Origin of the sequence: Phyllobacterium endophyticum, assembly GCF_003010935.1 — a bacterium.
Taxonomy (GTDB): domain Bacteria; phylum Pseudomonadota; class Alphaproteobacteria; order Rhizobiales; family Rhizobiaceae; genus Phyllobacterium; species Phyllobacterium endophyticum.
On the sequence record NZ_PGGN01000007.1, the window covers coordinates 112,718 to 170,388 of the forward strand.

Consider the following 57,671-nt stretch of genomic DNA (forward strand, 5'->3'; position numbering starts at 1 on the left):
AACGTACGCAGGATCCGCTGGCCGCGCGTTGCCTTGTTGACCAGCATGGCAAGGCCGAGACCGAGGAACATCTCCGCATTGAGCGCAATCGTCAGGAGCACGACCGTACGCCCGAACGCCGTCCAGAATTCGTAGTTGGTCAGCACGCTGACATAGTTGCGAAAGCCGATGAAAACCCAGATCGATTCCGGCTTCGTCAGCCGAAAAGGCGTGAAGCTCGAATAGAGCGAAAACAACAGCGGCAGCACGATCACGGCGGCAAGGACGATGATCGCAGGCAGCAGCAGGAGCGTCGGCGCGGATAATTTGGGAAGTTTCATCTGAAGTATCGGCCTTCGGTCTCTGCGGTTGCCATCCCTTGTCCACCCGTGTGGGTTCGAGGCTGCGCAGCGCAGGGCGGGGACTTGGTCATGTGATGCGCGATGGGCAATTCCCGTTCGGGACTTGCTCCACCCTCCTCCCCACGGGGGGAGGGTTCAGAGCGCAACAGCGTTTAGAGCTTGCCCGCATCCTGAAGGATGTCGGTCGCCTTCTTGGCCGCCGTATCAAGCGCTTCCTTCGACGTCTTGTCGCCGAGGATTGCCGCTTGCAGTTCCGGATAGACCGCGTTCGAAATCTCGATCCATTCGGCCAGAGGTGGAACCGGGAATGCGTTCTTGGCTTCTTCCTGAAACGCATTCAGCACTTCGGTCTTGTAAGGATCGCTCTTGGCCTGCTCGATGTCCCATGCCCAGACCGCAGTGCGCGTCGGCAAAGGTCCTGCCTTTGCTTCGAGCTTCTGGCTGTCCTCGTTGGTCAGCCACCAGACGAGCGAAGCCGCGGCTTCCTTGTTTGCGCAAGCCTCCGTTACGGAGAAGCCATGATGACCCGACCAGCCAGTCCGCTTGCCGGATGAACCTGCGGGTGCAACCTTGACGCCAACATTGCCGGCAACTTTCGACGATTTGGGATCGTTGAAGAAACTCGCCCAGCCTGGCCAATCCAGATTGATCGCGATCGAGCCCGATGCAAAACCCTGGCCGAGATCGTCCCAGAGATAGTTGGTCGTGCCGGCGGGCACAGCTTTCGCCTTGTAGAGGTTGACGAACCAGTCGAGTGCTTTGACGCCGGCCTCGGAGTTGAATGCGGGTTTGCCATCCTTGTCGATATATTCGCCGCCTTCGGCAATCAGCATCTCATAGAAGCGCCCGTTGATCGCCTCTTCCTTGCCAGCGAATTGCGTGCCGTAGAAGTCTGGTGCCTTGGTGAAGAAGATCGCCTGGTCGCTTACCTGCTGCCAGGTATCCGGCGGCGTCAGGTCATAGCCATACTTTTCCTTGAAAGCCTTCTTGTTGGCCTCGTCTGCATAGATGCTCTTCTGGTAATAAAGCGCCGATACGTCGAACTGCGCGCGCGGCAGCATGACGAGCTTGCCGTCCAGCGTCGACGACTTGATATTCGTTGGAACGAAAGCGGCAATTTCTTCCGCCGGAACCAGCTTGTTCAGATCGGTATAAATATCCGGATATTGCGGCGCGAAGGACGAGTGATTTGAACCGACGCACCAGTTCAGGCTTCCCGAAGCAATGTCGGATTTTATTTCCTTGTCGAGTTCGAAATGGTTCTTCTTCGACAGGATGTTGACCTTGGCTCCGGTCAACTTTTCCCATTCGCCAATGCGCTCGTAAAGCGGCTCGTATTGCTGCCCGCCGATTAGCTTGGCGTCGACCGTAACACCCTCGAACTTGCCCGGCAGATCAGCTGCCATGACAGTTTGAGCGCTGAAAATGGCGATGACGCCAGCTGAGACGCCGGCCAATAGAGTTTTCATGGTTTCCCTCCCGTGATCGAGCGGCCGCTCCCCGGCTCTCGCAATTCGTGCAACACTCACATATGAGCGTTTCATTCATATACAAACATTTCTGTGCTTGAGCGTCAAGCGTGGAAAGCTCGGATGTGGTGAATACTCCAGGTTGTGGTCAAGCCCCGAAGAACCCACCCTTGAAACCTGAACGGTCGAGAGAGCTATACAATTGCGGCGCGCGGCTCCGCCCCAAGCGGAAGCGCACACTTCCACCGGCAATGCGAGTCAGGGGTACTTTGCTGAATTGGTTCTAGGAAAGGGCGGCGCGAAGAAGCCGGATAGCGTCGTCGAACGCGTCTGACGCTGCGCCGATACAACCAGCGACGTTGATAAAAGGATGAACAAGGCCGGAGTAACGTTTGAGCACGACAGGAACGCCGGCTTTTTCCAGCAGGCGAGCGTATTCTTCGCCTTCGTCCCTTAGCGGATCAAAACCCGCGACCAGAATAGCTGCGGGAGCCACGCCTTTCACGTCGCCGAGAATGGGGGAAGCGCGCGGGTCAAGCGCGTCGGAAGGCGCATTGAGATAGAGGTCCGTATACCATTCCATCTTTGGCTTCTCGAGAAAAAAGCCCAAGGGAAACAATTCGTAGGAGCGCCGTTGGCTGCTCATGTCGAGCCACGGAACCCATAGTAATTGGTAGCATGGCGGGTATTCATCGTCGCGGGTCTGCTGGGCAACCACCGCCGCAAGATTGCCGCCCGCGCTGTCGCCGCCGACAGCAACGCGCCGTGGATCAATATCGAGCTCTTTGGCTCGATTGACGATCTCGCGAAATGCTGCGACGCCATCATTGACACCCGCCGGGAACCGATGTTCCGGCGCCAGTCTGTAGTCGACTGCGATGACGATGCATTCGGCTTTCAGGGCAAGCCGCCGACAGGGAAGGTCATGCGATTGAAGCGAGCCGGCGACGTGTCCTCCACCATGATAAAAGACCAGAACCGGAGCCGGAACCGTGAGTTGCTTCGGCCGGTAGGCACGAGCTTCTATCGGACCATTCGGCCCGGAGAATTGCAGCGGGCTGGAGATCACCTCGGCACTTGCCGGATGTGAAAGCCACCCTCCCTGTTCATCTGCTTCGCGCCGGGATTCTTCAACACTTGGCAACGCACCTTCCTTGGCACCAACCAGCTTGATGACATATTGCACCTGAAGATCGAGCGTCTGGCCATCTATGACAACAGGCGGCCCAGCGACAAGGCGCATCAACCATTTCGGCGAACGTGAAATCGTTCGAACGGCTATCTTCTGAATGCGACTGCTAAAGGTTTCCACGCTCAATATCCTGGCTCAACGACTGTGTCGTAGCATAAGTATTTGTAATAAAACGATGATCTGAAACATGAGTAGTCAAAACAATGGTGTTGCAATAAACGGTTGCACCTCCAGTCCATGCTTTGGATATCGCGACGCCGGGATGGGCACACCGGCCGCGCCACCTGTTGCATCTTGAAGAAGGCTTCTTCGTTTCATTGCAATACTCGAATGTCCAAGATTTCCCGGCTGTTTCACAGGTTAAAAACGGCCAGCAGAAGGTTAATTTCGGCCAACAGTACAAAAACCATTTAGAAGCTCCCATGCCGGGATTGACACATTGAAACGGATCAAACTTAGCTGGCGAATTCTCATGTATTTTAAGAGGAGGAGCTATGTTGAGATTAATTTACAAATTCACCAAACGCGGCATTGCCGCCATTTTATTATCTGTCCTGTTCATGCAAAGTCATGCCCTTGCGGCTGATGAAGCAGTTTTGATCCACCGTGATGCCGAGCAACAGCCATATCGTTTTGGCATAGGCAAGGCGGATATCACGGGTCCCGCCGCTGAAAACGGCATGCTTGGCTTCGGCGGAGAACAAAGCACCGCCGGCATCCACATGCGGCAATGGGCCCGCGCCTTCATTATCCAGGGGCAAGGCGCCAACGCCGGGAGTCCGTTGGTCTATGTCAATACCGACCTTCAATCCGTGTCCATGTCGGTGCGCCAGGGCGTCTTGGCCAAGCTCAAGGTAAAATATCGGGCCACCGACGGCACAGCGCTTTATGGCGAGAACAACGTCATGCTGGCGGCAACGCATACCCATTCCGCCCCCGGCGGTTTTTCCCATTATGCAATATTAAACATTTTAACTCGCGGTTTCCAGAAACAGACTTACGATGCCATTGTCGATGGTATCGTGAGAGCTGTAGATCACGCGCATGAAAACATGAGAGAAGGCCGGCTCTATTACGGCACTGGCAAGCTTTATGGCGCCAGCGCAAATCGCGCACTCATACCATTCGGCCTGAACAGTCTCAGTCAGGAGGATAAAGACTATTACAAGAATGGCGTCGATCCGCAGATGACCGTTCTGAAATTCGTGGACTCTGAAAAGAAGATAAGGGGTGTCATCACCTGGTTTGCCGTACACACCACTTCCGTCGGCCCGACCAGTCATTTGATCTCGCCGGACAATAAGGGTTATGCCCAATATTATTGGGAGCGTTTCGAAAGCAGGAGGGATCCCGGTCTCTATGCGGATGATTTCGTCGCCGCGTTCGCACAAAGCAACGCTGGCGACATTTCACCAAATCTTGCCATACCGCTGCTCGACGACAAGGGCAAGGAAGTGCCGCGCAGCAAGAAAGAGCTGATCGCGTTCAATACTTGTCCCGGGGTTACCAACCCCGCCGCATGGAAAATGCCTCATCCAAATCCCGCTTGTCAATTCGAGAATGCCAGAAGGAATGGCATGCTGCAGTTTCAGACGGCCCTGAACATTGTCATGGGCAGAGAGACCGCCGGCGAAAAGGAACATCCGCTGGAAGAAGTTCGCGGCGCACTGGAAAGCCGCTTCCGCTATGTGGATTTTCCCGCTTTGCGCATAGCGAAAACCGATTCGGACGAGATACCGGTAAAGCCGGAGGCAAAGGCCGCCTTATGCGAGGCCGTACTGGGCGCATCGTTTAGAAGGGGAAGCCCTGAAGATAACCCGCCAACGACCCTTCCGGAGTGGTTACTCAGGGGTCTAGGGGAAAAACTGGACTTCTTCTTCGGCGGCTCTCCCCCTGCTGGGTTGAAAAGATGCCATGATACGAAAGAATTGTGGCTCAATACCGGAGGGAAGAAACCCTATCCCTGGACGGCCAATATCGTGCCGGTTCAATTATTCCAGATCGGGCAGATGGCCGTGCTTGGCGGTCCGGGAGAGTATACCGTGACGTCCGCTTTGAAAATTCGCCGGCAGGTCGCGGAGGTTTTCAAGAATAATCCCAACGCCAGACATGACATCAAGCATATTGTACTCAATGGCTATGCCAATGATTATATCGGCTATATCACAACCAGGAGAGAATACTCGAAAGACCAGTACGAAGCCGGGCATACGATTTTTGGTCCGGGTGAAAACCGCGCCTTCATCGAGCTTTTCGCTGGCCTCGCAACCGATTTGAGCAAGGGCGAGAAAAGCGTCAGTACGGGGACACCTCCGGATTTGTCAGCCAAGCAACTGAACTTTCAGACCGGCGTGGTGTTTGATTCAATATACATAGATCCAACGTTTGATCCGTCAAAGATTAGGTTCAGTTTGATTCCTTTCCTGATCGATACCGGGATAAGAGTAATAACCCACGATTTCGGCTACGTATTGACGCAGCCGAAGGCCACGTACAAGCGAGGGAATATTGTCAAGACATCGTTCGTTACCGGCCATCCCAAGAACAATCTGCGGACCGAAGGAACATTCCTGCAAGTTCTTTTCATTCCAAATGGCAAGACGGAAAAGGACGCGCAGATCGTTGCCACGGATGATGACTTCAACACCAAATACGCATGGGAGCGCGTGGGTATTATTGCGGGTTCGCAAGCGACCACTACGTGGGAGATACCCATGGATGCGCAGCCCGGTAGATATTTTATCAGGCACTACGGCGATTGGAAGGAACTCGGTTCAGGCCTGATTCGGGAACTTAAAGGGACGACCAATACCTTCAAAGTAGAATAGTCTCGGGAAATGGCCATCCGGGCTAACGGGTGGCCATTTTGATCTGCTTGCGACCCGGCCTGGTGCTTTTTCAAACGATCGGTTTGGGGAGGAAGTTTACGCTTGGCTAAAAGCAGTTTATTCTAAAGCACCAGAGTTATCAGTATTATCGAGAAAAAAGTATACTATACTTATGATTGCAAACCGCTCCTCCAAACACCCCGCCTCTCCTCGGTCAACTCGGATGCGCCGCAATTTTTTGCTTGCTTGGCCGCATTTAACCTTTGTTTGGCCGAAGATAACCTGTGAATTTTTGAGAAGTTGCAGAAGATAGCCCAGGAAATCTCAACGGAGCAGCAGATGCTGGATGGATGTTCCGTTGAGTTGATCTGACACCGAAGGGATAACGGCGCGAAACAGATTCCGGACAGTCGGGGTCCGCTACCGGCCGTAAACAGCTAGTGAGTGAAGCAAGTATGGCTCTACAAAAGGCACACACCGACTGGCTGACGGGAAACCCCACGAAAGTCCAACAATGGGCCGCCCTTTGGATCGGGTCGGCAGGCATGCAAATCTTTGGCCTGCAGCCGATCCTTCTCGGGGCGCTATACGCCGAGAAACGGGTGAACTTCGATGAACTCGCACTGATAGCAACCGCCGAACTCATCATGGTGGCACTCGGTTCTGTCATCGCGGGCTTTTTGTTTCCGACGACACACCTGCGCGCCAGATCTGCCTTGCTGCTCGTCCTTCTTGGCGCCTTGAACTATGCGGTCATTCTTGCGGCGGCGCCGGGCGAGCTTTTGCTGGTCAGGTCTCTTGCTGGACTTGTCGAGGGAGCGATGGTCGCAATCTCGGTCGAACTGATCGCCCGCTCTTGTCGTCCTGAACGGCTCGGCGGCATGTTCATTGGCCTGCAAACTTTTGCCCAGTGCATTCTCGCAGCGCTGATCGCAGTTTTTGTCGTTCCCGAGTTCGGATCGAATGGCGGATTTCTCGTGCTTGCCGCCGTGTGCGTCCTTTCGCTCGCGATCGCTCCCCTCGTTCCGGCCGAATATGGCAAGCTCATCCGGCCCGTGGCCGGCAAAGAGGGAATATACACACTCAAATCAGCCTTGGCACTTCTCGCCATCTTCACATTTTTTCTTTTCATCGGGGCGATCTGGGCTTTCCTCGAACCGCTCGGCGTAGGCAGCGGCATAGATGTCCAGACGATAGGCCTCCTGGTTTCGGCCAGCCTGGCGGTTCAGGTTTCGGGTGCGATATGTGCCACTTGGCTGGAAAGATCCATCGACTACCGGATTAGCATTGTCGCATGCACATTGTTGGCGATCGCCGCCTGTCTCGCGCTCGCAACCGATCCGGGTCTGACAACGTTCAGCGCAGCCGCGCTGTCTATTGCATTCATCTGGATGTTCATCACGCCCTACCAGATCGGTCTGACGATCGCCGCCGATCCCTCGCGCAGCACCGCCCTGCTTTTGCCGGCGGCGCAGCTTCTTGGGGCTGCCCTTGGACCAATTGCGGCCTCACTCCTGATCGTCGGTGATGATGCCAGCCTCGTTCCATGGTTTGCTGTCGGCGCCCTCCTCTCCAGCCTCACGCTTTTAATGCTCCTTATCGTTTATTCTCGCGGTTCGGCCATAACAGAAGGAAAACTGTCATGAATGTAGCCTTGCCGCGCGAACATTGGCAAAACTGGTCCGGCTACGTAAGCGCCAGGCCCTTGTCGCTTCGCCAGCCAACCGAACTTGAGCAGCTTGGCGATCTGATCAAGTCGTCACCGGGACCTGTGCGGTTTGTCGGCACGGGCCATTCATTCACGCCGCTCGTTCAAAGCCAGGGCACCATCCTTTCCCTTGACCATTTCGATGCGCTGGTTTCCCACGATCCGGCTGCGCTTCAGTCACGCATAGGTGCAGGCATCGAGATCGGAGCGCTTACGAGGAAGCTGCATCGCATTGGTCAGGCGCTGCCTAATATGGGGGATATCGACAAGCAGACGTTTGGTGGAGCGCTCGCAACTTCAACGCATGGTTCGGGCATAGGTCTCGGCGCCTATCCCACGCAATTGCGTGCCATGCAGATCGTTGATGGCAGGGGCGTCGTTCGAGAATTCAACAGCGGCGACCATTTCGATGAAATGGCGGCGATGGGGGCGTCGCTTGGCGTTTTTGGCGGCGTAACCGAGGTAACTATCCAGAATATCCTGCCTTATCGCCTGCACCGGCATCGTTGGGCTCAGTGCATCAAAGAGGTCCTTGACCAATTCGAAAGCATGATGACCGCGCACAGATCGTCGGAGTTTTACTACATACCCTTCTCCGGACAAGCCATATTCCTTTCGAGCGACATTACAGACGCGCCCATATCCACTCGCCCCCCCCAGAAGGACGATGACGGGGTGGTTACACTGCGCAGATTGCGCACGTTCCTGCTTCGCTTCCCTTGGCTTCGTGCCAGATTGATCGGATCCGCCATCAGCCGTCTTGCCGGGGAAGATTATGTGGGTGAGTGGCTCGATGTCTATGCCTCTGAACGCAACGTGAAGTTCAACGAGATGGAATATCACGTGCCTTTCGAGGAAGGCGCCGCAACTGTCCGGAAGATAATCTCCTTGCTCGAGAACGACTTTCCCCACGTCTATTTCCCGCTCGAGGTACGCGTCGTTGCGCCGGACGAAATCTGGCTCAGTCCGTTTTACCAGCGTGCCAGCTGCTCCATAGCCATACATCACGATGCCGCCGAAGATCCTCAGCCATTCTTCAGAGCCGCAGAGAAAATCTTCCTTGCTCACGGCGGAAGGCCGCATTGGGGAAAAATGCACAATCTGAAGGCGAAGGAACTCAGTACGCTCTATCCCCGCTGGGCGGATGCCATGGCGGTGCGCCGCGACATGGACCCGGACAATCGTTTCGTAACTCCCTATATTGCAGGCCTCCTGGGAATGGAACTTTGAACACCGATACCTACTTTGCTGCACTTTCGAGCGCGCTTGATCTTGCGGGGATGCATAGGCCAAGCCTTGTCCTCGACCTTGATCGCCTTGACGGCAATATCAGCGTCGTCAAGGAATGCCTGGCGCCCAATCTGGCGCTGCGGCTGGTCGACAAGTCCCTGCCAAGCCTCCCCTTGCTGAAGCACCTCGCCAATGCCTGTGGCACGGACCGCATCATGACGTTTCATCTGCCGGTTACGGCAGCCGTGCTTGCGGCGATGCCTGCCGCAACAGTTCTGCTCGGCAAGCCCATGCCAGGTGCGGCCGCCCGTCAGGCACTGTCAACAGGCGTTCTGAGCCGGATCGACAACCCGTTGGCGCGAATAACCTGGCTCGTCGATACGGATGAAAGATTGTCAGCCTATGGCGAACTCGCCGAGCAACTCGGGCAAGATTTCGCCTTCTGTTTCGAAGTGGATGTCGGTCTGCACCGCGGCGGCTACCCCGACGCGCCCGCCTTGAGCCGAGCTTTGGAGCAGCTCAAGAGATACCCCCGGCTGAAATGCCGGGGAATCATGGCCTATGAGGCGCAGATCAACCGTATCCCGGGACTTCTAGGAGGCCCCAAGAAAGCCTTGGCGAAGACACGAACGCTGTTGGGAGGTTTCCTTGCATGTCTCGGGCAGGATCAGCGCTCCATACTCAATATCGGCGGCAGTTCAACTGCTCTTCTCTATGATCCCGACATTGAGGCAAACGACGTCTCCTTAGGGTCTGCATTCCTGCTGCCGAGCGATTTCGATGTCCCCAGTCTGGCGCGGCTAAAGCCTCCCCTCTTCATCGCGGCTCCGGTGTTGAAGGTGGTCGATCCGATCCTGCCCGGCCTGGATAAGCGGACATGGATCATGCAGATGCTGGGCCTGGCGCCAAAGCGGGGTTGCTATCTCTATGGCGGCAAGTGGATGGCCGAACCTGTGCATCCGGACGGCATGAAGACTGACAAGATGTTTGGACTGTCCTCAAACCAGCAATTCATGGCGCTACCAGCGGGGTCCACGCTAAAGCCGGACGATTTTGCGTTTCTGCGACCCACGCAGAGCGAATCGGTGCTGCAACAATTCGGCTCGCTGGTCATCTACAGCAAGGGAACGATCACCGCCGAGTGGGAAACGCTTGGTCCCGCATGAGCAGGCTTCGGCTACCAGCCGGCTGGATCATGCTCCAGCCCCTCGCGTCTGCCAGGAACACGGCCAGTAGTGGCGAATTTGCGCCCGGGCCATCAGCGAGCGAATAACTTCACCATGGTGTTCGCCAACCGGCCATAGGGCGGCTTGAACTTGTCTGTCAACGGCGCTCGCGCCTGGAAGAGAACAGGCATTGCCTTGCTGAAGGTCACAAAGCCTTCACGGGCGTGGTAGTGACCCATGCCGCTTGCCCCGACACCGCCAAATGGCAGGTTATTGCAGGCAACGTGCAGCAGTGTATCGTTCACGCAAACGCCGCCCGCAACGACATTCCCGAGCATTTTCTCGACTTCGCGCTTGTCATCGCTAAAGCAATAGAAAGAAAGCGGACGCGGTTTCCCGAGAATATAGGCGATTGCTTCATCCGGCGTACTGTATGTCTTGACCACCAGTATCGGTCCGAAAATCTCCTCCTGCATGATCCGGCAATCTTCGCCGGGGTCAATGACCAGCGTCGGCTCCAGAAGGCGTTCGCTCGTTGCCTTTGCCTGATCGGTAAATCCGACGAGCGTGAGGACCTCGACGCCTTTCCCGCGGGCTTCATCGATGAGCGCGCGCAGGCGCCTGTACTGGCCTTCGTTCACAATGTGAGTATAGTCGGGGTTCGCATCTATCTGGGCATAGCGTGCGGCCACTTCAGCGCGGATCGCCTCGACGAACTCGCTTTTTCTGGCAAGCGGAACGAGCGCGTAGTCGGGCGCGATACATGTTTGCCCGGCGTTGAAAAGCTTGCCCGAAACTATCCGCGAAACCGCTTTTCCGAAACGCGCTGCCTCGCCGACATACGCAGGAGATTTTCCGCCAAGTTCCAAAGTAACGGGAGTAAGGTTGGGTGCGGCCGCAGCCATGACCTTCTTGCCGACCTCCGTGGAGCCGGTAAACAGCAAATGATCGAAAGGCAGGCCCGCAAACGCCCTGCCTGTCTCCGCATCGCCCAATGCCACCGCCACTCTGTCATCCGGAAACACGTCGGCGAGGAGCGCCCGCAGGAACTCGCTCGTCTTTGGGGTATGCTCCGACGGCTTGAGATAGACGTGATTGCCCGCGGCGATGGCCGTGGCAATCGGTATCAGGGCCAGGCTGACCGGATAGTTCCAGGGAGCAATGATCCCGATGACGCCGAGCGGAACGTATCGGACCTGCGCCTTCGCCGGCCACATACGCCAACCGGCCGAACGATGATCTGTTTTCATCCAGGACTTCAGATGCGCCAGCATGTGGTCGATCTCGTTGAACACGCTCATCCCGTCGCCAAGCATGCTCTCATGGCTTGAACGATGCCCGAAATCGGCGCTGATCGCTTGGACCATCAGGTCGAGGCGCTCTTTCAAGGCGGACCGCAGACGTTTGAGATCATCGCGACGCTGGTCATGATCAGGCCTGCGCTCGATCCAGGCCGTGCGTAGCCGTGCCAGGGTTGCCTCAAGCTCGTTTGCTTCCGATTCGACAGTCATCCTGATCGTCACTCTGTTCTCCTCCGCAAACCCGCTTCGCTGGCGTTCGATATGCCGGAACCCCATGATTGCCTGTTTGATGCGCGCCTTCCAAGGTTCCGCACGGCCACATGGGGGTGAATAACGGTCAACGAGCGCTCTAAGCGCTTTATATTGCGCTCAAACGTGCAATATTGATAGCGACATGGTTCCATATCGGAACCCGGAATGCGGAACACTTGCATGCATTATTCCAGCGAAAAGATCCATTCGTCCGCGGAGTTGCGGGCGTTGCTCGCTTTTGCCCTGGAAAACCAGATTACCGCAGAAGCCATACTTTCCAACACTGGCCTTGAACAACAGGAACTCGCCAAGCCGGGCACATTGATTTCTATTTCACAGATGTTCACGGCCATCCAGAATGCGCTTTCCAGTTCGAACGATCCGCACCTTGGACTGAAGCTTGGTCTGAAGATGCAGATCACCGCTTATGGAATGTTTGGCTATGCTCTTGTGAGCAGCACGACGGTGCGAGCCGCCTGTCATTTTGCCGAAAAGTACCAGGCTTTGACAATGCCTATGAGCACCCAGAAATTTAGGGAAACGAAGACCCATGGCATATGGTCGGTGGATCCCGATGTCGATGGCTCGTCAGATCCGCGCGTGTATAAGTTCAAGGTCGAACATGTGCTGGGCACTATTCTTTCATTTGCGAAAGATATCGTGGACCCGTCCGTCAAGCCTGCCGCGATCCGGTTGCGTTATCCAAAACCGCGCGATACTTCATTCTATGACGATATTTTCGACTGTGAAATCCAGTATGAGCAACCCGTAAATGAACTTCTCGTCCATCTGGATTTGCTGAATGCGATACCACGTCGTGCAGAAGAGATGACATTTTCGACGGTGCGCCAACTTTGCGATGAGATAGTCGGCCGTATGAATCAGTCGACGGGTTTGACCGGGAGGCTTCGACAGATTTTTATCGAAAGTGCCGGTTCTTTCCCTCCAATCAATGAGGCGTGCGGCCAATTGGGTGTCAGTGCCCGCACGTTGCGGCGCAAGCTGAGCGAGGAAGGAAGTTCATACCAGGCACTGCTGGATGAAACCCGGCTGTCGATCGCGAAGAAATATCTCAGGGACACTGAACTGACCATCGACGAGATCGCCCACCGGCTCAACTATAGCGACGCGTCGAACTTCAGGCACGCCTTCCGAAGGTGGACGAGTATTGCGCCCACCGATTATCGGAATGGAGCCCTGCAACCCGATTGAGCTGGGTAGACCACAGCATTGCCGTTTCAGAATTGACGATAGTGTTTCTGCTCGCCGCAGCAGAACTTGCGATCTGGTCATCCTGTTAGGTTGATGTTCCAACAGCTCCAATCCGCCGGCGCAGGCGCTTGGCAAGCTATTCTCACATATAAGATATTCATTCATATACGAATCTACCGGTGCTTGACCGTCGCACGTCGAAATTGCATCGTATCGGCAACGTCTTCGTATATGAATGGGGGCTAGGGGAGACTTGAACATGGTAGAGGACGACGACAGCGATCGTTATCGCGCGCCTGCGCTTGACAAGGGTTTGGATATACTCGAGCTGCTTTCCGGCATCGATGGAGGTCTCACGCAAGCGGAAATCGCCAAGTTTCTCGGCCGCAGTCCCAATGAATTCTATCGCATGCTGGATCGCCTTGTCCGCCGCGGATACGTTACCCGGCTTGAGGGTGACCGCTATTCCCTGACGCTGAAATTGTTCGGTCTTGCCCAGTTGCATGCCCCTGTCCGCCGTCTTGCTTCCTATGCGACACCGCTGATGCGTGAACTCGCGGTAATATCGAAACAGGCCAACCAGCTGAGTGTCTTCGACCGCGGCGCGGCAGTGGTTATCGCCCAGCAGGAGGCGCCGGATTATTGGGGTATTTCAATCAGAGTCGGCTCGCACATCAGCCTGTTCAATACCGGCTCCGGTCACGTCCTCCTGGCTTTCCGCTCCAGCGAGGAGCGAGCCCTGATGATTGCCGAATACGAACAGCATGCCGACGATATCGCCCAGCCGGCGGACTTTAGCGAGCGCCTGAACGATATTCGCGAGCGCGGCTATGAAATCATGCCCAGCGCCCAGACCGCCGGCGTCTTCAATGTCTCTGCGCCTGTCCTCGGACCCGATGGCAGGGCGATTGCCGCATTGACCTGTCCCTATATTCAGTTGCTGAATATCCCGGATGCGCCCGGCGTCGACGAAGCCCGCCAAATGCTGGTCACCACGGCACAAAAGCTCTCGGAGCTCGCCGGCGCCGATGTCATACATTCGAGCGTGCTGCGCCAGGCGTGAAAGGAAGGCAACGCAATGTCACATATGGCGATGATCGACACCCATCTGCACCTCATCGACCAATCGGTCTTGACCTATCCCTGGTTGTCGGGATCCGAAGCGTTGAACCGGAACTTCCTGTACGAAAAATATGCAACTCAGGCCCATCGCGTCGGGATCACGCACGCGCTGCACATGGAAGTCGATGTCGCGCCTGCCGAGATCGAGACCGAAACCGATTATGTCGCGAGTCTCGCCCGCCAGAGTGGCAATCTCATCGCCGGAGCAATCTCCGCCTGCCGTCCGGAGGAGCCTGGCTTCGCTGCCTTTCTCCAGCGCCAGCAGATCAACCCCTTCGTCAAGGGCTTCCGGCGGGTGCTTCACGTCATGCCGGACAACCTCTCCGAAGATCCGCTTTTTCGCGAGAACATAAAAAGGCTCGGCGGCACCGGACTGACCTTCGATCTATGTGTATTGCCAAGGCAGATAGACAAGGCGATCGCACTGGTCGATCTCGCACAGGACGTCCAGTTCATCCTTGATCACTGCGGCGTGCCGGACATCAAGGCCAACGGTCTTGAGGAGTGGCGCGGCAAGATCACCGACATCGCCAGGCGCCCAAATGTCACCGCCAAGATTTCCGGCGTCGTCGCCTATGCGGATGCGGAGACCTGGCGCCTTGAAACGCTGGAGCCTTACGTTCATCATGTCGTAGAGAGTTTCGGGTGGGATCGTCTCGTCTGGGGTAGCGACTGGCCCGTCTGCACGCTCGGCGGAGGCCTTTCGACCTGGGTCGCCGCGACGCATGCCCTGCTTTCCGGCTGCAGTGACGATGAAAAGGCCAGGCTGTTCTCCGGAAATGCCCGCCGCATCTGGAAATTGCGTTAGCTCAAGCCTAATTCTCCAGTGCATCTCTGAATAAGCTTGCCTGTCGTAACCTCCCGCTTTACCTCTCAAGTTTCTTGATCAGATCAACATTTGCGGAGAACCAATGGCGGCGGAAATAAGTGGACCTGACCTGTTCAGCGTTGTCGTACTGCTTGGGGCGGGCGTTGTTGCCGTGCCGCTGTTCAAGCGGCTGGGCCTTGGTTCTGTTCTCGGGTATCTCGCCGCCGGCATTATCATCGGCCCATTCGGTCTGAAGTTCTTCTCTGATCCGCAGACGATCCTGCATGTCGCGGAACTTGGCGTCGTCATGTTCCTGTTCCTCATAGGGCTCGAGATGCAGCCTTCCCGGTTATGGGGCCTGCGCAAGAGCATATTTGGCCTCGGCGCGCTGCAGGTTGGCCTTTGCGGGCTGCTCCTGACCGGCGTCGGCATCGGCACGGGCTTCCCGGTGGCCCAGTCCTTCGTGGCGGGTGCCGGGTTCGTTCTGACCTCGACGGCCATCGTCATGCAATTGCTGCAGGAGCGCGGCGAGATCGCGACCCCGCAGGGCCAGCGCATGGTGTCGATCCTCCTGTTCGAAGATCTGACCATTGTTCCGCTTCTGGCGCTTGTGGCTTTCCTCGCGCCGATGGGTTCTTCGCAAGGGGGCTTGCAATGGATCAACGTGGCGATCGGCATCGGCGCCATTGCCGGACTGGTTGTCGCCGGCAAATACCTGCTCAACCCCCTGTTTGGATTTCTCGCCCAGTCGCGTGCCCGCGAGGTCATGACCGCGGCCGCCCTTCTCGTGGTCCTCGGCTCCGCCCTCATCATGCAGGTCAGTGGCCTCTCCATGGCAATGGGCGCGTTCCTCGCAGGCGTGCTTCTGTCTGAATCGACTTTCCGGCATCAGCTTGAAGCGGACATCGAGCCGTTCCGCGGCATTCTGCTCGGCCTGTTCTTTCTCGCGGTCGGCATGTCGCTCGATCTTGGCGTCGTGGCAGCCAACTGGAAGATGGTGCTGTTCTATGTGGTCGCGTTCAAGCTGGTGAAGGGTGCGGGAATATTTGCCGTCGCCCGACTGCTCAGGTCATCCAATCGGGAAGCGCTGGAGCGTGCGGTCCTCATGGCGCAGGGCGGGGAGTTCGCCTTCGTGCTCTATGCCGCGGCCACTGCCGTTGGAATACTCGACGGCGAGGCCAACGCTATTCTGACAGCCATCATCATCTTCTCGATGGTGTTGACGCCGCTGTTCATCGTCGCTTTGCGCTTCCTTGTGCCCAAGGAAAAGCAGGACCTGGAAGAGGTCGATATAGCAGACGGCCTTACGGGCAACGTGCTCATCATCGGTTTCGGGCGTTTCGGCCAGATTTCCTGCCAGCCCTTGCTGATACGAGGCGTCGATATATCCATCATCGATAATGACGTGGAGATGATCCAGGCGGCATCGCAGTTCGGCTTCAAGGTCTATTATGGTGACGGCACGCGGCTGGACATCCTGCACGCCGCGGGTGCGGGACGCGCGCAAACTGTGTTGATCTGCGTCGACAAGGCCGAAACAATCCTGACGATCGCCAATCTGATCAAGGCCGAGTTTCCGATGGTCCAGATTTATGCGCGAGCCTTCGACCGCGGCAATACGATCGAACTCATCAAGCTCGGCGTCGATTTCCAGATGCGCGAGACATTCGAATCCGCGTTGATCTTTGGCGAAAACACCTTGATCGGCCTGGGCGTTGACCCGCAGGAAGCCGCGGATATAACCGCAGACGTGCGCCGTCGCGACGCGGAGCGTCTCGACCTGCAGCTTGCCGGGGGCATTCGTGCGGGTGCCGATCTGATGAAGGGCAACGCGCCGGTTCCGGGGCCTCTGGTCAGGCCGCGGCAGCGGGGACGTGCGCTAAGCGACGAGACGGCAAGCGTGCTGCCAAGCATACAAAGTGCCGATGCCAACTGAGACACTATATCAGATGGCCAATTGAGACCGGGAGACACAAATGCCTGAAACCGAACAGACGACAATCGCCGGCATCGTGGATTTCTGGCGCGAAGCGGGCGAAGGCAAGTGGTTCGTCAAGGACGAGGAATTCGACGAGATTTGCCGCCAGCGCTTTCTTGATGATCACTACGCGGCAGCTCGCCGCCAGTACGAACAATGGGTCGAAACCCCGGACGGCGCCCTGGCGCTGATGATCCTCCTCGATCAGTTTCCCCGCAACTTCTTTCGCGAAACCGCGCATATGTATGCAACCGATACACTCGCCCGCATGTATGCCAGCCGGGCCCTGGAGCAGGCCCACGATATATCCACCGAGGCTGGTCTGCGCGCTTTCTTCTACATGCCGTTCATGCACTCGGAAGACCTCGGAGATCAGCGGCGCTGTGTCGAATTGTGCAGTGGCGGATCACCCGCCAACCTGGAATACGCCCACGAGCACCATGACATCATCCAGCGCTTCGGCCGCTTCCCGCATCGCAACTTCATTCTCGGCCGCACCACCACCGAGGAAGAACAGGCCTTCCTCGATAGCGGCGGGTTTTCAGGGTAGAGGGCGGCGACAGAGTGCGCCGCCGTCCTTTTGCTTTCGGCTCAGAGGACGAAGAAGTCGGCGGTCGGGTCTCCATCCGTGTTGTTTACAAGAAAGGCAATGTCGTTTCCCTGTTCGCCGTTCACTTCGCCAACAATGGTATTGTAGCCCTCCAAGCTGTTCGAGATGAAAGCGAGCTCGCCGGCCGCGCCCGTGAGGTTCTCTACGGACCCAACCCAAACAAATGCGTCCTCCTCTGTGGTGGTGTTGGCGTCGATCAGGGAGAGATTGATTACGTCGTCTTCTCCGCGGAAAAAGTCTTGTATGAACGTAAACGCGGACGACAATTCTTCAACGGAAGCGAACACAAATCGATCCGCCCCGAATCCGCCATAAAGAGTTTCATTGCCACCGGCACCAAACCCGGCATACAGAAGATCGTTGCCGTTGCCACCGATGAGCGTGTCGTTGCCACCGCCGCCGTCAATCAAGTCGTTGCCGCCTTCTCCAAACACTGTGTTATCGCGTGAATTGCCGAAGAAGCCGTCATCGAACTCCGTCAGGGTGTCTGTCTCAATACTTGCGCGAAAGTAACTGCTTGTCTCACCTCCAAAATTCATGTCCATTAGATACGGACTGTCTTCAAGGGCTGCGAGCGACGCCGAAGGATCCTGCAACGTGACTTCTGCGCCGGAAGAAAGGTTCCGCAAGTCCATGCTGTCTTGTGGGCCCTCTCCGCCATCAAACGTAATGCTACCGTCAGATGAGGCAGGAATCGAATCCGCCTGCAAGCTGAAACTGTCGTCGCCGTTGCCTCCGTTTAAGCTGTTTTGGCCGGAGCCGACAATGAAAGTGTCCTTGCCCTCGCCGCCGGACGCCATATCATCACCGGCGCCATCGTAGATGGTGTCGTCACCCGCGCTGCCGGTGAGGTTATCATTCCCGTCTTCGCCCCTGACTTCTCCACCTCCTTCTTCTTGCAGCGCCGCAAAAGCGGCAACCGCAGCTGCGCCGCCAAGGCTCAAAGTGTCATTGCCATGGCCGCCGATCATCGTATCGGCGCCGCCGCCGCCATTGGCCGAAAAGCCTGTGATGCTGGACGAGCCGTCGAAGACATCGGCCCCGGCAGTACCAACCAGTTTTTCGATGGAAATGAGTGTGTCACCCTGCGCATCGCCGCCCGTGCTGACACCACCGAGCACCAGATGAACAGGCGCAGCGCTGGTGGAATAGTCGGCCGTATCGATGCCGCTGCCGCCATCGAGCACATCCGCGCCGATGCCGCCGACGAGAATGTCGTCGCCTGCCATGCCATAGAGCTTGTCGGCACCCGCAAGGCCCGCCAGCACGTTCCTATGGATGTTGCCGGTGAGCGTATCGCCAAAATTCGAGCCGACGACATTCTCGAAACCGCTGATGGAATCGCCCTGCGCATGGTTGCCCGGGCCTGAGCCAGAGCCGGAGGTTGTGCCGCCGCCAGCATCGTTGAGTGTCACTCTCACGCTTGAACCCGATTGCGAATAACCGAGCGTGTCGCTGCCGGAGCCTCCATTCATGGCGTCGCCGGCGACACCGCCCTCGATATAATCGTTACCGTCCTGGCCGTTGAGCGAATCGCCGCCCGTGCCGCCCTCGACAATATCCGAGCCACCGCCGGCATTGATCGAGTCGCCGCCGCCATTGCCATGAACATGCTCGTTGGCATTGCTGCCATTAAAGGAATTTCCCGCCTCGCTGAGCGATATTTCGATTGTGCTTGGATCTATACCGAGAAGTTGCAGCAAGCCGTTTGGTAGATTGATAGCCATGATAGTCCTCCCGTTCGCGCTGCGAAGGGTGGCCCCCGGTCATGGGAACCCCAACCCCATGCAATGCGAGTTAAATCGTACTACACATTTCGATGTAGGCCTACTCATAAGAGGCTTGGTTACAATTTGTTACTTTTCGGACTAAAGATATACACGTCTAGGCGCAATTTTTACTGAATGTATTCATGAAACACTGAACGGAATATTCTCTGGTGAGTTTGGCGGCCTGATTTTAGGTCCTGTCCTCTTGAACGTCGTACATCTCCCTGCCATTATGCCCTATCTGGCGCCCATCCATTTTCACATGACAGCCAGCAAACAGGGACTGACCGCGCATCGATGCCGGAAGAAAAATCTGAAGAACCTCCGACTGTGCGAAGCAAGCTGACCCTGCCTGCGCAGCGTCAGCAAAGTGTTCCTGTGAATTCCCCATCCCATCATTTTGCCTGCGCCGCAGCGTTTTCCCCATGCGCCGCGGCGCGCTGATTTTTATTTAAGGACCCGACAGCCCAATGGACTGGACACTGGAATGGATTGCCGACCCCAATGCCTGGATAGGCCTTGCCACGCTTGTCGTGCTCGAGATCGTTCTTGGCATCGACAATCTTGTTTTCATCGCAATTCTTGCAGACAAGCTGCCGCCGAGCCAGCGTAACCGCGCCCGCATCGTCGGCCTGTCGCTGGCGCTCGTCATGCGACTTCTTCTGCTTGCCTCCATATCATGGGTCGTCAGGCTGACGACGCCGCTGTTCTCCATCGCCGGTCTCGAATTCGCCGGAAGGGATATCATCCTCATTCTCGGTGGCGTCTTTCTGCTCTTCAAGGGCACGATGGAACTGCATGAGCGGCTCGAGGGTCACATGTCCGCCAAGGAGAGCAATATCGCACATGCGGTTTTCTGGCAGGTGATCGCGCAGATTGTCGTTCTTGATGCCGTGTTCTCACTCGACAGCGTGATTACCGCCGTAGGCATGGTAAAACACCTCGAAGTGATGATGATCGCGGTCGTCATTGCCGTTGGCGTGATGATGCTCGCATCGAAACCTCTGATGAGCTTCGTCAACCGCCACCCGACAGTGGTCATTCTCTGCCTTGGCTTCCTGATGATGATCGGCTTCAGCCTGATCGTCGAAGGCTTCGGCTTCCATATTCCGAAGGGCTATCTCTATGCAGCCATCGGTTTCTCTGTGCTCGTCGAAGCAGCCAACCAGATCGGAAGGCGCAATCGCGAAAGGCGCATCACGACGATGGATCTGCGCGACCGGACTGCGGGTGCCGTACTGCGGCTGCTCGGCGGCGGCCGCAACGGAGACGCCCCCCACTCGGATACACTCGACGTCATAGCCGAGCAGAGTGCCGCGAGCGATGTGTTTCATCCGGAGGAAAAGGAGATGATCCGCGGCGTGCTCGATCTCGTGGAGCGGCCCGTACGCTCGATCATGTCGCCGCGCAACGAAGTGGAATGGCTGGATCTGAACGAGACCAATGAGGAGCTCCTTGCCGAAATCCGCACCCTCGCCCATAGCCGCGTCGTTCTCGCGCGCGGGCGCGTCGACGAATTCGTCGGCGTTGCGCTCACCAAGGACCTGCTTTTCGCCATACTCGATGGCGGCAAGATCGATTGGGAAAAAGTCACGCGTCAGCCATTGATCCTGCACGAAAACGCCAATGTCCTGCGTGTCATGGAACAGTTGCGCGGCTCCTCGGTGCAGATGGGCGTCGTTCTCGACGAGCATGGTTCGTTCGAAGGCGTTGTCACCCCCACGGACATTCTGGAAGCTATCGCCGGTGACTTCCCGGAAGAAGGCGAGGAAAGCCCGATCCTCGAACGCTCCGAGGATGGCAGCATGGTCGTCGATGCCTATATCGATATCCGCCGTCTTGGCGGTCTGATCGATCGCGACCTCGTCGATGAGGGCGATCGCTATACGACGCTGGCCGGCTATATCCTGTGGAACCTCGGCTATATCCCGGCCGAAGGCGAGAAGCTGATTGTCGACGATCTCGAATATAAGATTGTCGAGATGGACGGCCGCAACATCGGCAAGGTACGGATCAGCTCTACCTCGGCGAGCGCTGTGTTCATCTGAACGATCCGTTGCGCTCCTCCCGAACATTCGCACGCGCGTCGAGAAATCCCTAAAACACGGTAACTGGCAGGCGATTGGATTGTATTACATTCGACATTGCTTTCGCCTTTTCAAGGGGATGCCGGCGCTGTTACGCGCCCGCACGGAGTTCGCGCTCTGCTTTTTAACGTTTGGCGCCTAGTTACCGAGAATCGCCTTTTTGAAGGCCTCGACATTGTGGTGCATCATGTCGATGTAAGTTGCCGCACCGTCCTCCGGCTTGGAGAGCGCATCCGAAAACAGCGTACCGCCCACGCTCAGCTTGGTTTCGCTGGCAATCTGCTCGATCAGGCGCGGATTGGTAATGTTCTCGACAAAGATCGCCGAAGCCTTGTCGTCCTTGATCTGCTTGATCAGATGGACGATATCGGCTGCGGACGCCTCGGAATCGGTTGAGATGCCCTCCGGCGCGAGGAACTTCAGGCCATATTCGTGCTGGAAGTAACCGAACGCATCGTGCGACGTGATGACCAGGCGCTTGTTCTCGGGTATGGAGGCAATTGCCGATTTCACATCGGCTTCCGTGGCGTCCAGCTTTTGCGTGTAGCTCGCCGCATTGGCCTTGTAGACGTCGCAGTTTGCCGCATCCGCGGTGCAGAAGGCATCGGCAATGTTCTTGACGTAGATCTTGGCATTGCTGATCGACTGAAACGCATGCGGATCGTAGGCCCCGTGGTCGTGCCCATCTGCCTCCTCGTGCTTGTGCACTTCACCCGCCGCCTGATCATGGTCATGATCTTCTTCGGCACTCTTGATCGGCTCGACACCCTTGGTCAGTTCCACGATCGGCGCCTTGGTCGCACTCGCCTCGACAAGACGCGGCAGGAAACCTTCGAAGTGCAGGCCATTGACCAGAACGACATCGGCGGAGGCCACCGCTGCCGCATCGGAAGGCTTCGGTTCATAGACGTGCGCGTCGCCGTCCGGGCCAACCAGCGTTGTCAGTGAAATCTTGTCACCGCCGACATTCCGGGCAAAGTCGGAGATGATCGTGAAGCTGGAGACGACTTTCAAACCTTCCGCCGACGCAGGGGAATGGCTGGAAAGTAATAGTATAACATTCAAAGTCGCAGCGAGTTTAAGGGCCTTGATCATAGCGTTTTTCCTTTTGTGCTAGGCGGTTCTGTGGCGATAGGGTCGCAGGCGGCTATTGATAATGCCGCGCGTCCCCGCGAGGATCGATACGAGGTAGATCGCCCCGGCAGACAGGATGATCGCCGGTCCGGATGGTACCGAATAATGGTAGGAAACAAGAAGTCCGCCTGCGCAGGAGATGCAGCCGATGACAATCGCCAGCGCGCACATCGGCCCCACCCGCGACGTCCAGAAACGCGCCGCGGCGGCGGGCAGCATCATCAGTCCGACAGCAAGGAGCGTCCCCAGCGCCTGGAACCCGCCAACGAGGTTGATCACGACCAGCGCCAGAAATATGAAATGTACGGGTGTACCGATACGGCTGACCGAGCGCAGGAACAGTGGGTCGAGACATTCGGCAACGAGCCCGCGCCAGAAGATCGCGAGGGTGACGACACTGATCGCCGAAATTGCGCCAATCAGGCCGAGCGCCTCATTGTTGAGCGCGAGCACCGTTCCAAACAACACATGCATCAAATCGACGTTCGATCCGCGCAGGGAAACGATCATGACGCCGAGCGCCAGCGAAATGAGATAGAAAGCCGCCATCGAGGCGTCTTCCTTCTGGATCGTAAAGCGCGATACCGCACCGGCGCCGAGCGCCACGATGACACCGGCGATCAGTCCGCCAATGGTCATGGGTACGATCTGCAGCCCGTAGAGCAGAAAGCCAACCGCAGCCCCGGGCAGGATGGCATGTGCCATCGCATCGCCAGTCAGGCTCATGCGGCGCAGCATCAGGAACACGCCGACTGGGCACGAACCGAACGACAGCGCGAGCGACCCGGCAAGCGCACGCTGCATGAAACTATACTCGACGAAGGGAGCGATCAGATAATCGTACATGCCTATGCCGCGCCCCTTTTCAGGATGCGTTCCGTTCCAGCATGATCATGGGCATGGTCGCCGGCATGATGATGGACGTGCGGATGTGCATGACCATGCGCAGCGTCATCGTCGCACCAGGGCGCACCCTCTTCCCACGCCTCATGGAACTGTCTCGCGTGCAGCAGATTTTCCGGGCGTAGCGTCTCGCGAGATGCGCCCCAGGCAATCTTCTTGCGCGCCAGGAGCAGCGTCTCGGGAAAATGCTCGCGCACGAGGTCGAGATCGTGCACAACGACCATGATAGTGCGGTTCTCGCCATGCCAGCGCTTGATCAATTCGATCAGGTCGCTGACGGTTTTGGCATCGATGGCATTGAATGGCTCGTCGAGCAGAATAAGATCCGCGTCCTGCACGAGCACACGCGCAAACAGCGCACGCTGCAATTGCCCGCCGGAAAGCGTGTCGACCGGCCGCTTCTCAAAGCCCGCCAGGCCTACGCTCATCAGGGCCTTGGCAACTCTGTCGCGATCGTCCGAGGTAAACCTGCCCAGCAAGCCGCGTTTCGGCCACAGACCCAGCGATACGAGATCGATCACGCGCGCCGGAAACGACCTGTCGAGTTCCGATTGCTGCGGCAGATAGGCGATGCGTACATCCTTGTTGACGACGCACGAACCGGACATCGGCTTGAGAACGCCGACAATGCCCTTCATCAGGGTCGACTTGCCTGATCCGTTCGATCCGACGACTGCGGTGAGCGAGCCACGGCGAACGCTGCCGCTCAGGTGATGAACGGCCGGATGCCTGTGGTAGCCCAGCGTCAAATCGTTAAAGGTCAGGCACGGTTCGGTCATTTATGTTCGCATCTTGAAGTTGAGCGCTTCTTGCGTTCGATATGTGATGTTATTACATTAGTCAACAATGGCGAATTTGAGAATAGCGAATAACGAGCTATCCACTGGCGGAGAAGATGAATCTTTTCTATGTGTGAACATTCAACAGGGAGCCGGTCTGGCATGACGACGACGCAGGAGCTGACAAAAAACCAGGCACTGGTTTTCAACGCATTGACCCGCGCAGACGGGCCGCTCAGCGCCTATACGATCCTCGATCAACTGCGCGATGATGGATTTCGCGCGCCCCTGCAGGTTTATCGTGCCCTCGACAAACTTCTCGACTACGGCATGATTCACCGGCTCGAAAGTATCAATGCTTTCGTCGCCTGCGCACATCCGCATACCCATACCCACGACCACGGGATGATTGCCTTCGCCATCTGCGAAAAATGCGGGCAGGTTTCAGAGTTTTCCGATGAAATCATCAACGGCCGTGTCCGTGAGTGGACCAACAGCAACGGATTCAAGCAGTCGAAGACAACGATCGAGATCAGGGGCGTCTGCGCCAGCTGCGGTACTGCTTAGCGCTTGTACGCCTTCAGGAAAACGTCGACGCCTGACGTGACCGTCTTGCGGATGATTTCTTGTGACGGGGCTTCGTTCATGCATCCAAACAGACGTCTTTTGAACATTCCCGACACAAACAGATCGGCCAGCTGATAGGTAGCAAGCTCGGTATCTTCGATGTCGAGTGTTCCGGCGTCCACGTGCTTCTGGATCAGCGCACGCATCAGTGCCTGCCCGCGTTTGGGCCCTCTTTCATAGAAGTCGCGACTCATGGAAGGCATCCGCTCGGCCACGCCGATGACGACGCGTTGCGCGCGAACGACCACGTCGGACGTTACGACTGTCGCCAGGGCCGTGCCGAACTCGATCAACGCGTCGCGAAGATCGCCGTCGCTTTCCAGAGCGTGGTAGATATCGGCAAACAATATTTCGCGGTAGTGATTGCAGAGCTCCATGAAGAGCTCTTCCTTGCTGTCGAAATAGACGTAGATCGTCCCCTTCGATACGCCTGCCTCACGCGTTATGTCGTTCATGCTCGCGGCATCAAAACCCATCTGCGAGAACACGCGGTTCGCGCCTTCGAGAATTTGTTGCCGCTTCGCTGGATCCTGACCGGCCGCCAACCTGCCCTGACGCTCGTCCACCGGTTGCACCGCTTCCAAGGCGGACGCCTTCATCGATGCCACGTGGGACGTCTTCGTAGATGACATTTCGCTCTCGTTTCCTCATTTGAGATTCTTTTTCGAACCAATCGGTTCGATGCACTTGATATGCGCTCTCATTTGCGCTATGTCAACGATCGAACCGATTGGTTCTATCACTTTTCAGAGTGGATACCTAGAAAGAGCCGCACATGTCCGCCTCAAATGCCAAGAACCAAGCTGAAATTCGTCAGTTTCCCGCCCCGGGACCCGCTTTAAAGGCTGAAGCACCGGCAAAGCCCGATACGCCCGTACAGCCGGAAGCACCGCAGGCGGGCGCGGCCGATGCGCCAGCCACTCCCAAACGCTCCAGAAAACGCTTCATCTTGCCGGTCTTGGTCATTGCCGCGATCGGCGCCGGCGCGTGGTATGGCTATGAATACTGGACCACTGGCCGCTTCATGATATCGACGGACGATGCTTATATTCAGGGTGACATCACGGCAATTGCGCCCAAGGTCACCGGCTATATCGATACGATAAATGTCGTTGCCAATCAGCGCGTGAAAGCCGGCGATCCCTTGGTTACTCTCGACAAGGGAGACTATACCATCGCCGAGGAACAGGCCGAAGCACAGATCGCAACGCAGAAGCTGACGCTCGACCGCATCAACGCGCAGATAGTCGCCGCCAAGGCTTCTCTTCAGCAGGCCCAGGCATCCAAGCTGAATGCTCAGGCTGTCCTGACCAATGCCCAGGCAGCTTCCATCCGCGCCAAACAACTCCATGCCACGAGCTTCGCCTCACAGTCGCAACTCGACGATGCAACGGCGGCGCTTGATCAGGCGAAGGCCAATATCGCTTCCGCCGACGCGCAGATCGCCGCTGCTGTCGCCAATGTCGGCGTGCTCGAGGCTCAGTACAAGGAGGCCGAAGGCTCGATCAGATCGCTCCAGCTCGCCAAGGACAAGGCGGCTCGCGACCTTGGCTTCACCGTAATCCGCGCCCCTGTCGATGGCGTCGTCGGCAATCTTGCGGCCAAGAAAGGTGACCTCGTCAGCCCCGGCCAGCGTCTCGCTGCCCTCGTTCCGGTAAACGCGCTGTACATCGATGCCAATTACAAGGAAACGCAGCTGCGTGACATCGTTGTAGGCCAGAAGGTCCATATAGCGGTCGATGCGCTCTCGGGCGATGAGTTCGAAGGCACGGTTGCCTCCATTGCTCCGGCTTCAGGCGCCGTGTTCTCGCTGCTCCCGCCGGAAAACGCCACGGGAAACTTCACCAAGGTCGTTCAGCGCGTGCCGGTTCGTATCGCATTGCCTGCAGACGCCCTGACGAGCGGCAAGCTTCAGGCTGGACTTAGCGTGATCGTCGATGTCGACACACGGACGACACCCAAGCAGTAACCGCACTCCCACAGGCCGAAGATCATGTCGAATGCCGCAATCGGAGGTCCCGCAGCACCCGCTGTTCCGGACGAACATATTGATCCGAAGAAAGCCATCGCCTTTCTGGCGATGGTATTCGGCATGTTCATGGCCATACTCGATATCCAGATCGTCTCGGCGTCACTCGCCGAGATCCAGGCGGGACTAAGCGCAAGTTCCGACGAGATTTCGTGGGTTCAGACATCGTATCTGATAGCGGAGGTCATCATGATCCCGCTGTCCGGCTTCCTTGGGCGGCTTGTTTCCACGCGCATCCTCTTCTCGGTTTCCGCTGCCGGCTTCACTGCTGCCAGCGTGCTTTGTGCCACCGCAACCAACATCGACCAGATGATTGTCTACCGCGCCATTCAGGGTTTCATCGGGGGCGGCATGATCCCGAGCGTGTTCGCGGCGGCCTTCACGATCTTTCCACCATCGAAACGCTCCATCGTCTCGCCGATGATTGGCCTCGTGGCGACGCTTGCTCCGACCATCGGACCGACGGTCGGCGGTTATCTCAGCAATGCATTCTCCTGGCACTGGCTTTTTCTCGTCAATGTCATCCCTGGCATTGCGGTTGCCATCGCCGCGTGGAACCTGATCGATTTCGACAAGGGCGATCGCTCGCTGCTCAACAAGTTCGACTGGTGGGGCCTTGCCGCCATGGCAGCGTTTCTTGGGTCTCTCGAATATGTGCTGGAAGAAGGACCACGCAATGACTGGCTGCAGGACCACGCGGTTTACTATTGTGCCATCGTCATGGTCGTCGGCGGCATCACCTTCTTCTACCGGGCCTTCACGGCGGAACAGCCGATCGTCGATCTGTTCGCTTTCAAGAACCTGAACTTTGCCTTCGGCTCGGCGTTTTCCTTCGTGCTCGGCATCGGGCTTTATGGCCTGACCTATGTCTATCCGGTCTATCTTGGCCAAGTCCGGGGCTATGACGCCCTGATGATTGGCGAAGCGCTCTTTGTCAGCGGCCTTTGCATGTTCCTGACGGCACCGGTAGCCGGCTTCCTCTCGGGCCGCATGGACCCGCGCATCATGATCATGATCGGCTTCCTGGGCTTCGGCGCAGGCACATGGACCATGACCAATCTGACGGCGGATTGGGATTTCCATGAACTGCTGGTACCGCAGATCTTCCGCGGCGTTTCGCTGATGCTGTGCATGGTGCCAATCAACAATCTCGCGCTTGGCACCCTTCCGCCTGCCCGGTTGAAGAACGCCTCCGGCCTCTTCAACCTCATGCGCAATCTCGGTGGTGCCGTAGGGCTGGCCGTGATCAACCAGATACTCACCGATCGCGGCGCCATGCATTATGCGCAGCTTTCCGAACACGTTCGCTGGGGAAACCCGGAAGCCGAAGACCTCATGGCATCGATGAGCCGAAATTTCACTTCCTATGGTCTCGACGGTCCGACGACGGCGCTGAGCAAGATTTCCGGCATGGTGCATCTGCAGGCATCGATATTATCGTTCATGGACGTCTTCTATATACTCACCCTTCTGTTCGCCTCGCTCGCGGTCTTTGCCGTCCTGATGCGCAAGCCCGGAGCGCCGGCAGCTGGCGGCGGCGGCCACTAAATTTCCGACACAGGCTCGATACGTGGTCAATTGGAATTTAGGTCGATTAGTTAGCGATCCGCTACGTTGCAGCGCATGGCAATGGCTGTCGCGGTCAAGCTAACGTGCCCTTTTGCAACCGGCCGATTAACGTCTTCAGAATTTTTTGGTCGCGATCGAATTAACGATGAATCAATTAATTGTAGTCGCGCCTCCCCGAGCCCCACCAGCAACCGTTTTGTATTCTACTAGACAAAATTGTGCCCGCCACAACCGGAAGTTAGTTGACTAAAATCCGTTGATCTTGCTACTGAATATTCACGATATGTTAGTAGGAGGGTGCGGTATTTAGCGTATATTACACATAATCAAGTTGATAAACGTTATTTTCATGACGTAGATTTAATATAAATGCACGTAATATGTATAATTACATACGTATTGCCTTGTAACTTTACATATATATTTAGAATGTTTTAGGAGATCGAACATGCCGGCCATAAGTACTTTTTCTGTCGATAATTCCAAGCGGCGTCTGCTGACGCCCCAAAATCTGGCAGAGCTCGGTATAACTACGGAGCTGGTGAGGTCAATTCTCGACAACAAGCAGAACGGTCTGGGAAGACCGTCGGCCGGCGGCGCTACGATTTATCCGGATGGACTGTCTATCAATGAGACGAACTTCGGCACCTACACTGCAGCGACAGCGGCAGAACAGGGATGGATGGCTTATCTGGAAATTGGCGCGCCGCTGATCGAGGAGCGGGCGGACATCATCCAGCCTCAGGCGGACGTCTTGTCTACACGTGCCTACGAGAATCGAGCGGGCCGCACCAATCGCTTCGAGGATAGAATTGATTTTTCCATTGAAAACACGATCAGCTGGTCGCTGTCAGGCACTGGCGAGTTCACAGTGGAAGGCCATATCGGCGCGGAACTGATGGCGCAGCTTGAACACAGTCTGGAGCAATCGCAGTCGCAAACCAATATCGTGCACAATCACAAGGACGACCAGGGCTCAGAGACGCAAGCCGAGACCGCATCGGCGACGACCAACACGGCCACTGGCAGCGCTACGGGCACCAGCGATCTGACCACCAGTTTGATGCTCGGCATCACCGGCTCGATTAGCGGAACCGTGACAACCTCCTGGACTTCGTCTTCCACCGTTTCAGGCGAGCTTCAAGAAAGAACCCGTGTGAAGACGATGGCTGTGCAACGGCGTCAGATCAAGCAATATACGTATGAGTTCCCCATCACGTTTGGCGGATTGGTCGCATTGCATTACGCGGAACCGGTCACACCATTTGGAGGTGACGATAATCCCAGGCCCGCCCCTGCTGATGGCCGTGTCAACGTGGTTCCCACCGCGATCACCAGACTTGGCCTGCTTGACACGGACAAGAAATATCGGCCGAAGGGGGTCGCCGAGACGGTGTCCACTCTTGATGTCGACCACATTATTTTCGAGGCTGAGGCGCTTCCTCTCGCTGAGAACCAGTTATTCAACGTGGTACGGCCCCACACCCTATAAGCCTCAAGAGCGAACGATAAAGGATATAAAATCATGGTTTTTAAAAGCATCTTCGATCTCGCCAATAACGCCTCCAAAGTGACAGCCACCGCCGAGACTGAAATTTTCAGCTACATCCAGAAGCAACCTAATGAAGCGATCAGCATCCCGCCGCACGATGCGAAGATCAAGCCGGGCGTGCCCGTCCCGCAAGATCCCAAGATCGTTCGGGAGACTGCGCCGCAAGCGCAGAGTGTCTTCAACCTGATAAGCACGTTAACCGGTGCCATCGGCCAAAGCGCTACACAACACGCAACCGCCTTCAACGACCCGAACGCGGTCGTGGACTCAGGCGCATCGATCATGAAGGCAGCTCAAGAAACGACCAATAAGGTCAAGGATAATATCCCCTCTCCGTCCAAAGGGGCGTAGGGCTGGGTTTGCGGTTCGGCTCGATCGGCTGGCACTGTCTGCCAGCCATCTGCTGCCAGCTACGGCAATTGGACCAGTGGGAAGCGCACCAGGGTACGAAACAGTTAGCCCGCTAACCTCTGGCCAATCCTGCACTTGGCGCAAATAGTTGATTACGAAAGCAGTTACGCCCATTTCTGCCGTTGCGAGCAACGTTTGTGTCGCTATTGGACCAATCGCTTGGAGGTGCCGGATCCATTGGCGATTTACCCTAAGGTTGAATTGCTAAGCCGCCAAAAAAGTGGTTCACTTCCCTTACTGCTCAGGAAATGGCTGTTCGTCAGCACGTCGCGGGTGTGTCATGTAACTGACATGAGACACCTATATCGGGTTGGCGAACGTCGAAACAGGGCCAATGACGTATCGCTCAAAAGGGGTTTTTAAGATGGTTGATTATTCAAGACGCTTGCTCGCGTTGTCGACAGCTGTGCTGTTCGCAAGCACGACGATTTCATTCGCCGATGCACCGGCCGAGTTGGTCGAGGCGGCGAAAAAAGAAGGTTCGCTGACAACGATCGCCTTGCCGCATGATTGGTGCGGCTATGGTGATATCATTGCCGGCTTCAAGGCCAAGTATGGCCTCGAAGTCAACGAGCTGAACCCGGACGCCGGCTCGAAGGACGAAGTCGAAGCCATCAAGGCAAACAAGGACAACAAGGGCCCGCAAGCTCCTGACGTCATCGACGTCGGCCTTTCATTCGGTCCCGATGCCAAGAAGGATGGGTTGACGCAGCCATACAAGGTTTCCACCTGGGACTCGATCCCTGCGGAACTCAAGGACGCGGATGGCCATTGGTACGGTGATTATTACGGCGTCATGGCGCTCGAAGTTAACACCGACATCGTCAAGAATGTCCCGAAGGATTGGGCCGACCTGCTCAAGCCCGAATATGCGAACACCGTCGCGCTCGCTGGCGATCCACGCGCTTCGAACCAGGCCATTCTTGCCGTTCAGGCTGCTGGTGCATCGTCTGGCGCAAAACCCGGCGCCGCAGCTGCCGAGGCCGGTCTGAAATTCTTTGCCGATCTCAACAAGGCCGGCAACTTCGTTCCGGTTATCGGCAAGTCCGGTACTCTCGCGCAGGGCGCAACGCCGATCATCGTCACCTGGGATTACAATGCCCTTGCTGGCCGCGACACACTCAAGGGCAATCCGCCGGTCGAGGTTGTCGTGCCGGCATCCGGCGTCCTTGCGGGTGTCTACGTTCAGGCTATCAGTGCCTATGCACCGCATCCCAACGCAGCCAAGCTCTGGATGGAATATCTCTATTCCGACGAAGGCCAGGTTGGTTATCTGAAGGGCTATTGCCATCCGGCGCGTTTCCAGGACCTTGTGAAGAACAACAAGGTGCCGAAGGAAGTCCTCGACAAGCTGCCGCCTGCAGCGGCCTACGAGAAGGCTTTCTTCCCGACGCTTGATGAACAGGCGGCGGCCAAGGACGTCATCACCAAGGGCTGGGACAAAGTCGTTGGCGCCAACGTCAAGTAATCTCTGATCGGACTATCCCCGCGGCATTGGCCGCGGGGATTTCCGTCCGCCGGATGTGCGTTTTTTCTGCCCACGAAACGATTGTCCCTACGCATGGCCCGTTGGATCGCTCGCCTTCACAGTAGTGCAGGCAGCAGCGACTGACCAAAACCAAGAGCAGTCTCGAAGACACCTAATGAGTGTGATTTCACAACATAGCCCAACGAGCCCCGCAGTGTCGGAGCGAAAACGTCTTTCACTCGACTGGCTCGGCGTCGTGCCGTTCATGCTTTTTGCCGTGATGTTCCTGGTCCTGCCCACCGTCTACCTCGTGGCAGGAGCGTTTCAGGATGCTCAGGGCAATCTCACGCTCGCCAATCTGGCCAATCTCTTTCAGCCGCAGATACTCGACGCTTACTGGATATCGATCAAGATTTCCCTGGCATCGGCGCTTCTCGGCGCAGCCATCGGGTTCTGTATCGCTGCCGCGATCACGCTGGGCGGCCTGCCGCGCTGGATACGCGCACCGATGATCACCTTTTCCGGTGTCGCCTCGAATTTCGCGGGCGTTCCCCTGGCCTATGCGTTCCTCTTTACGTTGGGCCGCACAGGTCTCGTCACCTACCTGCTGGTAAACATCTTCGGCTTCAATCTCTACTCCCATGGCTTCAATCTGCTGAGCTTCTGGGGCCTCACCATCACCTATCTCTATTTCCAGATTCCCCTGATGGTTCTGATCATCACCCCCGCTCTCGACGGGCTGAAGAAGGAGTGGAAGGAAGCAGCGCTCATTCTTGGCGCTACCGGCCCGCAATATTGGCGCATGGTGGCCTTCCCGATTCTATGGCCCGCGCTGCTCGGCACGATGCTGCTGCTTTTCGCCAATTCCTTCGGCGCCATCGCAACTGCCTATGCGCTGACCGGCTCATCCCTCAGTATCGTGCCCATCGTGCTCTATGCACAGATCCGTGGGGACGTGCTCCAGGATCCCCAGCTTGGTTATGCCCTGGCCTTCGGCATGATCATCATAACCGGCGTTTCCAACGGTCTCTATATATGGATGCGCGCACGCAGCGAGCGGTGGCTCAAATGAAAACCAACAGGATCTGGTCCTGGCTTGCGCTTGCCTTCGGCATTCTCTACTTCGTTTTGCCGCTGCTCGGTCTTCTGGAATTCTCATTGCGCATGCGGCGCGGTGTCTATTCGCTCGATGCGTATTGGGTCGTGCTGAGCGACCCCGGCTTCCAGGCGACGTTCACCTATTCCGTTGCCATGGCGGTTGCCACCATCATCGTCGGCGTCGTTCTGGTGGTACCGACTGCCTATTGGGTGCGCCTGAGATTGCCCGGCTTGCGGCCGGTCATCGAGTTCATCACACTCCTGCCGCTCGTCATTCCCGCCATCGTCATCGTGTTTGGCTATATCCGCCTTTACAACACGTCCTCGATGCTGCCGCTGACCGGCTCGGCGATGGGAACGAATATCCTGCTCTGCCTTGGCTATACGACGCTGGCTTTGCCCTACATGTACCGGGCGGTGGATACAGGCCTCGGCGCCATCGATATACGCACGATGACGGAGGCAGCCGAGAGCCTCGGTGCAAGCCGCATCACCATCATGTCGCGTATCATTCTCCCCAATGTGCTCGTCGCGGTCTTGTCCGGCGCCTTCCTGACCTTCGCCATCGTCATCGGCGAATTTACCATGGCGGCATTGCTCAATCGTCCTGCATTTGGTCCATTCCTTCAGTTGCTCGGAGCAAATAGAGCCTACGAACCAGCCGCGCTTTCGGTTATCGCCTTCGCCATCACTTGGGTGTGCATGGGCTTGATACAGATCATAACCCGCCTCAACAAATCCCTCGCTGCAACCAAGCGATAAGCCGGAATTCCGTTCATGTCCTTTCTCACCATCAGCCATTTGAAAAAAAGCTTCGGAGCGACCACCGTCGTCCATGATTTCAATCTGGACATCGAGAAGGGCGAGTTCATTTCCTTCCTCGGCCCGAGCGGCTGCGGAAAAACCACCGTGCTCCGCATGGTGGCAGGTTTCGAGACCCCGACTTCGGGAAAGATCAGCATTGGCGGCAGAGATGTCGTCAACCTCAAGCCGAACCAGCGCAATATCGGCATGGTTTTTCAGGCCTATGCCCTTTTCCCGAATATGACGGTAGCGCAGAACGTGGCATTCGGGCTCAAGGTTGCCAAGAAACCCAAAGCGGAGATCGATGCCACCGTCCACGAGATGCTGTCGCTGATCAAGCTCGACCATCTCGCAGAGCGCTACCCTTACCAGCTCTCCGGCGGCCAGCAGCAGCGCGTTGCGCTTGCGCGCGCACTGGCGACCAAGCCCCAGGTCCTTCTCCTCGATGAACCACTTTCGGCTCTTGACGCCAAGATACGCGTTTCATTACGCGAGGAAATCCGCGCCATCCAGCGCAAACTCGGGATCACCACGATCTTTGTCACCCATGACCAGGAAGAGGCATTGTCGATCTCGGACCGTATCGTCGTGATGTATGAAGGAAATGCCGAACAGGTTGGCGCGCCATTCGAGATCTACAATCACCCGTCTTCGCGTTTTGTCGCCTCGTTCGTCGGCACATTGAATACGCTTGATGCCACTATTCGCGATGCGACGTCCGGGGTTATTACCATCGATGGCAAGGACATTGCGATCGACCGGACACGCCTCAATGGTCACAAAAACGGTGACAAGATTTCACTGGCGGTTCGTCCGGAAGCCGTGAGCCTCGGCGAAGCCACCGACAAGCGCGAAACCACGCTCGACGGCAAGATCGACAGCGTGCACTTTCTCGGCTCCGTCATTCGCATCCGCGCCTCGCTCGGCGAGAATACGGTTTCGTTCGATACGTTCAACAACCCGAGTGCTCCACCCCCCTCTCCTGGCGAGAACGTAAAGGTCAGCCTTTGCGCAAAAGACCTGTTGGTGCTGGGGCATTAGGTATCATTTCTCTCTTGCCCTTGTAATCCGTACGGACAAGCTGTACATTAGCTAATCACGTTAGCTAAGCAAGGGAATTGGTATGGCGACCGTCAATATGCATGATGCAAAAACCCGCCTGTCAAGCTTGGTCGAGGGACTGGAATCTGGCCGCGAGAATGAGATTATCTTGGCCCGCAATGGCAAGCCCGTTGCCAAACTGGTGCCCTTTTCTTCTCCCGTACGCATCGGAGCGGGTAAGCACATTTTTGCGGGTCTGGATTTGCCAAAGACTTTGGAAGAATTTAATAAGCTTGATGAAGAAATCGCCAAGGACTTTGAGGAAAGCGCAAAAAGCAGCCTTTTTCCATGAAGGTTCTAGTTGATACTCACATTGCCATTTGGATAACTGAGGATTCTGGTAGTCTTACGAGAAACATTATCCAGATTGTCACAGATCCGGGTAATACTGTATTCATCAGCACTGTTGCTATATGGGAAATCGCCATAAAGTATGGAAAAGGCGGGCTCCGGCTGCATCCCCGAGAAGCACGTGCGGGTTTTCGTCTGGCAGGGTTGACCGAGTTGGCAGTAACAGCCGATCACATGGAAGAGGTTGCGTCGCTGCCGCAATACCCCGACCACTCAGACCCCTTTGACCGCGTAATGATTGCACAAGCACTATCTGAAGCGATGCCGTTGCTCACTGCGGACAAAAAGCTCTGGCGATATCATCAAACACTGGTCATACCTGCTTGAAGGCGGTTCCGAATGATACAGAAGCGCAGCCTTCGGCGCTTCCCAAATTTGATGTTCAGGGGAGCGAATTCGACTAACCCTCGATTGCCTCGTCCAGCAGCCTGAGTGCCGCCTTTTTCGTCAGCTTGACCGGATTACCGCCTGCGGTTGGATCGACGATCGCCATGTCGGCAATCAGTTCCTTCTGCTTGCGGTTCATGTCGAGGTCCTTGATTAGGCCTGGCAATGTATGCGGCACCTTCAATTCCTTGCGCAGCTTGAGCACGGCCTTGGTGAACCCGTCAAAACCGCCCTTGATGCCGATGTAGTTGGCCAGCCTCGCTATCCTTTCTTCCACCGCATCGCGATTGAATGCCAAAACATACGGCATGAAAACGGCATTCGTCATGCCATGGTGCGTGTCGTAGATCGCACCGATCGGGTGGGAAAGCGAGTGGATGGCGCCGAGGCCCTTCTGAAAGGCCGTCGCGCCCATGGCAGCGGCGCTCATCATATGTGCCCGCGCCGTCAGGTCCTTGCCGTTGGCATAGGCTTTTGGCAGGTTTTCGAACACCAGCCGCATGCCTTCCACGGCAATACCGTCGGCCATCGGGTGATAGCCGGGGGCACAATAGGCTTCAAGACAATGCGCCAGAGCATCCATGCCGGTGCCTGCGGTTATGAACCCCGGCATGCCAACCGAGAGCTCAGGATCGGCAATGACGATCGCGGGCAAGAGCTTTGGGTGGAATATTACCTTCTTCGTGTGGGTTTCCTCATTGGTGATGACACCGGCGCGACCCACCTCGGACCCCGTACCGGCTGTCGTCGGCACGGCGATGATTGGTGCGATCACATCGCTATCGGCGCGGGTCCACCAGTCACCCACATCCTCGAAATCCCACACAGGGCGCGTCTGCCCCGCCTGAAATGCGATGAGCTTGCCGAGGTCCAGCGCTGAACCACCACCGAAGGCGATAACGCCGTCATGCTTTCCCTCTTTGAACACGGCGATACCCGCAATCAGATTGGCTTCGACCGGATTGGGTTTCACGTCGGAGAATACGCCGTGAGGCACTTTGCCATCATCGAGGATCTTTAGCGTGCTCGCCACCACCGGCAGCCTGGCAAGGCCGGGATCGGTGACAAACAGCGGGTTCTTGATCCCCGTCGCCTCCAGGACCTCCGGCAATTCCTTGATGCGCCCCGCGCCAAATCGGACGGTCGTGGGATAGTTCCATTTGGAAATAAGTTGGCTCATGTCATGTCTCTTTTAAAGCTGTCAGAATGTTGAAACGTCTGCTGTGCGTTAAATCTCTTCTCGCAAATGATACGACTTGGGTCTTGTCAGATTCCCATAACCGATGGCAGACATTGCGCCGCCCTTGCCCGTCTCCTTGACGCCCGTCCACACCAGTGCCGGATCGATGTAGTCACAGCGGTTCATGAATACCGTGCCGGTCTCGATGCGGTCGCCAATAGCTGCGGCATGATCCGTATCTGCCGTCCACAGCGATGCCGTCAGCCCGTATTGGCTGTCGTTCATCAGCGCAATGGCCTCTTCGTCATTGCGAACTTTCATGATCCCCACGATGGGACCGAAGCTTTCTTCGCGCATGACGCTCATCTGGTGATCGACGCCTGTCAGCACCTCCGGCGCAAGATAGGGCGACCCTGCTTTGTCACCCGCTACGCTCATGTTGACAAGGGCGCTAGCGCCCTTGCGCAGCGCTTCGGCCCGCTGCTCGCGCACAAGATCGGCGAAACGCGTCTGCGCCATCGGTCCCATGGTCGTCGCTTCGTCCAGCGGATTGCCAACCACGTACTGTTTGGTCAGATCGACGAACCCGTCCACGAAGCGGTCATAGACGTTCTCGTGCACATAGATGCGTTCGATACCGCAGCAGCATTGGCCGGAATTGAAGAAAGCTCCGTCAACGAGATTGGCAACAGCGTGATCGAGGTTGACGTCCGGCAGCACATAAGCCGGGTCCTTGCCCCCAAGCTCCAAGCCAAGCGTCATGAATGTCCCGGCCGCCGCTTTTTCGATGGCGCGCCCGCCGCCCACGGAGCCGGTAAAATTCACATGGTCGATCCTGCCGGACGCCAGTAGTTTCTCCGTCTGCGCGTGGCCGAGCACGATATTCTGGAACACGCCTTTCGGCAGGTTCGCCTTGGCAAACGCCTGGGCAAACCGTTCACCGACGAGCAGCGTCTGAGCCGCGTGCTTGAGGATCACGCTGTTGCCGGCCATGAGCGCGGGGATGATCGTGTTGACTGCTGTGAGATAGGGGTAATTCCACGGCGCGATGACCATGACGACGCCAAGCGGCACATGTTTGATGTAACGGCGAAATCCCGGCCTGTCGTTTTCGACGACCGGTGCGAGCGCCTGTTCGGCGATCTTGACCATATAGCGCGTACGCTCTTCCACGCCGCCCTTTTCGCCGCCATAACGCACCGGGCGGCCCATCTGCCACGCGATTTCCGGCACGATCTCGTCATTCATGGCGAGCAGCGCGTCGAGCGCGGCAAGACAGAAACGGCCGCGCTCGGCGATGCTGGTCTGCGCCCAGTCTGTTTGCGCCTGCTTGGCGGCTTCAACCGCCGCGTCAATGGCCTTGTCGGTTGCGATGGGACGTTCCGCATAGACAGTGCCATCGATGGGTGTGATCAGTTTGACCGTTTCGGTCATGGTGAAACCTCTAGTCTGTATTGGTCAGTGTGAGTTGTTCAATACCGTTCGAAGCCGCGATGCAACTCCCAGTCGGTGACGCGGCGGTCATATTCGAACTGTTCCCATTTCGCCGTATGCACATAATGCTCGACGACGTCCTCGCCGAGAGCTTCCTTCAGCATCTTCGAGCGCGCCAGAGTATCTGTTGCCTCGCGCAGCGTCTTCGGGATCTCCCGCAAACGCGCGCCGCCATAGGCGTCACCCTGAAACGGCTTGCCAAGCTCGAGTTTCTCGTCGATTCCGGCAAGGCCCGAAGCGATCAATCCGGCAAACGCGAGGTAGGGGTTGAGATCGGCGCCGCCGATACGGCACTCGATGCGTATCGCCTTCGATCCCTCTCCGCACAGGCGGAACCCTGCGGTACGATTGTCGAGGCTCCACACGTTCTTGGTCGGCGCGAAGGTGCCCGCCTGAAACCGCTTGTAGGAATTGATATAGGGCGCAAGGAAATAGGTGAAATCATCGGCATATTTCAGCTGCCCGGCCACCCATTGCCGCATCAGCGGCGACATGGTGTATTCGGCGCTCTTGTCATAGAAGAGCGGCGTCTTGCCATCAGCGCTCCACAGCGAATTGTGCACATGGCTGGAGCTGCCGGCGAGTGAATAATCATACTTCGCCATGAAGGTAATCGCCTTGCCCATCTGGGTCGCGATCTCCTTGCAGCCATTCTTCATGACCACGTGACGGTCGGCCATTTCCAGCGCCTCGGCATAGCGCACATTGATTTCTTCCTGCCCAGGCCCCCATTCACCCTTGGAATTTTCCACCGGAATTCCCGCATCGAACAGGCCGTTGCGGATGGCGCGCATCACGGCGTCTTCCTTCGTGGTCATCTGGATCACGTAATCCTGGATATAGGGCGAGGCAGTGGTCATCCCCTTCCAATTCTTGGCTCGGGCAGTCTCGTAGGTCTCATCGAAAAGGTAGAATTCAAGCTCCGAGGCAAAGTAGGCGAGATAGCCGCGATCCTTGAGCCGGGCAAGCTGGCGCTTGAGGATAGCTCGCGGTGAATGAGCAAGATCCTGATGATGGTGATGGTCGAGAATATCACACAAGACCAGCGCGCATTTTTCCAGCCACGGGATGTGGCGAATGGTGGTCAGGTCCGGCTTGATGACGAAGTCGCCATAGCCCTGCTTCCAGCTTGCGGCCTTGTAGCCCGGCACGGGTTCCATATCGATATCATTGGCAAGCAGATAGTTGCATCCATGCGTCTCGTCATGTGCGGATTCTACGAAAAAATTCGCGTGAAACCGCTTACCGATGAGGCGTCCCTGCATATCGACGAAACAGGCCAGTACCGTATCGATTTCGCCCGCAGTCACGCGGCTCTTCAGTTCGTCGAAACTCCAGTGTCCGGGCATAATTCTTCCTTGGAAAGCGTGATTATCGTTTGAAATGTCGCCGCCTTGTCCCCCATTTCGGGGAACAAGATTCTCGTGGATCCAGCCGATTGGCTAATCCTTGGAAACCCAGGGAAGGGGTTCGCGTCTATAACGTTCCGCCCCTTCCCTGCGCTACCTCTCCCGCATTGGAAGAGATAGCCAGCCTAGACCCTCTCGCCTACAGCCAGTTCGGCTTCGGCAATTTCCTTGGCGCGGCGGGCAACTTCATCGCCGATGGGCGGGCCACGGAAACGGCGCTTTTCGAAGCCGTACCAGACGATCGCCGTCACGATGAGAAAGCCGACGGTGATATAAAGCGCCCATTCATTCGGCGGCTGGATACCAAGGACGAAGATCAGCGCCATGGCGATGATCGAGAGCACCGCAAACAGCTTGAACTTGGCCTCACCCATGTTCCACGGCCCCATCTTGTTCCATTTCGGTGTACCCCAGGCAAAAAGACCAAGCGCAATCGGAATGGCGAAAGAGAAGAACAGGAAGATGACCGTGCAGGAAACAACGATCGTATAGACCGGCGTTTCACCGATCGACACAAGCGACGAGCCCCAGACGAACAGCACCGCAAGTGTCGAGCCTGTCCAGATTGCTGCAACCGGCGTGCGGTGTTTTGGGCTGACTTTGGAGAGCGCCCTCGATGCAGGCAGACCCTTGTCGCGGGCAAAAGCGAAGATCATGCGCGAAACGGAGGTAACCGTCGCAAGTCCGCACAGGAACTGGCAAACGAAGATCAGGAAATAAAGGATATTCTTGACTGTCGGGTTGACCTGCTCGGTCATCGCCCAGAAAAATACATTCCAGCCCTGCTTTGCCGCATCGTCCATATTCGGGATCATCAGCACGAACGAGCAGAGCATGATGTAGCCGAAAACCGCCGACCACAGCACTGACGAGATCATGCCGCGCGGCACGGAATGAGCTGCACGCACAGTCTCTTCCGAAGTGTGCGCCGAAGCGTCGTAACCGGTGATCGTATAGATCGGCAGCAGAAGGCCGAGCAGGAACACCCAGGCACCGGAGGTTGTCGGCCAGACATTGCCGCCCGCTTCGCCTGAATAGTTCGAGAAGGTGAAGAGCCGCCCCACATCGTAGCTGTCGGCAACGCCGAGGCAGACCAGTGACAATGCGATAGCCGTAACGAAGATCAGATATCCGGAAAAGTCAGTCAGCTTGGCGGTCAGACCAATGCCCATGTGGTTGATGAGCGCCTGCAGTCCCGTCAACAGGACGAGGAAAATAACGCGCACGGTCGTCGAATCCTCGATCCCGAGAGCGGGCCCGAACGCACCGATAAAGAAATAATAGGTACCGACATTGATGGCGCCTAGAACCGTAATCAGTCCAAGCAGATTGAACCATGCGGTCAGCCAGCCGGTACCGCGGTTGCCGAGGATCGAGCCCCAGTGGTAAAGCCCGCCCGCCGTCGGGTAGGCCGAGCTGATCTGCGCCATGGCAATGGCGAAGACTGCCGAAACGAGGCAGCCCAGCGGCCAGCCGATGCCGATGGCGGCGCCACCCGCCCCGGATGTTGCCTGCGCCAGCGAATTGATGCCGCCGGACAGGATGCAGATGATCGAAAATGAAATCGCGAAGTTGGAGAAACGGCTCATGCGCCGTTCCAGTTCCTGGGCATAGCCCATGCCGTGAAGGACTTTCACGTCCTCCAGTTTATCGGTGTCTGTATAGTCATGGTGTGTCATCACGTTCCCCTGTATTCTTTAAAAGAGTTGCAACGTCAGATTACCAACCCGCCCACAAGCGCACATTACGCTTTAATTCCTGTTTGCCGTTTCCTTCTTCGATGTCCCGCCTGTTCCCGTCAGCGGGTTTTGTATGATGTTCTTGAGGAGATGCGCGAGCAGTTCCCCCCATTTCCTCTCATCCTGCAGCGTGGTGATGAGATCATTGCGGATCTCGATCATCACCGATGGCAGACCAGCGGCAGAGGCATGCCGCTCGAGTGTGTAATATACCCGGTCCGCCGGCGAATATGGTTCATTGATACCCACCTCGAACTCGCCCGAAGACTGAAGGCCCGAAATCAACGGCGCGGCAACCCTGTCGTCATCGTCATGAATAATCCCGATGTGCCACGGCCGCTCGACCCCGCGATAAACCGGCGTATAGGAATGGACCGCCACATAGACAGGTTCGTCATAGCCCCCGCTCGCCCGCTCTTGCGCCAGCTTTTCAATGGCCGCGTGGTAAGGCATGTGCGACAGAGCGATACGCTGTTGCCGGGCGGCTCCGTCCAGATCGAGATTGGCAGGTATCGTCGTCGTTTCGCTCAGTGAAGGAATGAGGTCGGGCGCATCCAAAGCCCGGTTGCAGTCGATTACGAGACGCGAGACGCAGGATTCGACCAGCGGCGCATCCAGGGCTTGACTCATGACTTTGCTGACGCCGAGCGCACCGGGGTCCCATGCGATATGTCTTTGAAGGTCCTGCGGCTGCAGGCCGAGCATCCCGAAATCTTCCGGTACATGGTTCGAAGCATGATCGCAGAGAATGACGAACGGGCCTCTCCCGTCGGGGTTGGAGACCCGAACAGGTATCCACTCTTGTTGCGTCCCCTGAGGGATCGACCGGCCCATAGCTGCCCCTTCCGGCAAACTGTACCTTACAGTACATTTTATGTTTTTATTTCCACTCTCGTATGATTTGATACACAACAGACAAAATTGTCAAATCCGAAATCAAGTTTGCTGTGTTCGGGTCGTGACGGGGGTGGGGAAAACAATGATGAAAGCCAGCATTTCCGAGTTGATCGCCGAGAAAATCGGGGCAATGCCGGCATCGGAGCGCAAAGCCGCGCAGACCCTCATCGCCAATTATCCATTGATAGGCCTGCGAACCGTAGCCGAGTTTTCGACTCAGGCCGGCGTGAGTTCACCGACGATCTTGCGGTTTGTTGCCCGCCTTGGCTTCCAGAGCTATCCGGAATTCCAGAATGCACTGCAGGAGGAACTTGCAGCTCAGGTTCAATCGCCGTGGAACCGCGCAACGGCCATCCAGCCGCCGAAAGCAGGTGCCGCATTCCCGCTCATGGAGGCCGCGATCGAAAACATTCGTGAGACTTTCCAGCACCTTTCGGCGCAGCAACTTGACGATGTCACAGATGCTATCAGCTACAATCGCGCCCGCGTCTATCTTCTCGGCGGCCGCTTCACCGATCCAATTGCCCGGTACATGGCTGCACACCTCAAGATTACCCGGCCGGGTGTGACCCACCTTGCGGGGCAAGAAAGCCATTGGCGCGATCAGTTGATAGACATGGGAAAGAAGGATGTACTCGTCATCTTCGACATCCGCCGGTATCAGGACAGCCTTGCGAGATTTGCGGAAAAAGCCCAGGCGCGCGGCGTCGACATTGTTCTGATTACCGACCAATGGCTCTCGCCCATCGCCCGCTTTGCCCGTCATGTCATTGCCGGGCGCACAGCGGTGCCCTCGCCGTGGGACTCGTCCGCCACGCTTTTTCTCGTCGCCGAAACCCTGATCGCAGAAGTGACCCGCAAGCTCGAAAAAAGCAGCGCGAACCGCATCCGCGACATGGAACAGTTGCGGGATAAATGAATCTTACAAAAACCAAATGATACGTATATTTCGTTTTAATTGAGGATTTACCTATGAAGCGATTTTCAACAGTGGAACTCCTGCGTGACCTGAAAACGGTCACGATGGCCGCGGACAGAACGCCCGTGACCATTACCCAGCACCGTAAACCGCGTTACGTACTCATGACCTATGATGATTACCAGCAGATTACACGGCACAACGACGATCGACGCCGTGTGTTCGGTCCAGGAGAAACTCCGCCGGAATTGGCGGCGATGATACTTCCCGAACTCGACAAGCTGATCGAGCAGGGAAACAAGGGCGATGAATAATCTGCCAGCGAATGGATCAGGGTTATCTATCCATATCTTTGGAAATGGCCGGAACTACATGGGGAAACCGAGGGACGAAAATCACGCCCGGATTGCCTTCTGATCGCGATTGCACGTGCCAACAGCTCATCTGATCTTTCTTGCCATATCAGCTACCCCACCGATGGCTGATCAGACCACGATTCTTATTCCCGCACTTGAGCGGCGTCGCGCCGGGTTGAAAAACTGGAAGGGCGCTTGCATCACCGTGTCGTAGTATAATTATGATCTCGCGGGCAGTTCCTACTATTATGAACCCAATGCGGAAATCCTCGGACAATTCAGCCCATCGTTCCTGGCGAAGGTGGCCGCAGCCATGCGGCCCTTCATCGCCGACCCGGCAGCGCGAATAGAACGGGCTTAGATGCGCGTGTTTTCCTGTACGTGACGGTCATTTCCCGTTGCCGCCAACGCTCATTGATATACAAATGCTGTTCCGGCTTCCACGCCTTGCGGGTTCGTCCTGCGCCGAATGAAACAGCGAAATAAGGACCAAAATCATGCAGCAAGCTGACATCGGGTTGATCGGCCTTGGGGTCATGGGCGCAAATCTTGCGCTCAACATTGCCGAAAACGGCTATCGCGTCGCGGTTTTCAACAGGACGGCAGCCAAGACCCGTGAGTTCTACGAAGAGGCCGGCAGCCTGAAAGAGCAGATCATTCCTTGCGAAACGCTGGAAGAGCTCGCCAAGAACATTCGCGCGCCTCGCCCGATCATTCTGATGGTCAAGGCTGGCGAAGCCGTCGATGAGCAGGTGGCCGCGTTGAAACCGTTTCTTGCCAGGGAAGACATCATCATCGACGCCGGCAATGCCAATTTCCACGATACGGTCCGCCGCCTTGCGGAACTCGGGCCGAACGATCCGACATTCGTCGGCATGGGTGTTTCAGGCGGCGAAGAAGGCGCGCGGCATGGTCCCTCGATCATGGTCGGCGGCACGCCGGAATCTTATGCGCGCATCGAACCGGTGCTGACCGCGATATCTGCGAAATATCAAGGCCAATCTTGTTCCGCGCTGCTCGGCCCTGATGGGGCCGGCCATTTCGTCAAGACCATTCACAATGGCATCGAATATGCCGACATGCAGATGATTGCCGAGGTCTATGGCGTATTGCGCGACGGTCTCGGTCTCGAACCTGCGGCAATCGGCAAGATTTTCGAAAAATGGAATGCCGGCCCGTTGAATTCCTACCTCGTAGAGATCACTGCCAAGGTGCTGCTGGCCGTCGACAGGAAGACAGGCAAGCCTGCCGTCGACGTCATACTCGACAGCGCAGGGCAGAAGGGCACCGGGCGCTGGGCTGCGATCGAGGCGCAGATGCTCGGCATACCGGCGACGGGGATCGAAGCGGCCGTCGCAGCGCGCTCGATCTCATCTCTGGTCAGCCAGCGCGGCGAGGCCTCGAAAGCCTATTCAGGTCTGGAAACAGCCAAGCTGTCCGACGACAGCACAGCATTCGTAGACGCGCTTGAGCAGGGACTGCTCGCGGGCAAGATTGCAGCTTATGCACAGGGGTTCGACGTCATGGCCGGCGCGTCGAAAGAACATGGCTGGAATGTGCCTCTGGCAACGACAGCCCGCATCTGGCGCGCCGGATGCATCATACGTTCGCAGTTCCTCGATCAGATCGCAGACGCCTTCGAAGGCAGCGAAGGCAAGAACCTGCTGCTTGCGCCCGCTTTCGTCGAACGGATGAAATCAACCTCGCAATCGTTGCGCAAGGTGGTTGCTGAAGCCGCGCTCGCTGGACTGCCTGTTCCCGCGCTCGCCGCCGCCCTGAGCTATTTTGACAGCTTCCGTCAGGCACGTGGCACGGCTAACCTGATCCAGGCGCAACGCGATTTCTTCGGCGCCCATGGCTTCAAGCGCATTGGCGAGGAAGGCGACTTTCACGGCCCATGGTCGGAGCCGGCCTGATCTTCAGGATTGTCTACGTGGCGGCGACACTCCATCAAGCGGCAGCCACATTCAAGCCGAGCCAAGGCAACCCCAAATAGTCAAGCGGCCGGAGGCGCCGCACTGGAAGAAGCTCGACATGCCGATCAATAGCTATAAACTTCGTTCTCATCCCGCTGAAATGCCGGGGAACCCATTGCTCTTCGTGTTCCATGGAACCGGCGGCGACGAGAACCAGTTCTTCGATTTCGGGCGGCAGTTGCTGCCCGAAGCCGGGATAGTTTCCCCCCGCGGCGATGTCTTTGAACATGGCGCTGCCCGTTTCTTCCGCCGGACGCAGGAAGGCGTCTACGATATGGAGGATCTGGCCAGGCGTACGAGCGCCATGGCAGATTTCATCCGCGCCCATAAGGACAAGGCGAAGCCTTCCAGGACTATCGGCCTCGGCTATTCCAATGGCGCGAATATCCTCGCCTCAATCATGCTGTCGCATCCTGAGCTTTTCGACGAGTCAGTGCTCATGCATCCGCTGGTTCCCTGGACGCCTGCGCCGCAACTTGGCCTTGCCGGCAGGCGCGCTCTGATCACCGCAGGCCGGTTGGACACGATCTGTCCACCCGTCCTCACGCAGACCTTCGCGGATTATCTGGTCGAGCAGGGTGTCGAGACAGACCTCGTCTGGCATTCCGGCGGTCACGAAATACAGCAAAGCGAAGTCGCCGCTATCGAACGGTTCGTTCGCGCCAAGGCATAGAATGCGCGGTTATCTCCCCCTGTGGGGGAGAGATATTCGGCGCCGGTTTAATTCTACCGGGAAAACCGCAGCGATACGGGCAACACCCTCATGGCGTGCGAAGCGCGGCGGCCCTTCGGCGTGAGCAGTCCGTGCGCACCGTCAAGATGGCCGGGCTTCAACTCGAGCGCCAGAAAACGCCGGCGCTCTACCGGGCCAGGCATTGCAAGTCCTGTTGTCTTCTTGCCGCTGAAGCCGAAGCGTTCGTAATATTCCGGATCACCCACCAGAATGACGGCGCCATGGCCGAGCCGTCCCGCTTCTGCGGTCGCGTGCTGCATGAGCGCGGCGCCGATGCCCTGCCCCTTGAGAGCGGGATCGACAGCCAGCGGGCCGAGCAGCAGCGCCCGCACCGGCTTGCCCGCTGCATCATGTCCGGCCTGGATGTCCCAAAGCCGCACCGTGCCACGTACTGAGCCGTTTGCGTCCCGCGCGACGAAGGCCAGGCCTTCGGAGGGCAACCGCCCGCGACGCAGCTTTTCGGAAGACTTGCGGCGACGGGTTGTGCCCATGGCGCGGTCGAGCAGAGCCTCGCGGGCCCGCTCGTCGTAAGCGGTTTCGTTGACGATCGAACAGGCCGGCGATCCGTCCGGATGCAGGTTTTGTTCTATGAAATCTACTGCGCTCATTGTCTTGACCAATCAATCATGGGGTCGTCACATCTCCAGACGAGAGACCATTCGAGAATTCAGCCTGATGAGGAAGCTGGTGCGGTTTTCGAGAACCGGAGCGCAGTGGACTTTTGGGTCCATGAGCACCGGAAGCGGAGAAAATCACATCAGATGCCCATCAGGGTGAAGTTATCAAAGGTCTCTCAAATCACGTATGATCGGAGCGGCTCGAACCCATTGAACGCGACTGCCGAGTAGGTGGTGGTGTAGGCACCTGTTCCCTCGATCAGCACCTCGTCGCCAATGGTCAGCGATATCGGCAGCGGATAAGGGTTCTTCTCGTACATCACGTCGGCGCTGTCGCAGGTCGGGCCCGCAAGGACGCACGGCTCGGCAAGATCGCCATCGCGCGGCGTGGTTATCTGGTAGCGGATCGCCTCGTCCATCGTCTCGGCGAGACCGCCGAACTTGCCAATGTCGAGATAGACCCACCGCACATTGTCGTTGGCGGCCTTCTTGGAGACGAGTACGACCTCAGCCTTGATGACGCCGGCATTGCCCACCATGCCGCGCCCCGGCTCGATGATGGTCTCAGGCAGACGATTGCCGAAATGCTTGCTCAATGCCTGGAAGATGGCTTGGCCATAGGCCTGCGCCGTCGGCACGTCCTTCAGGTAACGCGTCGGGAAACCGCCGCCCATATTGACCATCTTCAGCGTGATGCCTTCCTGCACGAGCGTGTCGAAAACCTGCTTGGCATCACCGAGAGCACGATCCCACGCGGCGAGATCCGTCTGCTGCGAACCCACATGGAACGACACGCCGTAGCTGTCGAGCCCAAGGTTCTGCGCAGCGCGAAGCACGTCGACAGCCATCGCAGGAACACAGCCGAACTTGCGCGAAAGCGGCCATTCAGCGCCTGCACCATCCGTGAGGACGCGGCAGAACACACGCGAACCCGGAGCCGCGCGGGCAACCTTCTCGACTTCCTCGACGCAATCGACGGCGAACAGGCGAATGCCAAGCTCGAAGGCGCGCGCAATGTCGCGTTCCTTCTTGATCGTGTTGCCATAGGAAATGCGGTCAGCCGTCGCGCCGGCATCGAGCGCCATCTCGACTTCGGCAACCGAGGCCGTGTCGAAATTGGAGCCGAGCGAGGCAAGCAGGCGCAGGATCTCCGGCGCAGGATTGGCTTTCACCGCGTAAAATATTCTCGATTCCGGCAGGGCCATCTCGAAATTATGATAATTCTCCCGCACCACCTCGAGATCAAGCACCATGCAGGGGCCGTTGGGGCGTCGGGTATTGATGAAGTCGAGAATGCGCTGCGTAGCCATCTTGGGTCTCCAACTCATAGCGGCACTTGCGGCCGCCTTGATGCAAGTCACGGTCACGGGTTGCGCCCGATGAACCGCTGTGGACAAAGTGCATGAATCCATCCCCCGCGAAGCCAGCCTTTGGAGATGCTGAAAACACGGACAAGTTCATGCGGCGATGGAACAACGCTAAGTCAGCGTCACTCCGCTTTGTCTGCCTTGGCTTGGATGTCCCCATCCGCACTACCGGCAATGAAGGTGTGCCTCTTCAGTAATTCCGGCTTATGGACAGCCGAAAGACACTAGAAAGGCCCGCACCGTCGTTGCTTCAGATGTCCTCAGCTTGGCGGTAGGCCGACAAACTGACTGGAGGGGTTAGTTCCAGGTACCATACCGTTTCCTCACCATAATGAAGATCGGCGGACACCCATGGGCACGTGCGACTTTGGGCAAGGGGCATATAAGAGGAAAGATGTGTCCAATCAATGAAAATAATGGGGCAGCGCAAAATATTTTATTCATTGAACAACCGGACCTTGATGCCCTAGAATCATTGAACGATGAAGACGATTCCGCCCTTGAATGCCTTGCTTGACCTGCCAGTTCCCGGCATATCGCCGGGTGACGGCCCGCTGACAGGCGAAACCCTGGCGGTCAAAGACATATTTGACGTCGCAGGAATGCCGACAGGCTGTGGCAATCCGCAGAAATATGGCGAATCACCACCAGCGACCACGACTGCGCCTGCGGTGCAGAATCTGATTGACGCCGGAGCGCGCTTCGTCGGCAAGACCCAGACCGACGAGCTCGCCTTCTCGATGATGGGGCAGAACACGCATTTCCCTCATCCGGTCAATCCGCGAGCGCCGGACCGCGTGACGGGCGGCTCCTCTTCGGGCTCCGTGGCGGCGGTTGCGGGCGGCCTCGCTTCGATAGGTGTGGGATCCGACACGGGCGGGTCGATCCGCGCTCCTGCGAGCTTCTGCGGCGTCGTAGGACTTCGCACCACGCACGGACGCATTTCACTCGCCGGCACCATGCCGCTCGCGCATTCCCTCGATACGTTTGGCTGGTTCGCCAGGGACATCACTCTCTATGAGAAGGTTGGAGGCGTTCTCCTCGGCCCGGACAGGCAGGATTTCAAGCTCAACCGCCCGCTTTTCATCCCGCTTCTTGAACATCTGCTTCTCGGGGAAGCGGAGGATACCGAGTATCGCCGGATGTACGCCATCCTTGCCGCTCACCTCGGCCATGCCCGTTCGGCCCGCCAGGCGACGGCGTCCATGGATGATCTCTATCTCTGTCTGCGGCAGATCCAGGGTTTTGAGGCGTGGGCGGCACATGGAGAGTGGATCTCGCAGAAAGAGCGAAACCTTGGTCCCGCCGTCAGGGAGCGTTTCGAATATGGTTCGACCATCGATGACGATACGTATCGCTTGCAAACCAGGCGGCGCGATCTGTTCCGCAACGAATTTACCGACCTCCTCAGGGATGATGGTATTCTGGTCCTGCCGACAGTCCCGGGAGCAGCTCCGCTGGTCGACACATCCTTTGACGACAGCCAGGCCTACCGCGAGCGTTGTGTCCGGCTCTTCTGTCTTTCCGGGCTTTCCGGTTTTCCGCAGATCACACTGCCGCTGGGCAAGGTGCATGGCGCCCCCTTCGGAATATCGTTGATCGGCCCCGAAGGCAGCGACCGTGCGCTGATCAGGCTCGGCAAGACCATTCTTCAAGCGGCTGATGCGACCTGATGGACACGCTCACCCGCATGCGGGCTTTCATCGACGTCGTGGAAGCTGAGGGTTTCTCAGCGGCGGCGCGCAAGATCGGCCGGTCCAAGGCGCTCCTGTCCAAATATGTTCGCGAACTGGAAGATGAGCTTGGCGCTCTGCTCCTAAACCGTACCACGAGGCAATTCTCACTGACGGAGGCGGGCCACACATACTACCAGCGGGCCAGTGAAATCCTGCGCGATGTGGAAAGCCTGCAGGAGACGGTGCGGGACTCGAGCAGCGACATCAGGGGCCGCATCAAGATTTCTGCATCGCGGTCCTTTGCCGATGCCGATATCGGCCAGTGCCTTATCGATTTTTGCGCAGAACAGCCCGACATCATTCTCGATGTCCGGCTCGACGACCGTTTTGTCGACCTCGTTGAAGAGGGGTTCGATCTCGCCATACGCATCACCCGCATGCAGGACTCGTCCCTCATTGCCAAACGCATCGCCCCTTTTCGCGTCATCGCCTGCGCCACGCCGGAGCTGATCCAGCGCGTCGGGAAGCCGGGGCGGCCCGAGCAACTGGTCTCCCTGCCTTGCATCGTCGACACCAACAATCGCTCCCGGAATACCTGGCAATTTCACAAGGACGGCGAGCCTCCGGTCTCGGTGCAATTATCCGGTCCGCTCGAGATCAACAGTCCGCTGGCGACGCGCCGTGCGGCGCTCGCCGGGTTGGGTTTTGCTCTCCTGCCCGATTTTATCGCGCGGCCGGATATTGAAAGCGGCAGGCTTGTTGCTGTGCTCGAAGACTTTATCATGCACGACGCCGGTATTTATGCAGTCTATCCCCACCGTCGTTACCTGCCGGCAAAGGTGAGGGTGCTTGTCGATTTCCTCACGAAGTGGTTCAAGGACAATCGCCGCGCGTGAGCACATTCATACTGTAATATTATATCGTCCCAATTTTGCCAATTTCGCATCGTCCTGTGCGCCAACCAAAAGGTTAAAATTCATGCAGCAACGACGAGCGGTTTTTATCGGCGTAATGACGATCGGACTGACGTTTGCCACGCCGGCTTACGTGCATCCGCATGTCTTTGCCGAGGCGCGGCTGGATATTACCCTCAAGCCTGATGGCACCGTCGAGAAGCTCGGGCACGTCTGGCGGTTCGACGATCTCTTCTCAAGCACTGTTCTCGTTGAATTCGACAAGAATGCCGATCTGAAACTGGGCGAGAAGGAGTTGGCTGATCTGGCAAGCACCATCAAGGATTCGGTTGCGGAGTTCGATTACTTCCAGACGGTCCAACTGGATGGCAAGCCCATCGTCATGGCAGCGCCGGACCATCTGATCGCCGATTTTCAGAACAATCAATTGCTGATCATCTTCGAGAGCAAGCCGAAACAGCCGCTAAAACTCGGCAGGATGACGAGCTTCGGTGTCTATGATCCGACATTCTACACCGCCATCGATTATGTGAACGATACGGATATCCACGTGACGGGCTTGCCCGGCGGTTGCGCGCAGAAGGTTGTGCGTCCCGACCCGGACCAGGCGATTGCCCAGAACCAGGGCACGCTTACGGATGCGTTCTTCAACGATCCGACCGGCACCAACATGTCCAAGATATTTGCCACGCGCCTCGAAATCGAATGCCCGGCCAAAAGTTAGGACGAAGACGCTATGCGAAAAAGAACTCTGTTCGGCGCACTGGCTTTGGCTCTGTGTCTTGGCGGTCATGCGCTGGCGCAGAAAACATCGCTTGGCATTGGCATGAACGAAGTTGCCATGCAGCCCAGTGGCCCCTTCGCGGAGATCATTCTCTGGATCAACATGCAGCAGCGCAGTTTCTATCTCGCCATGACGCATGCGCTCAAGGGCATGCGCGAAGACCCGTGGCAGGCATCGATACTTGTCGGACTGTCATTCCTTTATGGCATACTTCACGCAGTCGGTCCCGGCCACGGCAAGGCGGTCATTTCGTCCTACATGCTGGCCAATGAAACGACGCTGAAGCGCGGCATCGTTCTCTCCTTCGCCTCGTCCATGCTGCAGGCCCTGACCGCGATCTTCGTCATCGGCCTTACCTTCCTCGTCCTGCGGGGCACGACAGTTTCCATGGACGACGCCACCCATTACATGGAAATGGCGAGTTTCGTGCTGATCATCGCTTTTGGCCTATCACTCCTCTGGCGCAAGGTACCGGTGCTTTTCGCTCCGCGTGTCGCTCATCTCGTTCCTGAGAAAGCCGTGGCCGGACACGATCATCGACACGATCATCACCGCCACGCACATGATCATCACGATCATGGCCATTCGCATGGGGCTCAACGGCATGATCACCATGACCATGGGCATCATCATGATCATGCGGCAGGCGAGGTCTGCGAAACCTGCGGCCATTCCCATGCACCGGATCCCGCGATGATCGCCGGAGACTTCAACTGGAAAACCGCATGGTCGGCAATTATCGCCGTAGGTCTGCGCCCCTGCTCGGGCGCGCTGATCGTCCTGACTTTCTCGCTGTTGAATGGCCTTGTCATCGGCGGCATCCTCTCGGTCTTCGCCATGGCGCTCGGCACGTTCATTACCGTTGCCATCTTGGCAACGCTCGCTGTGACTGCCAAGAATGTTGCGCTGCGCGTGTCCGGCGCTTCGGCCGTTTCAGGCCGCGTTCAAAACATTATAGAGATCGGCGGTGCGCTGTTTATCGTGCTGTTCGGCGTGCTGCTGCTTGCCGCCTCGCTGCAGTAATACACAGTCTTTATCGTCAGTCGTTCTCATGCTGGTTTCTGGCACGTAGCCAGAAAACCAGGAAAAAACCCGCGACGAAGAGCACGGCGAATATCCCTGCGGCCAGCGTCGAGCGTTCGCCGAGCGCCAGCATCAGCGTCGGCATCCAATAGGCCGCCAAACCGAAGCCAATCATGATACAGGCGGCTGCGATGGCTGCATTTCTGGTTTTTGGATCGGTCACGCTCTGACTGCCCTTGTTCGATGCATCTCGGTGCGTTGTAACCGCGTGAGGGTTTTATGCAAGTGCGGGGTAGTTTTAAAGGCAAACCGTTGTGGGTGGTTCGACAGGCTCACCATGAGGGAGGTAGAGCATTGCAACAAATGAGCCAACGTTGCAGCATTTCACTCCCTGCAATTAACCCCACTTCCCTCATGGTGAGCCTGTCGAACCACGCACAGCAGTCGCTCCAGCCAATTAGGCGCTGACGACCTGCAACTCCTCCAGCCTCTTGATTTGCTTCCCATCGGCATCGAAATTGTCCGGCGAGAGCCAGGCTTGGTAAGCGGTTTTCAGCGCCGGCCATTCACCGTCGATGACCGAATACCATGCGGTGTCGCGGTTCAGGCCCTTCTGCACCATGTGCTGGCGGAATATGCCTTCGAATTTGAAGCCGAAGCGTTCCGCCGCTCGCATGGAGGGTTCGTTGGCGTTGTTGCACTTCCACTCGTATCTCCGGTAGCCGAGGCCATCGAAAGCATATTGCATGAACAGGAATTGGGCTTCCGTTGCCGCGGGCCTGCGCGAAATCAGCGGGCCCCAATAAACATGCCCGATTTCGATCACACCGAAGGCGGGATCGATGCGCATGAGCGCCTGCCGCCCCGCAACCTTGCCGCTCGCCTTGTCGATAACGGCGAAGAACATGGGATCGCTGCTCGCTTCGAGCTTTTTCACCCAGGCGGCAAATTCCTGGCGATCTTGCGCCGGGTTTTCGAACAGGAACCTGAACCGGTCGCCCGCATCGGGAACGCTCGAGGCTTCGTAAAGCCCGTCGGTGTGCATCGCTGAGCTGATCGGCTCCAGGCGAACATAGCGGCCTTCCAGCGGCTCGCGGGCCGGAAGTGGACGGGGAGTCCAGTCTTTCAGGTCGGTCATGGTGGAATTTGCTCGCTCAAGTTGAGATTAATTGACTTGTTATGCCACTGCACGCACAAAGCAGAAATTGAAAATTGTATGTGAGACAAGAAAATGCTGCGGACTACTGCCGGTTTCGACCGTATCGGCGAGGAAAATGCCTTTGCTGTCCTCGCCCGAGCTACTGCTCTCGCCGCCGAAGGCAGGGACATCATCAATCTTGGTATCGGCCAGCCGGATTTCAAAACTCCTGCTCACATCGTCGAAGCCGCGATCAAGGCGCTGAAGGACGGCCATCACGGCTATACGCCGGCCAACGGTCTTCTGGCCACGCGCGAAGCGGTCGCACGCCGTACGCTGACGACTACGGGTGTCGAGGTATCGCCAGAAAACATCATGATCGTCCCCGGCGGGAAGGTGACGATGTTTGCGGCGATCCTGATTTTTGGCGAGCCAGGCGCTGAAATCCTCTATCCCGACCCCGGTTTCCCCATCTATCGGTCGATGATCGAGTTTACGGGTGCCATGCCGGTTCCTGTTCCCATCCGCGAAGAGAACGGGTTTGCCTTTTCGGCCGAAGAAACCCTTGCCCTCATCACGCCTCGCACCCGGCTCCTGATCCTCAATTCACCGGCCAATCCGACCGGCGGCGTCACGCCCCGCTCTGAAATCGAAAAGCTGGTGAATGGCCTTGTAGCGTATCCGCATGTGGCGATCATGTCCGACGAGATTTACGACGTGATGACATATGATGGAGAGGAACATTGCTCGCTTCTCTCCTTCCCGCAGATTCGCGACCGCTTGATCGTCCTCAATGGCTGGTCGAAGACCTGGGCGATGACCGGCTGGCGAATGGGCTGGTCGATCTGGCCAAATTCGAAGGAGAGCGGCCAGCTATACGACAAGGTGCGCAAGCTCGCTGTCAACTGCTGGTCCTGCGTCAACGCCCCGAGCCAGTTTGCCGGCATCGCGGCCATCGACGGGCCGCAGGACGATGTCGAGAAGATGTGCAAGGCCTTCGATAATCGCCGCAAGATCGTCGTTGATGGTCTGGGCAGCCTCCCCGGCATCAGTTGCACCACGCCGAAGGGAGCTTTCTATGCCTTTCCCAATGTCAGGGAAACGGGCTGGCCCGCAAAGCAACTCGCCGCCGCGCTACTCGACGAAGCAGGTGTTGCGCTGATCGGCGGGCCGGATTTCGGCATTCTCGGCGAAGGGTACATCCGGTTGTCCTACGCCAACTCGGAAGAAAACATTCTCCGCGCCATAGAGCGCATCGAGAAGTTCCTGACGAAATAGCCAGTCAGATGGAGACCTGTCGAGAATTCATCCTGATGAGGTAGCTGGTGCGGTTTCGAAGGACCGGAACGCCGTGAACTTTTGGGTCCATGAGCACCGGAAGCGAAGAAAATCGCATCAGATGCCCATCAGGTTGAAGTTATCGATAGGTATCAGGCGGGCGATGCGACCTTCACATCTGCCACGGTCGCTTCGATATGATCGATCAGGCTGTCGGGCAGTTTCAGCCGTCCAGCGAGCAGATCGAGATAGCCGCGTTCGGCCCTTGTCTTCGGATCTATGGCGAGGCGCGATGCCGTATAGAGTTCGACCTTTTGCGCGTCGGTGATGGCGGCAGCGATCAGCGCATCGAGATCGACCGGCGAATTCAGCTCGCTTGCGAGGAATTCCCGCGTGTCGCTGTTGATACCGGAGAGCGACAGTTTCTCGATGATGCGTTCGCGCTCGGCATCGTCGATATGCCCGTCGGCGCGCGCGGCGGCGATCATGGCGCGAACGAGCACCAACGCAAACTCATGTTCACCCTGTGGCGCGGTTTCAGGACGGAAGCTTGAATCCTCCGGCGGCGGAGCCAGCTCGGCCGGCGAGGACTGCGTCACCTCGGCGGGAGCCTTGCCAGACTGGTAGTTCTGATAGGCCTTGTAGGCCAGCCCTGCAACGGCGGCCAGACCGCCAAGCTTCAGTGCGCCGCCTGCCACTTCGCGCCCGGTCCCGGTGCCAAGGAGGATCGCAGCCAGTGCGCCGGCAGCAAGGGGATTGTCCTTCGCCATCTGCGTTGCCTTGCCTGCCGTGTCGCGTACAGAGGTTCCGACGCCGGGAACGTTGCTTCCCAGGAAATCATCGAGAATTTTCTTCGGATCGAGCATGCGTGTCTCCTCTGCTGCATGAATTGGCCCCGCTTAGTTAGGACCCGGTTCATGGCATTGCAATGACAGCGCGGCGATTGTCGCAAGTTTCGGCTAATCGCGCCTTGAGAATTCAGCCTGGCGAGGCAGCTGTTGTGGGTTCGAGAACCGGAGCGCAGCGAACATGATGTACGTGAACACCGGAAGCGCAGAAAGCCGCATCGGATGTCCGTCAGGGTGGATTCTTTAGGACCCGATGTGCTGCTTGAGGCCCCTCTCCCTGGCAAGCCTCACCTGCTTCTGCCGTTCGGCAAAACGGGCGCGATCCTCGTCTGTGCGCTCGTGATAGCAATTCGGGCATGAAACGCCCTCCTCGAACAGCGGCGAAAGCTTGTCCTGCGGCGCGATCGGATTGCGGCAGGCATGGCAAAGCTCCGCCTCGCCTTCCACAAGCCCATGCCCCACGGAGACCCTTTCGTCGAAGACGAAACATTCGCCTTCCCAGCGGCTTTCCTCGGCCGGAACGTCCTCCAGATATTTGAGAATGCCGCCCTTGAGATGAAACACGTCTTCGAAGCCAAGCCCCTTTACATAGGCTGTTGCCTTTTCGCAGCGAATGCCGCCAGTGCAGAACATCGCGATCTTCTTGCCTGCAAGATCATCGCGGTGCTTCTCCACCCACTGAGGGAATTCCCGGAAAGTCTTGGTCTGTGGATCGACGGCGCCTTGAAACGTTCCAATCGCCGTCTCGTAATCATTGCGCGTGTCGATGACGATGGTTTCCGGATCGGAGATCAGCCTGTTCCATTCATTTGCAGGCACATAAGTGCCGACGCTTTGCAACGGATCGATATCGTCGACGCCCATCGTGACGATTTCCTTCTTCAGCCGCACCTTCATGCGCTTGAAAGGCATCTCGCTTGCAGATGAATATTTCAACTCCATCCCGGTAAGGGCAGGCTCTGCCTCGAGGAAATCGACCAGCTTGCCGATCGCTGCCGCAGTTCCGGCGATCGTGCCGTTAATGCCCTCCGACGCCAGCAGCAGCGTGCCCTTGATCCCTTGGTTGCAGCACAATTTCGCCAAGGGCTCCTGCAGCGACCGGTAGTGATCCAGCCGGGCAAAGCGATAGAGTGCTGCCACCGTAAAAGGCGTATCTGAACTATGATCTGTCATGATCGCATCCAACTACTGCGCCAGCATCGCAATTTCAAGGGCTTTACCGGGAAGACAATGATCTGCATGCTCCGGGCAGGATTGAAATGCAGCTTCAAGGTAGACAAATCGGCCAAGCGCCACTAAATCGATTGAAGTTGATGGAGCGGAGAATTCGAGATGACCCAGAAGACCGATTTGCTATTGCCTGTCCTCAGGGGCCAGCCCGTGATCCCGGTCATTCTCATACAGAATTTGGCGGACGCAGTTCCACTCGCTCGGGCGCTTGCCAAGGGCGGCCTGCCGGCAATCGAGATCACGCTGCGCACAGCTGCCGCGCTCGACGCCATCCGCGCGGTTGCCAATGAAGTGCCGGAAGCCATCGTCGGCGCCGGAACCATTCTCAATGCCCGCCAGTATGACGAGGCTGTCAGCGCAGGTTCGCGCTTCATCGTCAGCCCCGGTGCGACACCCCAGCTCATCGAGGCCGCGCATGATAGCAAAGTACCGTTGCTTCCGGGTGCCATCACGCCGGGCGAGATCATGGCCCTGCGCGAGCAAGGCTATACGATGCTGAAGTTTTTCCCCGCCGAGCAGGCAGGCGGCGCGGCTTTCCTGAAATCGCTTTCTTCGCCGCTGGCAGGCACGCTCTTCTGCCCCACCGGCGGCGTCAGCCTCGCCAATGCCAAGTCTTATCTCAACCTGCCGAATGTCGTCTGCGTGGGCGGGTCCTGGGTTGCCCCGGAAGATCTGGTCAAGGCAGGCAAGTGGGACGAGATCACCAGGCTTGCACAAGATGCCGTGAACCTGGCTGGGTAGGAAACCAGCGCCTACGCGGTTGCCTTGCTACCGAATACATCACCGGGTATATTACCGGGTATAACG

At 57.3% G+C, this 57,671-nt stretch carries 51 protein-coding genes (1 of these 51 cut by a window edge); 31 read left to right on the plus strand and 20 right to left on the minus strand.

Features of this window, described 5'->3' with window-relative positions; all coding sequences use genetic code 11:
• The 3 genes from CU100_RS24950 to CU100_RS24960 form a co-directional block, all read right to left on the minus strand.
• Window positions 1-320, minus strand: partial view of a carbohydrate ABC transporter permease gene (locus CU100_RS24950; RefSeq protein ID WP_106719347.1) — the 5' end (the start) only. Its footprint begins 577 nt before the window's first position; 320 of the gene's 897 nt are visible here — the first part of the coding sequence; the start codon lies at window positions 318-320; its stop codon lies beyond the left edge, outside the window.
• 173 nt (window positions 321-493) lie between these two features.
• A complete protein-coding gene (locus tag CU100_RS24955) occupies window positions 494-1,747 on the minus strand; it encodes a type 2 periplasmic-binding domain-containing protein (protein WP_245419244.1) in 1,254 nt (417 codons plus the stop codon).
• Window positions 1,748-2,093: 346 nt separating this feature from the next.
• Complete coding sequence (locus CU100_RS24960) at window positions 2,094-3,122, minus strand: alpha/beta hydrolase (RefSeq protein WP_146141900.1); 1,029 nt, start codon at window positions 3,120-3,122, stop codon at window positions 2,094-2,096.
• A 374-nt stretch (window positions 3,123-3,496) separates the two neighbouring features.
• Between CU100_RS24960 and CU100_RS24965 the strand changes: the two genes are divergently transcribed.
• The 4 genes from CU100_RS24965 (at window position 3,497) to CU100_RS24980 (ending at window position 9,934) form a co-directional block, all read left to right on the plus strand.
• Complete coding sequence (locus tag CU100_RS24965) at window positions 3,497-5,830, plus strand: neutral/alkaline non-lysosomal ceramidase N-terminal domain-containing protein (protein ID WP_106719350.1); 2,334 nt, start codon at window positions 3,497-3,499, stop codon at window positions 5,828-5,830.
• 455 nt (window positions 5,831-6,285) lie between these two features.
• Complete coding sequence (locus CU100_RS24970; RefSeq protein WP_106719351.1) at window positions 6,286-7,476, plus strand: MFS transporter; 1,191 nt, start codon at window positions 6,286-6,288, stop codon at window positions 7,474-7,476.
• Window positions 7,473-8,768 (plus strand): D-arabinono-1,4-lactone oxidase, encoded by a 1,296-nt coding sequence (locus CU100_RS24975; protein ID WP_106719352.1) that lies wholly within the window; start codon window positions 7,473-7,475, stop codon window positions 8,766-8,768. Before CU100_RS24970 ends, CU100_RS24975 begins: the two co-directional genes overlap by 4 nt.
• Entirely contained in the window at window positions 8,765-9,934 is a 1,170-nt protein-coding gene (locus CU100_RS24980) for an alanine racemase (RefSeq protein ID WP_245419233.1), read from the plus strand. The genes CU100_RS24975 and CU100_RS24980 overlap by 4 nt, the downstream gene beginning before the upstream one ends.
• A 92-nt stretch (window positions 9,935-10,026) precedes the next feature.
• On the opposite strand, the gene CU100_RS24985 is transcribed toward CU100_RS24980, so the two are convergent.
• Window positions 10,027-11,457, minus strand: coding sequence for a coniferyl aldehyde dehydrogenase (locus tag CU100_RS24985; RefSeq protein ID WP_183635430.1), 1,431 nt, complete (start codon window positions 11,455-11,457; stop codon window positions 10,027-10,029).
• A gap of 210 nt (window positions 11,458-11,667) precedes the next feature.
• Here CU100_RS24985 and CU100_RS24990 point away from each other — a divergent pair, with 210 nt between their 5' ends.
• From CU100_RS24990 to CU100_RS25010, 5 genes are all read left to right on the plus strand, one after another.
• Window positions 11,668-12,699 (plus strand): AraC family transcriptional regulator, encoded by a 1,032-nt coding sequence (locus CU100_RS24990; protein ID WP_170113966.1) that lies wholly within the window; start codon window positions 11,668-11,670, stop codon window positions 12,697-12,699.
• Window positions 12,700-12,958: 259 nt separating this feature from the next.
• On the plus strand, window positions 12,959-13,762 hold the full coding sequence (locus CU100_RS24995; protein ID WP_106719354.1) for an IclR family transcriptional regulator: 804 nt from the start codon (window positions 12,959-12,961) through the stop codon (window positions 13,760-13,762).
• Window positions 13,763-13,786: 24 nt separating this feature from the next.
• Window positions 13,787-14,629, plus strand: a complete 843-nt coding sequence (locus tag CU100_RS25000) for an amidohydrolase family protein (RefSeq protein WP_245419246.1) — start codon at window positions 13,787-13,789, stop codon at window positions 14,627-14,629.
• Between the two features lie 103 nt (window positions 14,630-14,732).
• Window positions 14,733-16,565 (plus strand): monovalent cation:proton antiporter-2 (CPA2) family protein, encoded by a 1,833-nt coding sequence (locus CU100_RS25005; protein ID WP_106719355.1) that lies wholly within the window; start codon window positions 14,733-14,735, stop codon window positions 16,563-16,565.
• A 40-nt stretch (window positions 16,566-16,605) separates the two neighbouring features.
• Window positions 16,606-17,157: a DUF924 family protein gene (locus tag CU100_RS25010; RefSeq protein ID WP_106719356.1), complete on the plus strand. Its 552-nt coding sequence runs from the start codon at window positions 16,606-16,608 to the stop codon at window positions 17,155-17,157.
• A gap of 41 nt (window positions 17,158-17,198) precedes the next feature.
• Here CU100_RS25010 and CU100_RS25015 read toward each other — a convergent pair whose 3' ends face one another.
• Window positions 17,199-18,944 carry a calcium-binding protein gene (locus CU100_RS25015; RefSeq protein WP_106719357.1) on the minus strand — a complete coding sequence of 582 codons (1,746 nt, stop codon included), beginning with the start codon at window positions 18,942-18,944 and terminating at the stop codon, window positions 17,199-17,201.
• Window positions 18,945-19,456: 512 nt separating this feature from the next.
• On the opposite strand from CU100_RS25015, the gene CU100_RS25025 reads away from it, so the two are divergent.
• Window positions 19,457-21,034 (plus strand): TerC family protein, encoded by a 1,578-nt coding sequence (locus CU100_RS25025; protein ID WP_106719359.1) that lies wholly within the window; start codon window positions 19,457-19,459, stop codon window positions 21,032-21,034.
• 177 nt (window positions 21,035-21,211) lie between these two features.
• Here CU100_RS25025 and aztC read toward each other — a convergent pair whose 3' ends face one another.
• The 3 genes from aztC to aztA are packed head-to-tail and all read right to left on the minus strand — an operon-like array spanning window position 21,212 to window position 23,889.
• Entirely contained in the window at window positions 21,212-22,168 is a 957-nt protein-coding gene (aztC, locus tag CU100_RS25030) for a zinc ABC transporter substrate-binding protein AztC (RefSeq protein ID WP_106719360.1), read from the minus strand.
• An 18-nt stretch (window positions 22,169-22,186) separates the two neighbouring features.
• The gene (aztB, locus tag CU100_RS25035; protein ID WP_106719361.1) at window positions 22,187-23,053 is read right to left on the minus strand and encodes a zinc ABC transporter permease AztB; all 867 of its coding nucleotides are present in this window, start codon (window positions 23,051-23,053) and stop codon (window positions 22,187-22,189) included.
• Window positions 23,054-23,055: 2 nt separating this feature from the next.
• Window positions 23,056-23,889, minus strand: coding sequence for a zinc ABC transporter ATP-binding protein AztA (gene aztA / locus CU100_RS25040; RefSeq protein WP_106719362.1), 834 nt, complete (start codon window positions 23,887-23,889; stop codon window positions 23,056-23,058).
• Window positions 23,890-24,051: 162 nt separating this feature from the next.
• Between aztA and CU100_RS25045 the strand changes: the two genes are divergently transcribed.
• On the plus strand, window positions 24,052-24,456 hold the full coding sequence (locus CU100_RS25045; protein ID WP_106719363.1) for a Fur family transcriptional regulator: 405 nt from the start codon (window positions 24,052-24,054) through the stop codon (window positions 24,454-24,456).
• Here the strand turns inward: CU100_RS25045 and CU100_RS25050 are convergent.
• Entirely contained in the window at window positions 24,453-25,148 is a 696-nt protein-coding gene (locus CU100_RS25050) for a TetR/AcrR family transcriptional regulator (protein WP_106719364.1), read from the minus strand. The genes CU100_RS25045 and CU100_RS25050 overlap by 4 nt on opposite strands.
• Window positions 25,149-25,291: 143 nt before the next feature.
• Between CU100_RS25050 and CU100_RS25055 the strand changes: the two genes are divergently transcribed.
• From CU100_RS25055 to CU100_RS25100, 10 genes are all read left to right on the plus strand, one after another.
• Window positions 25,292-26,485: an HlyD family secretion protein gene (locus tag CU100_RS25055; protein WP_106719365.1), complete on the plus strand. Its 1,194-nt coding sequence runs from the start codon at window positions 25,292-25,294 to the stop codon at window positions 26,483-26,485.
• Window positions 26,486-26,509: 24 nt separating this feature from the next.
• Window positions 26,510-28,093, plus strand: a complete 1,584-nt coding sequence (locus tag CU100_RS25060) for a DHA2 family efflux MFS transporter permease subunit (RefSeq protein WP_106719366.1) — start codon at window positions 26,510-26,512, stop codon at window positions 28,091-28,093.
• Between the two features lie 469 nt (window positions 28,094-28,562).
• Window positions 28,563-29,606 carry a hypothetical protein gene (locus CU100_RS25065; RefSeq protein ID WP_106719367.1) on the plus strand — a complete coding sequence of 348 codons (1,044 nt, stop codon included), beginning with the start codon at window positions 28,563-28,565 and terminating at the stop codon, window positions 29,604-29,606.
• A 33-nt stretch (window positions 29,607-29,639) separates the two neighbouring features.
• Window positions 29,640-30,017, plus strand: a complete 378-nt coding sequence (locus CU100_RS25070) for a hypothetical protein (RefSeq protein ID WP_106719368.1) — start codon at window positions 29,640-29,642, stop codon at window positions 30,015-30,017.
• A gap of 424 nt (window positions 30,018-30,441) precedes the next feature.
• Window positions 30,442-31,545, plus strand: coding sequence for an ABC transporter substrate-binding protein (locus CU100_RS25075; protein WP_106719369.1), 1,104 nt, complete (start codon window positions 30,442-30,444; stop codon window positions 31,543-31,545).
• 175 nt (window positions 31,546-31,720) lie between these two features.
• Window positions 31,721-32,617 (plus strand): ABC transporter permease, encoded by an 897-nt coding sequence (locus CU100_RS25080; protein ID WP_106719370.1) that lies wholly within the window; start codon window positions 31,721-31,723, stop codon window positions 32,615-32,617.
• Entirely contained in the window at window positions 32,614-33,405 is a 792-nt protein-coding gene (locus CU100_RS25085; protein ID WP_106719371.1) for an ABC transporter permease, read from the plus strand. The genes CU100_RS25080 and CU100_RS25085 overlap by 4 nt, the downstream gene beginning before the upstream one ends.
• A 15-nt stretch (window positions 33,406-33,420) precedes the next feature.
• Window positions 33,421-34,488 (plus strand): ABC transporter ATP-binding protein, encoded by a 1,068-nt coding sequence (locus CU100_RS25090; protein ID WP_106719372.1) that lies wholly within the window; start codon window positions 33,421-33,423, stop codon window positions 34,486-34,488.
• A gap of 82 nt (window positions 34,489-34,570) precedes the next feature.
• Window positions 34,571-34,840, plus strand: a complete 270-nt coding sequence (locus tag CU100_RS25095; protein WP_106719373.1) for a type II toxin-antitoxin system Phd/YefM family antitoxin — start codon at window positions 34,571-34,573, stop codon at window positions 34,838-34,840.
• Window positions 34,837-35,226 carry a type II toxin-antitoxin system VapC family toxin gene (locus CU100_RS25100; RefSeq protein WP_106719374.1) on the plus strand — a complete coding sequence of 130 codons (390 nt, stop codon included), beginning with the start codon at window positions 34,837-34,839 and terminating at the stop codon, window positions 35,224-35,226. Before CU100_RS25095 ends, CU100_RS25100 begins: the two co-directional genes overlap by 4 nt.
• A gap of 73 nt (window positions 35,227-35,299) precedes the next feature.
• Here CU100_RS25100 and CU100_RS25105 read toward each other — a convergent pair whose 3' ends face one another.
• The 5 genes from CU100_RS25105 to CU100_RS25125 form a co-directional block, all read right to left on the minus strand.
• Window positions 35,300-36,466, minus strand: a complete 1,167-nt coding sequence (locus CU100_RS25105) for an iron-containing alcohol dehydrogenase (protein WP_106719375.1) — start codon at window positions 36,464-36,466, stop codon at window positions 35,300-35,302.
• A 48-nt stretch (window positions 36,467-36,514) separates the two neighbouring features.
• Window positions 36,515-37,900: an aldehyde dehydrogenase family protein gene (locus CU100_RS25110; protein ID WP_106719376.1), complete on the minus strand. Its 1,386-nt coding sequence runs from the start codon at window positions 37,898-37,900 to the stop codon at window positions 36,515-36,517.
• Between the two features lie 38 nt (window positions 37,901-37,938).
• Complete coding sequence (locus CU100_RS25115) at window positions 37,939-39,309, minus strand: glutamine synthetase family protein (RefSeq protein WP_106719377.1); 1,371 nt, start codon at window positions 39,307-39,309, stop codon at window positions 37,939-37,941.
• A gap of 185 nt (window positions 39,310-39,494) precedes the next feature.
• Window positions 39,495-41,048 (minus strand): amino acid permease, encoded by a 1,554-nt coding sequence (locus CU100_RS25120; protein ID WP_106719378.1) that lies wholly within the window; start codon window positions 41,046-41,048, stop codon window positions 39,495-39,497.
• Between the two features lie 72 nt (window positions 41,049-41,120).
• Entirely contained in the window at window positions 41,121-41,942 is an 822-nt protein-coding gene (locus tag CU100_RS25125; protein WP_106719379.1) for an N-formylglutamate amidohydrolase, read from the minus strand.
• Window positions 41,943-42,090: 148 nt separating this feature from the next.
• Here CU100_RS25125 and CU100_RS25130 point away from each other — a divergent pair, with 148 nt between their 5' ends.
• From CU100_RS25130 to CU100_RS25150, 4 genes are all read left to right on the plus strand, one after another.
• On the plus strand, window positions 42,091-42,924 hold the full coding sequence (locus tag CU100_RS25130; protein ID WP_106719380.1) for a MurR/RpiR family transcriptional regulator: 834 nt from the start codon (window positions 42,091-42,093) through the stop codon (window positions 42,922-42,924).
• A 53-nt stretch (window positions 42,925-42,977) separates the two neighbouring features.
• Window positions 42,978-43,238, plus strand: coding sequence for a type II toxin-antitoxin system prevent-host-death family antitoxin (locus CU100_RS25135; RefSeq protein WP_106719381.1), 261 nt, complete (start codon window positions 42,978-42,980; stop codon window positions 43,236-43,238).
• Window positions 43,239-43,777: 539 nt separating this feature from the next.
• Window positions 43,778-45,196, plus strand: coding sequence for an NADP-dependent phosphogluconate dehydrogenase (gene gndA, locus CU100_RS25145; RefSeq protein ID WP_106719382.1), 1,419 nt, complete (start codon window positions 43,778-43,780; stop codon window positions 45,194-45,196).
• A gap of 118 nt (window positions 45,197-45,314) precedes the next feature.
• Window positions 45,315-45,929: an alpha/beta hydrolase gene (locus CU100_RS25150; RefSeq protein WP_106719383.1), complete on the plus strand. Its 615-nt coding sequence runs from the start codon at window positions 45,315-45,317 to the stop codon at window positions 45,927-45,929.
• A gap of 53 nt (window positions 45,930-45,982) precedes the next feature.
• Here CU100_RS25150 and CU100_RS25155 read toward each other — a convergent pair whose 3' ends face one another.
• Entirely contained in the window at window positions 45,983-46,597 is a 615-nt protein-coding gene (locus CU100_RS25155; protein ID WP_106719384.1) for a GNAT family N-acetyltransferase, read from the minus strand.
• A gap of 185 nt (window positions 46,598-46,782) precedes the next feature.
• On the minus strand, window positions 46,783-47,916 hold the full coding sequence (gene odc2 / locus CU100_RS25160) for an ornithine/lysine decarboxylase (RefSeq protein ID WP_106719385.1): 1,134 nt from the start codon (window positions 47,914-47,916) through the stop codon (window positions 46,783-46,785).
• A 539-nt stretch (window positions 47,917-48,455) separates the two neighbouring features.
• Between odc2 and CU100_RS25165 the strand changes: the two genes are divergently transcribed.
• The 4 genes from CU100_RS25165 (at window position 48,456) to CU100_RS25180 (ending at window position 52,370) form a co-directional block, all read left to right on the plus strand.
• Window positions 48,456-49,646 (plus strand): amidase, encoded by a 1,191-nt coding sequence (locus tag CU100_RS25165; RefSeq protein WP_106719386.1) that lies wholly within the window; start codon window positions 48,456-48,458, stop codon window positions 49,644-49,646.
• Complete coding sequence (locus tag CU100_RS25170) at window positions 49,646-50,545, plus strand: LysR family transcriptional regulator (protein ID WP_106719387.1); 900 nt, start codon at window positions 49,646-49,648, stop codon at window positions 50,543-50,545. The genes CU100_RS25165 and CU100_RS25170 overlap by 1 nt, the downstream gene beginning before the upstream one ends.
• 82 nt (window positions 50,546-50,627) lie before the next feature.
• Window positions 50,628-51,287: a DUF1007 family protein gene (locus CU100_RS25175; RefSeq protein WP_106719388.1), complete on the plus strand. Its 660-nt coding sequence runs from the start codon at window positions 50,628-50,630 to the stop codon at window positions 51,285-51,287.
• A 12-nt stretch (window positions 51,288-51,299) separates the two neighbouring features.
• Complete coding sequence (locus tag CU100_RS25180) at window positions 51,300-52,370, plus strand: nickel/cobalt transporter (RefSeq protein ID WP_106719389.1); 1,071 nt, start codon at window positions 51,300-51,302, stop codon at window positions 52,368-52,370.
• A gap of 16 nt (window positions 52,371-52,386) precedes the next feature.
• Here the strand turns inward: CU100_RS25180 and CU100_RS25185 are convergent, their stop codons facing one another.
• A complete protein-coding gene (locus tag CU100_RS25185) occupies window positions 52,387-52,593 on the minus strand; it encodes a hypothetical protein (protein WP_106719390.1) in 207 nt (68 codons plus the stop codon).
• Window positions 52,594-52,827: 234 nt separating this feature from the next.
• Entirely contained in the window at window positions 52,828-53,508 is a 681-nt protein-coding gene (locus tag CU100_RS25190) for a GNAT family N-acetyltransferase (protein ID WP_106719391.1), read from the minus strand.
• 93 nt (window positions 53,509-53,601) lie between these two features.
• Between CU100_RS25190 and CU100_RS25195 the strand changes: the two genes are divergently transcribed.
• Window positions 53,602-54,786 (plus strand): pyridoxal phosphate-dependent aminotransferase, encoded by a 1,185-nt coding sequence (locus tag CU100_RS25195; RefSeq protein ID WP_106719392.1) that lies wholly within the window; start codon window positions 53,602-53,604, stop codon window positions 54,784-54,786.
• Window positions 54,787-54,938: 152 nt separating this feature from the next.
• On the opposite strand, the gene CU100_RS25200 is transcribed toward CU100_RS25195, so the two are convergent.
• Complete coding sequence (locus CU100_RS25200; RefSeq protein ID WP_106719393.1) at window positions 54,939-55,652, minus strand: tellurite resistance TerB family protein; 714 nt, start codon at window positions 55,650-55,652, stop codon at window positions 54,939-54,941.
• Between the two features lie 225 nt (window positions 55,653-55,877).
• A complete protein-coding gene (trhO, locus tag CU100_RS25205; RefSeq protein ID WP_106719474.1) occupies window positions 55,878-56,807 on the minus strand; it encodes an oxygen-dependent tRNA uridine(34) hydroxylase TrhO in 930 nt (309 codons plus the stop codon).
• Window positions 56,808-56,966: 159 nt separating this feature from the next.
• Between trhO and CU100_RS25210 the strand changes: the two genes are divergently transcribed.
• Window positions 56,967-57,605 (plus strand): 2-dehydro-3-deoxy-phosphogluconate aldolase, encoded by a 639-nt coding sequence (locus CU100_RS25210; protein ID WP_106719394.1) that lies wholly within the window; start codon window positions 56,967-56,969, stop codon window positions 57,603-57,605.
• Window positions 57,606-57,671 lie beyond the last annotated feature (66 nt).

What these genes read in the sequence shown, in the direction of transcription:
- CU100_RS24955 (WP_245419244.1), bottom strand. Translation starts at nt 1,747, where the DNA reads ATGGCAGCTGATCTGCCGGGCAAGTTCGAGGGTGTTACGGTCGACGCC.
- CU100_RS24965 (WP_106719350.1), top strand. Translation starts at nt 3,497, where the DNA reads ATGTTGAGATTAATTTACAAATTCACCAAACGCGGCATTGCCGCCATT.
- CU100_RS24970 (WP_106719351.1), top strand. Translation starts at nt 6,286, where the DNA reads ATGGCTCTACAAAAGGCACACACCGACTGGCTGACGGGAAACCCCACG.
- CU100_RS24975 (WP_106719352.1), top strand. Translation starts at nt 7,473, where the DNA reads ATGAATGTAGCCTTGCCGCGCGAACATTGGCAAAACTGGTCCGGCTAC.
- CU100_RS24990 (WP_170113966.1), top strand. Translation starts at nt 11,668, where the DNA reads ATGCATTATTCCAGCGAAAAGATCCATTCGTCCGCGGAGTTGCGGGCG.
- CU100_RS24995 (WP_106719354.1), top strand. Translation starts at nt 12,959, where the DNA reads ATGGTAGAGGACGACGACAGCGATCGTTATCGCGCGCCTGCGCTTGAC.
- CU100_RS25000 (WP_245419246.1), top strand. Translation starts at nt 13,787, where the DNA reads ATGGCGATGATCGACACCCATCTGCACCTCATCGACCAATCGGTCTTG.
- CU100_RS25005 (WP_106719355.1), top strand. Translation starts at nt 14,733, where the DNA reads ATGGCGGCGGAAATAAGTGGACCTGACCTGTTCAGCGTTGTCGTACTG.
- CU100_RS25010 (WP_106719356.1), top strand. Translation starts at nt 16,606, where the DNA reads ATGCCTGAAACCGAACAGACGACAATCGCCGGCATCGTGGATTTCTGG.
- CU100_RS25015 (WP_106719357.1), bottom strand. Translation starts at nt 18,944, where the DNA reads ATGGCTATCAATCTACCAAACGGCTTGCTGCAACTTCTCGGTATAGAT.
- CU100_RS25025 (WP_106719359.1), top strand. Translation starts at nt 19,457, where the DNA reads ATGGACTGGACACTGGAATGGATTGCCGACCCCAATGCCTGGATAGGC.
- aztC (WP_106719360.1), bottom strand. Translation starts at nt 22,168, where the DNA reads ATGATCAAGGCCCTTAAACTCGCTGCGACTTTGAATGTTATACTATTA.
- aztB (WP_106719361.1), bottom strand. Translation starts at nt 23,053, where the DNA reads ATGTACGATTATCTGATCGCTCCCTTCGTCGAGTATAGTTTCATGCAG.
- aztA (WP_106719362.1), bottom strand. Translation starts at nt 23,889, where the DNA reads ATGACCGAACCGTGCCTGACCTTTAACGATTTGACGCTGGGCTACCAC.
- CU100_RS25045 (WP_106719363.1), top strand. Translation starts at nt 24,052, where the DNA reads ATGACGACGACGCAGGAGCTGACAAAAAACCAGGCACTGGTTTTCAAC.
- CU100_RS25050 (WP_106719364.1), bottom strand. Translation starts at nt 25,148, where the DNA reads ATGTCATCTACGAAGACGTCCCACGTGGCATCGATGAAGGCGTCCGCC.
- CU100_RS25055 (WP_106719365.1), top strand. Translation starts at nt 25,292, where the DNA reads ATGTCCGCCTCAAATGCCAAGAACCAAGCTGAAATTCGTCAGTTTCCC.
- CU100_RS25060 (WP_106719366.1), top strand. Translation starts at nt 26,510, where the DNA reads ATGTCGAATGCCGCAATCGGAGGTCCCGCAGCACCCGCTGTTCCGGAC.
- CU100_RS25065 (WP_106719367.1), top strand. Translation starts at nt 28,563, where the DNA reads ATGCCGGCCATAAGTACTTTTTCTGTCGATAATTCCAAGCGGCGTCTG.
- CU100_RS25070 (WP_106719368.1), top strand. Translation starts at nt 29,640, where the DNA reads ATGGTTTTTAAAAGCATCTTCGATCTCGCCAATAACGCCTCCAAAGTG.
- CU100_RS25075 (WP_106719369.1), top strand. Translation starts at nt 30,442, where the DNA reads ATGGTTGATTATTCAAGACGCTTGCTCGCGTTGTCGACAGCTGTGCTG.
- CU100_RS25080 (WP_106719370.1), top strand. Translation starts at nt 31,721, where the DNA reads ATGAGTGTGATTTCACAACATAGCCCAACGAGCCCCGCAGTGTCGGAG.
- CU100_RS25085 (WP_106719371.1), top strand. Translation starts at nt 32,614, where the DNA reads ATGAAAACCAACAGGATCTGGTCCTGGCTTGCGCTTGCCTTCGGCATT.
- CU100_RS25090 (WP_106719372.1), top strand. Translation starts at nt 33,421, where the DNA reads ATGTCCTTTCTCACCATCAGCCATTTGAAAAAAAGCTTCGGAGCGACC.
- CU100_RS25095 (WP_106719373.1), top strand. Translation starts at nt 34,571, where the DNA reads ATGGCGACCGTCAATATGCATGATGCAAAAACCCGCCTGTCAAGCTTG.
- CU100_RS25100 (WP_106719374.1), top strand. Translation starts at nt 34,837, where the DNA reads ATGAAGGTTCTAGTTGATACTCACATTGCCATTTGGATAACTGAGGAT.
- CU100_RS25105 (WP_106719375.1), bottom strand. Translation starts at nt 36,466, where the DNA reads ATGAGCCAACTTATTTCCAAATGGAACTATCCCACGACCGTCCGATTT.
- CU100_RS25110 (WP_106719376.1), bottom strand. Translation starts at nt 37,900, where the DNA reads ATGACCGAAACGGTCAAACTGATCACACCCATCGATGGCACTGTCTAT.
- CU100_RS25115 (WP_106719377.1), bottom strand. Translation starts at nt 39,309, where the DNA reads ATGCCCGGACACTGGAGTTTCGACGAACTGAAGAGCCGCGTGACTGCG.
- CU100_RS25120 (WP_106719378.1), bottom strand. Translation starts at nt 41,048, where the DNA reads ATGACACACCATGACTATACAGACACCGATAAACTGGAGGACGTGAAA.
- CU100_RS25125 (WP_106719379.1), bottom strand. Translation starts at nt 41,942, where the DNA reads ATGGGCCGGTCGATCCCTCAGGGGACGCAACAAGAGTGGATACCTGTT.
- CU100_RS25130 (WP_106719380.1), top strand. Translation starts at nt 42,091, where the DNA reads ATGAAAGCCAGCATTTCCGAGTTGATCGCCGAGAAAATCGGGGCAATG.
- CU100_RS25135 (WP_106719381.1), top strand. Translation starts at nt 42,978, where the DNA reads ATGAAGCGATTTTCAACAGTGGAACTCCTGCGTGACCTGAAAACGGTC.
- gndA (WP_106719382.1), top strand. Translation starts at nt 43,778, where the DNA reads ATGCAGCAAGCTGACATCGGGTTGATCGGCCTTGGGGTCATGGGCGCA.
- CU100_RS25150 (WP_106719383.1), top strand. Translation starts at nt 45,315, where the DNA reads ATGCCGATCAATAGCTATAAACTTCGTTCTCATCCCGCTGAAATGCCG.
- CU100_RS25155 (WP_106719384.1), bottom strand. Translation starts at nt 46,597, where the DNA reads ATGAGCGCAGTAGATTTCATAGAACAAAACCTGCATCCGGACGGATCG.
- odc2 (WP_106719385.1), bottom strand. Translation starts at nt 47,916, where the DNA reads ATGGCTACGCAGCGCATTCTCGACTTCATCAATACCCGACGCCCCAAC.
- CU100_RS25165 (WP_106719386.1), top strand. Translation starts at nt 48,456, where the DNA reads ATGAAGACGATTCCGCCCTTGAATGCCTTGCTTGACCTGCCAGTTCCC.
- CU100_RS25170 (WP_106719387.1), top strand. Translation starts at nt 49,646, where the DNA reads ATGGACACGCTCACCCGCATGCGGGCTTTCATCGACGTCGTGGAAGCT.
- CU100_RS25175 (WP_106719388.1), top strand. Translation starts at nt 50,628, where the DNA reads ATGCAGCAACGACGAGCGGTTTTTATCGGCGTAATGACGATCGGACTG.
- CU100_RS25180 (WP_106719389.1), top strand. Translation starts at nt 51,300, where the DNA reads ATGCGAAAAAGAACTCTGTTCGGCGCACTGGCTTTGGCTCTGTGTCTT.
- CU100_RS25190 (WP_106719391.1), bottom strand. Translation starts at nt 53,508, where the DNA reads ATGACCGACCTGAAAGACTGGACTCCCCGTCCACTTCCGGCCCGCGAG.
- CU100_RS25195 (WP_106719392.1), top strand. Translation starts at nt 53,602, where the DNA reads ATGCTGCGGACTACTGCCGGTTTCGACCGTATCGGCGAGGAAAATGCC.
- CU100_RS25200 (WP_106719393.1), bottom strand. Translation starts at nt 55,652, where the DNA reads ATGCTCGATCCGAAGAAAATTCTCGATGATTTCCTGGGAAGCAACGTT.
- trhO (WP_106719474.1), bottom strand. Translation starts at nt 56,807, where the DNA reads ATGACAGATCATAGTTCAGATACGCCTTTTACGGTGGCAGCACTCTAT.
- CU100_RS25210 (WP_106719394.1), top strand. Translation starts at nt 56,967, where the DNA reads ATGACCCAGAAGACCGATTTGCTATTGCCTGTCCTCAGGGGCCAGCCC.